The organism is Streptomyces sp. NPDC051582, from assembly GCF_040681715.1.
Taxonomy (GTDB): Bacteria; Actinomycetota; Actinomycetes; order Streptomycetales; family Streptomycetaceae; genus Streptomyces.
In genome coordinates, this window is the sequence record NZ_JBFAZJ010000047.1 from 1 (window position 1) to 41,090 (window position 41,090).

41 protein-coding genes are annotated in these 41,090 nt (G+C 74.2%); 25 read left to right on the forward strand and 16 right to left on the reverse strand.

The window, feature by feature from the left end; genetic code table 11:
• Positions 1-90: 90 nt before the first annotated feature.
• Positions 91-1,212 (reverse strand): HAMP domain-containing sensor histidine kinase, encoded by a 1,122-nt coding sequence (locus AB0M92_RS36090; protein ID WP_366106592.1) that lies wholly within the window; start codon positions 1,210-1,212, stop codon positions 91-93.
• Positions 1,199-1,966 (reverse strand): response regulator transcription factor, encoded by a 768-nt coding sequence (locus AB0M92_RS36095; protein WP_366106629.1) that lies wholly within the window; start codon positions 1,964-1,966, stop codon positions 1,199-1,201. Before AB0M92_RS36095 ends, AB0M92_RS36090 begins: the two co-directional genes overlap by 14 nt.
• A gap of 189 nt (positions 1,967-2,155) precedes the next feature.
• Between AB0M92_RS36095 and AB0M92_RS36100 the strand changes: the two genes are divergently transcribed.
• From AB0M92_RS36100 to AB0M92_RS36110, 3 genes are read left to right on the forward strand one after another with little or no spacing between them, the layout of a single operon-like run.
• Positions 2,156-2,872: a glycosyltransferase family 2 protein gene (locus AB0M92_RS36100; RefSeq protein ID WP_366106593.1), complete on the forward strand. Its 717-nt coding sequence runs from the start codon at positions 2,156-2,158 to the stop codon at positions 2,870-2,872.
• A complete protein-coding gene (locus tag AB0M92_RS36105; protein WP_366106594.1) occupies positions 2,869-3,531 on the forward strand; it encodes a DUF2064 domain-containing protein in 663 nt (220 codons plus the stop codon). The genes AB0M92_RS36100 and AB0M92_RS36105 overlap by 4 nt, the downstream gene beginning before the upstream one ends.
• A gap of 20 nt (positions 3,532-3,551) precedes the next feature.
• Complete coding sequence (locus AB0M92_RS36110) at positions 3,552-4,223, forward strand: class I SAM-dependent methyltransferase (RefSeq protein ID WP_366106630.1); 672 nt, start codon at positions 3,552-3,554, stop codon at positions 4,221-4,223.
• Positions 4,224-4,292: 69 nt separating this feature from the next.
• Here AB0M92_RS36110 and AB0M92_RS36115 read toward each other — a convergent pair whose 3' ends face one another.
• Together AB0M92_RS36115 and AB0M92_RS36120 are read right to left on the reverse strand one after the other, a co-directional pair.
• Positions 4,293-4,697 carry a hypothetical protein gene (locus AB0M92_RS36115; RefSeq protein WP_366106595.1) on the reverse strand — a complete coding sequence of 135 codons (405 nt, stop codon included), beginning with the start codon at positions 4,695-4,697 and terminating at the stop codon, positions 4,293-4,295.
• The gene (locus tag AB0M92_RS36120; protein ID WP_366106596.1) at positions 4,697-5,845 is read right to left on the reverse strand and encodes a molybdopterin-dependent oxidoreductase; all 1,149 of its coding nucleotides are present in this window, start codon (positions 5,843-5,845) and stop codon (positions 4,697-4,699) included. The genes AB0M92_RS36115 and AB0M92_RS36120 overlap by 1 nt, the downstream gene beginning before the upstream one ends.
• A 112-nt stretch (positions 5,846-5,957) precedes the next feature.
• Between AB0M92_RS36120 and AB0M92_RS36125 the strand changes: the two genes are divergently transcribed.
• Positions 5,958-7,370 (forward strand): glycosyltransferase 87 family protein, encoded by a 1,413-nt coding sequence (locus AB0M92_RS36125; protein WP_366106597.1) that lies wholly within the window; start codon positions 5,958-5,960, stop codon positions 7,368-7,370.
• A 30-nt stretch (positions 7,371-7,400) separates the two neighbouring features.
• On the opposite strand, the gene AB0M92_RS36130 is transcribed toward AB0M92_RS36125, so the two are convergent.
• Positions 7,401-7,799, reverse strand: a complete 399-nt coding sequence (locus tag AB0M92_RS36130) for a nuclear transport factor 2 family protein (protein WP_366106598.1) — start codon at positions 7,797-7,799, stop codon at positions 7,401-7,403.
• 167 nt (positions 7,800-7,966) lie between these two features.
• On the opposite strand from AB0M92_RS36130, the gene AB0M92_RS36135 reads away from it, so the two are divergent.
• The 4 genes from AB0M92_RS36135 (at position 7,967) to AB0M92_RS36150 (ending at position 13,919) form a co-directional block, all read left to right on the forward strand.
• Positions 7,967-10,306 carry a family 20 glycosylhydrolase gene (locus AB0M92_RS36135; RefSeq protein WP_366106599.1) on the forward strand — a complete coding sequence of 780 codons (2,340 nt, stop codon included), beginning with the start codon at positions 7,967-7,969 and terminating at the stop codon, positions 10,304-10,306.
• Between the two features lie 186 nt (positions 10,307-10,492).
• Positions 10,493-11,728, forward strand: coding sequence for a cytochrome P450 (locus AB0M92_RS36140; protein WP_366106600.1), 1,236 nt, complete (start codon positions 10,493-10,495; stop codon positions 11,726-11,728).
• 76 nt (positions 11,729-11,804) lie between these two features.
• A complete protein-coding gene (mptB, locus tag AB0M92_RS36145; RefSeq protein WP_366106601.1) occupies positions 11,805-13,298 on the forward strand; it encodes a polyprenol phosphomannose-dependent alpha 1,6 mannosyltransferase MptB in 1,494 nt (497 codons plus the stop codon).
• A 213-nt stretch (positions 13,299-13,511) separates the two neighbouring features.
• Entirely contained in the window at positions 13,512-13,919 is a 408-nt protein-coding gene (locus tag AB0M92_RS36150; protein ID WP_366106602.1) for a VOC family protein, read from the forward strand.
• Positions 13,920-13,970: 51 nt separating this feature from the next.
• Here the strand turns inward: AB0M92_RS36150 and AB0M92_RS36155 are convergent, their stop codons facing one another.
• Complete coding sequence (locus AB0M92_RS36155) at positions 13,971-15,458, reverse strand: FAD-dependent monooxygenase (RefSeq protein ID WP_366106603.1); 1,488 nt, start codon at positions 15,456-15,458, stop codon at positions 13,971-13,973.
• A gap of 135 nt (positions 15,459-15,593) precedes the next feature.
• Here AB0M92_RS36155 and AB0M92_RS36160 point away from each other — a divergent pair, with 135 nt between their 5' ends.
• Positions 15,594-16,274, forward strand: a complete 681-nt coding sequence (locus tag AB0M92_RS36160) for a TetR/AcrR family transcriptional regulator C-terminal domain-containing protein (RefSeq protein ID WP_366106604.1) — start codon at positions 15,594-15,596, stop codon at positions 16,272-16,274.
• Positions 16,275-16,312: 38 nt separating this feature from the next.
• Here AB0M92_RS36160 and AB0M92_RS36165 read toward each other — a convergent pair whose 3' ends face one another.
• Positions 16,313-17,188, reverse strand: a complete 876-nt coding sequence (locus AB0M92_RS36165; RefSeq protein ID WP_366106605.1) for a calcium-binding protein — start codon at positions 17,186-17,188, stop codon at positions 16,313-16,315.
• Positions 17,189-17,392: 204 nt separating this feature from the next.
• Between AB0M92_RS36165 and AB0M92_RS36170 the strand changes: the two genes are divergently transcribed.
• Entirely contained in the window at positions 17,393-17,644 is a 252-nt protein-coding gene (locus AB0M92_RS36170; protein ID WP_366106606.1) for a hypothetical protein, read from the forward strand.
• A gap of 185 nt (positions 17,645-17,829) precedes the next feature.
• A complete protein-coding gene (locus tag AB0M92_RS36175; RefSeq protein ID WP_366106607.1) occupies positions 17,830-18,408 on the forward strand; it encodes a DoxX family membrane protein in 579 nt (192 codons plus the stop codon).
• Positions 18,409-18,435: 27 nt separating this feature from the next.
• Here the strand turns inward: AB0M92_RS36175 and AB0M92_RS36180 are convergent, their stop codons facing one another.
• The gene (locus tag AB0M92_RS36180; protein ID WP_366106608.1) at positions 18,436-18,687 is read right to left on the reverse strand and encodes an EF-hand domain-containing protein; all 252 of its coding nucleotides are present in this window, start codon (positions 18,685-18,687) and stop codon (positions 18,436-18,438) included.
• Positions 18,688-18,883: 196 nt separating this feature from the next.
• Here AB0M92_RS36180 and AB0M92_RS36185 point away from each other — a divergent pair, with 196 nt between their 5' ends.
• The 3 genes from AB0M92_RS36185 to AB0M92_RS36195 are packed head-to-tail and all read left to right on the forward strand — an operon-like array spanning position 18,884 to position 22,002.
• Positions 18,884-19,453, forward strand: a complete 570-nt coding sequence (locus tag AB0M92_RS36185) for a DUF5133 domain-containing protein (protein WP_366106609.1) — start codon at positions 18,884-18,886, stop codon at positions 19,451-19,453.
• A gap of 45 nt (positions 19,454-19,498) precedes the next feature.
• Positions 19,499-20,803 carry an MFS transporter gene (locus AB0M92_RS36190; RefSeq protein ID WP_366106610.1) on the forward strand — a complete coding sequence of 435 codons (1,305 nt, stop codon included), beginning with the start codon at positions 19,499-19,501 and terminating at the stop codon, positions 20,801-20,803.
• Positions 20,800-22,002, forward strand: coding sequence for an anhydro-N-acetylmuramic acid kinase (locus AB0M92_RS36195; protein ID WP_366106611.1), 1,203 nt, complete (start codon positions 20,800-20,802; stop codon positions 22,000-22,002). Before AB0M92_RS36190 ends, AB0M92_RS36195 begins: the two co-directional genes overlap by 4 nt.
• A gap of 12 nt (positions 22,003-22,014) precedes the next feature.
• On the opposite strand, the gene AB0M92_RS36200 is transcribed toward AB0M92_RS36195, so the two are convergent.
• The gene (locus AB0M92_RS36200; RefSeq protein WP_366106612.1) at positions 22,015-22,749 is read right to left on the reverse strand and encodes an SOS response-associated peptidase; all 735 of its coding nucleotides are present in this window, start codon (positions 22,747-22,749) and stop codon (positions 22,015-22,017) included.
• A 407-nt stretch (positions 22,750-23,156) separates the two neighbouring features.
• On the opposite strand from AB0M92_RS36200, the gene AB0M92_RS36205 reads away from it, so the two are divergent.
• Positions 23,157-23,357, forward strand: a complete 201-nt coding sequence (locus AB0M92_RS36205) for a hypothetical protein (RefSeq protein WP_366106613.1) — start codon at positions 23,157-23,159, stop codon at positions 23,355-23,357.
• 68 nt (positions 23,358-23,425) lie between these two features.
• Here AB0M92_RS36205 and AB0M92_RS36210 read toward each other — a convergent pair whose 3' ends face one another.
• The 3 genes from AB0M92_RS36210 to AB0M92_RS36220 all read right to left on the reverse strand — a co-directional run bounded on the left by AB0M92_RS36210 (position 23,426) and on the right by AB0M92_RS36220 (position 27,500).
• Positions 23,426-24,643, reverse strand: coding sequence for an FAD-dependent monooxygenase (locus AB0M92_RS36210; protein WP_366106614.1), 1,218 nt, complete (start codon positions 24,641-24,643; stop codon positions 23,426-23,428).
• Positions 24,644-24,765: 122 nt separating this feature from the next.
• A complete protein-coding gene (gene pgm, locus AB0M92_RS36215; RefSeq protein WP_366106615.1) occupies positions 24,766-26,406 on the reverse strand; it encodes a phosphoglucomutase (alpha-D-glucose-1,6-bisphosphate-dependent) in 1,641 nt (546 codons plus the stop codon).
• Between the two features lie 110 nt (positions 26,407-26,516).
• Positions 26,517-27,500 (reverse strand): class I SAM-dependent methyltransferase, encoded by a 984-nt coding sequence (locus tag AB0M92_RS36220; RefSeq protein WP_366106616.1) that lies wholly within the window; start codon positions 27,498-27,500, stop codon positions 26,517-26,519.
• A 79-nt stretch (positions 27,501-27,579) separates the two neighbouring features.
• Between AB0M92_RS36220 and AB0M92_RS36225 the strand changes: the two genes are divergently transcribed.
• Positions 27,580-28,200 carry an XRE family transcriptional regulator gene (locus tag AB0M92_RS36225; protein ID WP_366106617.1) on the forward strand — a complete coding sequence of 207 codons (621 nt, stop codon included), beginning with the start codon at positions 27,580-27,582 and terminating at the stop codon, positions 28,198-28,200.
• Positions 28,201-28,216: 16 nt separating this feature from the next.
• On the opposite strand, the gene AB0M92_RS36230 is transcribed toward AB0M92_RS36225, so the two are convergent.
• Together AB0M92_RS36230 and sigK are read right to left on the reverse strand one after the other, a co-directional pair.
• The gene (locus AB0M92_RS36230; RefSeq protein WP_366106618.1) at positions 28,217-28,969 is read right to left on the reverse strand and encodes an anti-sigma factor; all 753 of its coding nucleotides are present in this window, start codon (positions 28,967-28,969) and stop codon (positions 28,217-28,219) included.
• On the reverse strand, positions 28,966-29,490 hold the full coding sequence (gene sigK, locus AB0M92_RS36235) for an ECF RNA polymerase sigma factor SigK (protein WP_366106631.1): 525 nt from the start codon (positions 29,488-29,490) through the stop codon (positions 28,966-28,968). The genes AB0M92_RS36230 and sigK overlap by 4 nt, the downstream gene beginning before the upstream one ends.
• A 384-nt stretch (positions 29,491-29,874) precedes the next feature.
• On the opposite strand from sigK, the gene AB0M92_RS36240 reads away from it, so the two are divergent.
• The 4 genes from AB0M92_RS36240 to AB0M92_RS36255 all read left to right on the forward strand — a co-directional run bounded on the left by AB0M92_RS36240 (position 29,875) and on the right by AB0M92_RS36255 (position 34,160).
• On the forward strand, positions 29,875-31,140 hold the full coding sequence (locus AB0M92_RS36240) for an FAD-dependent oxidoreductase (RefSeq protein WP_366106619.1): 1,266 nt from the start codon (positions 29,875-29,877) through the stop codon (positions 31,138-31,140).
• 149 nt (positions 31,141-31,289) lie between these two features.
• Positions 31,290-32,048, forward strand: coding sequence for a DUF1365 domain-containing protein (locus AB0M92_RS36245; protein ID WP_366106632.1), 759 nt, complete (start codon positions 31,290-31,292; stop codon positions 32,046-32,048).
• The gene (locus tag AB0M92_RS36250; protein ID WP_366106621.1) at positions 32,045-33,334 is read left to right on the forward strand and encodes a cyclopropane-fatty-acyl-phospholipid synthase family protein; all 1,290 of its coding nucleotides are present in this window, start codon (positions 32,045-32,047) and stop codon (positions 33,332-33,334) included. Before AB0M92_RS36245 ends, AB0M92_RS36250 begins: the two co-directional genes overlap by 4 nt.
• A gap of 97 nt (positions 33,335-33,431) precedes the next feature.
• Positions 33,432-34,160, forward strand: a complete 729-nt coding sequence (locus tag AB0M92_RS36255) for an alpha/beta fold hydrolase (protein WP_366106622.1) — start codon at positions 33,432-33,434, stop codon at positions 34,158-34,160.
• Here the strand turns inward: AB0M92_RS36255 and AB0M92_RS36260 are convergent.
• Positions 34,132-34,752 carry a hypothetical protein gene (locus tag AB0M92_RS36260; RefSeq protein ID WP_366106623.1) on the reverse strand — a complete coding sequence of 207 codons (621 nt, stop codon included), beginning with the start codon at positions 34,750-34,752 and terminating at the stop codon, positions 34,132-34,134. The genes AB0M92_RS36255 and AB0M92_RS36260 overlap by 29 nt on opposite strands.
• Positions 34,753-34,853: 101 nt before the next feature.
• On the reverse strand, positions 34,854-35,264 hold the full coding sequence (locus AB0M92_RS36265) for an organic hydroperoxide resistance protein (RefSeq protein WP_366106624.1): 411 nt from the start codon (positions 35,262-35,264) through the stop codon (positions 34,854-34,856).
• Positions 35,265-35,386: 122 nt separating this feature from the next.
• Between AB0M92_RS36265 and AB0M92_RS36270 the strand changes: the two genes are divergently transcribed.
• The 5 genes from AB0M92_RS36270 (at position 35,387) to AB0M92_RS36290 (ending at position 40,998) form a co-directional block, all read left to right on the forward strand.
• Positions 35,387-35,869 (forward strand): MarR family transcriptional regulator, encoded by a 483-nt coding sequence (locus tag AB0M92_RS36270; protein ID WP_366106625.1) that lies wholly within the window; start codon positions 35,387-35,389, stop codon positions 35,867-35,869.
• 41 nt (positions 35,870-35,910) lie between these two features.
• Positions 35,911-36,297 carry a VOC family protein gene (locus AB0M92_RS36275; RefSeq protein ID WP_366106626.1) on the forward strand — a complete coding sequence of 129 codons (387 nt, stop codon included), beginning with the start codon at positions 35,911-35,913 and terminating at the stop codon, positions 36,295-36,297.
• Positions 36,298-36,513: 216 nt separating this feature from the next.
• Entirely contained in the window at positions 36,514-38,121 is a 1,608-nt protein-coding gene (gene mdlC, locus AB0M92_RS36280; protein WP_366106627.1) for a benzoylformate decarboxylase, read from the forward strand.
• Positions 38,122-38,179: 58 nt separating this feature from the next.
• The gene (locus AB0M92_RS36285) at positions 38,180-39,586 is read left to right on the forward strand and encodes an FAD-linked oxidase C-terminal domain-containing protein (RefSeq protein ID WP_132753481.1); all 1,407 of its coding nucleotides are present in this window, start codon (positions 38,180-38,182) and stop codon (positions 39,584-39,586) included.
• Positions 39,583-40,998, forward strand: a complete 1,416-nt coding sequence (locus tag AB0M92_RS36290) for a cytochrome P450 (protein ID WP_366106628.1) — start codon at positions 39,583-39,585, stop codon at positions 40,996-40,998. Before AB0M92_RS36285 ends, AB0M92_RS36290 begins: the two co-directional genes overlap by 4 nt.
• The last annotated feature ends 92 nt before the right edge of the window (positions 40,999-41,090 follow it).

The window sequence follows — 41,090 nt, forward strand, 5'->3', positions numbered from 1 at the left end:
CCCGTGAACGTCTCCACCCACACCGGCTCAACCCGCAACACCCCACCCATACACGGAAAATGCCCGGAACTCAGCCTTCTGCAACACCCTTTAGGCCGGCGCCGGGAGGGTCAGTTCGAAGCGGCAGCCGCCGGTGACGTTGCGGACGTGGGCGTGCCCGTCGTGCGCCTCGACGATGCCCCGGACGATCGCCAGGCCCAGGCCCGCGCCTCCCGGAGGCGTACGGGCCTGGGTCCCGCGCCAGCCGGTGTCGAACACGCGCGAGAGGTCCTCTTCGGGGATGCCACCGCAGGCGTCGGTGACGGACAGCACCACCGAGCCCTCCCGGGCTTCGGCGGCGATCGCGACCGTGCCGTCGGCCGGAGTGTGGCGGATGGCGTTGACCAGCAGGTTCGACAGGACGCGGGTCATCTCCTTGCCGTCCACCTCCACCGGGAGCGACGCGGTCCCGTCACCGACCAGCCGTACGCCGTGTTCGCGGGCGAGGGCGTCGGTGCCGGCCAGGGCGTCGCCGACCAGGTCGTAGAGGTTCAGCCGGGTGGGGCTGAGGCTGAGGGCGCCCGCGTGGATGCGGGAGAGCTCGAAGAGGTCGCCGACCATGGAGTTGAGTCGGTCGACCTCGGTGCGCATCTGCCGGTGGTAGCGGGCCGGGTCGGCGGCCATGCCGTCCTCCAGCGCCTCGGACATGGCGCGCAGCCCGGCGAGCGGCGTCCGCAGATCGTGCGAGATCCAGGCGACGAGTTCCCGCCGCGAGGTCTCCAGAGCCCGCTCGCGCTCCCGGGACGCGGTCAGGCGTTCGCTGGTCAGGGCCAGTTCGCGGCTGAGCGCGGTCAGTTCGGCGGGGGCGGGTACGGGCGGCGTGGTGAAGGTGCCGTCCTCGCCGAAGACCCGCGCGGCGTCGACGAGTTCACGGCAGCGCTGGACCAACTGGCGCCCCAGCAGCAGGGCGGTGCCCAGCGAGACGGCGGCGGCCACCGCGAGGACCACCGTCACCGCGGTGAGGTCGTGGGAGGAGAGGAACATCGCCCAGGCCACGGTCAGCGTGCCGGCGAGCATCGCGAGCACGGCGACGGCGGTCACGACGGCGAGGGAGACGGCGACGCTGCGCCGGCGCAGTATCCGCAGGGCGACGGCGCCGAGCGCTCCGGCGCCGCCCGCGCCGAGCAGCGCGTACAGGGCGATCAGCAGCAGGTCCTGGTCACGCATGTTCATGGCCGTCCGCCCTTCTCGGGTCCGCGGCGGGCGCCGCGGCGGTGGGCTGGGTGTCGAAGCGGTAGCCGGCGCCCCAGACGGTCTGGATCAGCCGGGGGTTCGCCGCGTCGTCCTCGATCTTGCCGCGGAGCCTGCGGACGTGGACGGTGACGGTCGACAGGTCGCCGAAGTCCCAGCCCCATACCTCGCGCATGAGCCGCTCCCGGTCGCAGACCTGCCCGGGGTGCCGCAGGAAGAAGGCGAGGAGGTCGAACTCCCGCAGGGTGAGGGCGAGCTCCTTGCCGTCCTTGCTCACGCGGCGCGCCGCCGGGTCCAGGCTCAGGCCCGCCGCGGTGAGCCGGGGGCCGGCCACCGGTGCGGCGGGCACGGCCCGGCGCAGGACCGACTGCACGCGCAGGACGAGCTCCCGCGGGCTGAAGGGCTTGGTCACGTAGTCGTCCGCGCCGACTTCCAGGCCCAGGATCCGGTCGTCCTCGTCACCGCGCGCGGTGAGCATGATGACCGGGACGGGCGGGACGGCGCCCTGGCCGCCGTGCTGTCCGGCGGCTCGCTCGCGCGCCCGCAGCCGCCGGCAGACCTCCAGCCCGTCCATGCCGGGCAGCATGAGGTCCAGGACCACCAGGTCCGGGCGCCGCTCCTCGGCGGCGCGCAGGGCGGCCGGGCCGTCGGCGGCGAGGCGGACGGTGAAACCGGCGCGGTCGAGGTATCCGGCCACGACCTCCGAAACGGTCGGGTCGTCGTCCACGACCAGGATGCTGCCGCCGCCGACGGGACCGGGCGTCCCCGCCCCGTCCGTACTCTGCGCATTGCTGACTGCCATGACCACAGCCTGACATCCGCCCGGGCCCGTTCGTGCGTCGCCCTCCCCCGATCAGGCACGACGTCCGCGTTTCGTAAGGACTGAAAGCCCCTTTCCTCCGCGCCCGCTTCCTACGGTGAGCACGTGACTGATTCTGCTTGTGCGCCGCCCCGGGCGGACCTCGTACTGCCGTGTCTCAACGAGGCGCAGGCGCTGCCCTGGGTGCTGGCCCGGGTGCCGGCCGGGTGGCGGGCCATCGTCGTGGACAACGGCTCCACCGACGGCTCCGCCGACATCGCCCGCCGCCTGGGCGCGACCGTGGTGCGCGAATCCGTACGCGGTTTCGGCGCCGCCTGCCATGCCGGGCTGCTCGCCGCGCGCGCCGACCTCGTCTGCTTCTGCGACTGCGACGCCTCGATGGACCCCGGGCTGCTGGCCGCCATGGCGGCGCGGGTCGAGGCCGGCGAGGCCGACCTGCTGCTCGGCCGGCGCCGCCCGCAGGGGCGCGGGGCCTGGCCCGCCCACGCACGCGCCGGGAACCTCGCGCTGGCGCGGATGCTGCACCGGCGTACCGGGCTGCGCCTGCACGACCTCGGACCGATGCGGGTCGCGCGCCGCGAGGCCCTGCTGGGCCTGGACCTGACCGACCGGCGCAGCGGCTACCCGCTCCAGATGGTCGTCCGGGCCGCCGACGCGGGCTGGCGGGTGGCGGAGACGGACGTCCCGTACCTGCCGCGCGCCGGGAAATCGAAGGTCACCGGCACGTGGCGGGGCACCTGGCACGCCGTGCGGGACATGCGACGGGTGCTGGCCGAGACGCCCGGCCCCCGGTCCGTCCCGGCCGGCGGGGTCTGCGCATGAGCGGGTACGGGAGCGGCCCCACCCTCGACGGCGGTGACGCGGGCACGCTCATCGTGATCGCCAAGGCGCCGGTGCCGGGCCGGGTCAAGACGCGGCTGACCCCGCACTTCACCCCGCAGGAGGCCGCCGCCCTGGCCCGTGCCGCCCTTCAGGACACCCTGGACGCCGTCCTCGCCACACCGGCCCGGCGGCGCGTCCTCCACCTTCGGGGGGCGCCGGGGAACTGGCTGCCCGAGGGCATCGAGGTGGTCCCGCAGTGCGCGGGCGGGCTCGACGTCCGGCTGGCCGCGGCCTTCGCCCGTGACGGGGGGCCCGCGCTGCTGATCGGCATGGACACCCCGCAGGTCACCCCGGAGCTCCTCGCCCGGGGCCTCGACTTCGCCGGGACGGACTCCTGGTTCGGCCCGGCCCTCGACGGCGGCTTCTGGGCCCTGGGCCTCGCCGAGCCGGACCCCGCGCTGCTGCTGGGCGTGCCCATGTCCGTCCCGCACACCGGAGCGGTGCAGCGGCGGCGGCTGAGCGCATCGGGGCGGACCGTTAGGGACCTCCCGGCGCTGCGCGACGTGGACACCCCGGACGACGCGGCGCAGGTCGCCGCGTCGGCGCCCGGAACCCGCTTCGCCGCGCTGTACGCCGAGCTCTGCGCGGCGCTGCGGTGAGCGCGCAGACGACCGCGCGGATGACCGGGCAGACGACCGTGCCGCTCGCGGAGCCCGCCGCCCTGGCCTGGCGGGCCGACCCGTACTCCGACGCCCTGCGCACCGGGCGGGGGCCCCTCTACCTGCGCCGCACCGACGGCTGGCTCCTGCCGCTGGAGGTGGAGCGCTGGTGCGCCGAAGCCGACGCGGCCGATGCCACCGTGCTGGCCCGCTGCGAGGGCCCGGTGCTGGACATAGGCTGTGGACCGGGCCGCCTCGTCGCCGCCCTCGCCCGCCTCGGGCAGCCCGCACTGGGCGTGGACGTGACCCCCGAGGCGGTGGCCCGTACGGTGCGCACCGGCGGCAGCGCCCTGTGCCGGTCCGTGTTCGAACCGCTGCCCAGCGAGGGCCGCTGGGGCACGGTCCTGCTGATCGACGGGAACATCGGCATCGGCGGCGACCCCGGTGCGCTGCTGCGCCGGGCCGCCGCGCTCGCGGCCCCGGGCGGCACCCTGCTGGTCGAGGCGGCCCCGGTGGACGTCGACGAGCGCGTCGAGGTGCACGTCGAGGACGGGGACGGCGGCCGTGGGGCGGCCTTCCCGTGGGCCCGGCTCGGCACCCGTGCGCTCCGTACTCAGGCGGCCGGCGCGGGCTGGACCCGAGCGGCGACCTGGCACGCGGCGGGCCGCGCCTTCGTACAGCTGCGCCGCTGAGCGCTCGCCGGGACAGGTGGGGGCGGCTGACGCGCGGTTCGCGTCAGCCGCCTCCGTACGTCCCGACGCTCACGTCCGCCGGCGCGCCCCGCGCAGCGCCGCGCGGGCGGCGACGTACAGCCCCGCGGCCAGGGCGACGGCCGCCATCGTCAGCAGCCAGTTCCGCAGGTAGTCCAGCGGAACCACCGTCGGGTTGGCCGCCCCGCCGGGGCGCAGCAGCGGCGGGAGGGCGATCGCCGTCAGGGAGCCCGCGACGATCAGGGCGGCGCGCGGGACCCCGCGCAGGCGCAGGCCGAAGGCGCCGGTGAGCGCGGCGACCGCGATCACGAGCGGCGCGATCAGCCCGTCGTGCACCACGACCGCGCCCGCGAGCCACAGCGCGATCCGCCAGGGCGAGGGCTCCTGGACCAGCAGGGCGCCGCCCAGGCCCATCAGGACCAGGCCGAGACCCGCCACCGCGTACCGGTACGCCATCACGCCACCTCCAGTCGGCGGACCCACTTGGTCTGGAGCACGCCGGGCCGGTTGGGGGCGATGATCCGGGCCGGGTAGCCGTGGTCCGGGCTGAGTTCCTCGCCGCCCAGGCGCAGCGCGAGCAGGGTGAGCGGGTCCTGGGCGTACGCGCGGCCCATCTCCATCACCCGGTAGGCGCCGACCGGCTCCAGGGATTCCACGCGGGCCCCGGCTCCCGGGCCGCCTCCCGCGCGTTCCAGCAGGTCGCGCACGCGGACCCCGGTCCACCGGGCGTTCTTGCTCCAGCCTTCGACGCAGGCGATGGGCAGCGTCACCTCGTACTGCGGCAGCGCGCGCAGTTCGTCGAGGGTGAGGGTGTAGGGGCGCGGGCCGGCGACGATCAGCCGCCAGTCGCGCACGGAGTCCGCGGTGACCCCGGCCGCCCTCGCCGTACGGTTCACCGGGAGCCCCTGCGGTCCGACGCCGGGATCGCGCGGGGCGAACAGGTCGAGCCGGCCGAGCGCGGTCACGGACTGCCCGGCGGTCGTCAGCGTCACCGCCCCCACCGCCGCGGCGACCCCCGCGAGCAGCGTGCGCCGGTCCGGGCCGTCGGCCTCGGGCAGGGCGAGGGTGCCCGGAGAGCGATGGGTCCAATGGTCGTGGATCTGCGGCCACTTCACGGCGATGTGCACCATCAGCGCGCCCAGCAGCAGCCAGGACAGCGCGAAGTGCACGGGGACGAAGGAGAACGGCCAGGGGTACCACTGGAAGGTGTTGAGCAGCCCGGTGAACAGCTCGAACACCCCGGCCGCCACCAGGACGGCCACGGAGGCCCGTTCGAGCGCGTGCCGCACCGAGCGCAGCGGCGGCCATTCGAACAGCCGGGGGTAGACCGCCCACAGCTTCGCGAACAGCAGCGGGACCGCCGCGATCCCGGAGATCACGTGGAGTCCCTGGGTGAACCGGTAGCCCCAGTAGGGGCGGCTCGGCAGCCGGTCGGCGAGCCAGCCGGGCGGATGCTGGAAGTAGTGGCTGAGCACACCGGTCGCGAAGCAGACGGCGAAGGCGAGTCCGAGCCAGCGGCCGACGGCGGTCGCGGTACGGGCGTCGTGGAGCCGCGCCTTGAAGGTGACGGGCGGGTCGGCGGGGAGGCGGATGGGGAAGCGCATGGACCCATGACACCCCCGGGAAGCCGCTCGGAGGCGGTTCGGACACCTTACGAAACGCGGACATGGGCGGCGCGGGACCCCGATCCGCCCCGATCCCTGGAACGCTGCGAACGTGAACCTGCGTACCGCCCTGCGCCTTTGCGCCCTGCCCGTCCTCGCCCTGTGCGTCCTCGTCGCCGCCCTGGTGTGGACCGTCCGCTACGACGGCCATTTCACCGACCCCGCCGGACTGTCCTGGCGGTACGCGGCCTGCTGGGCGCTGTTCGCGGTCGCGCTGCTCGCGCTGCGCCGGGTCCCGGCCCGCCTGGTGGTGCCGCTCGTGCTGGCGGGGACCTTCGCGGTGGCGGCGACGGGGCTGGTGGCGGAGCCCCGGACCAGCACCGATTCGTACCGCTACGCCTGGGACGGGCGGGTGCAGGCGGCCGGTGTCTCCCCGTACGACCACGCCCCCGAGGACCCGGCGCTGGTGCGGCTCCGCGATCCGTGGCTCTTCCCCACGGGGGCCGCCGCATGCACCGGCCCGGACCGGGCCCGGATCCCGTACACCGGGCAGGACCCGCACTGCACGCGGATCAACCGGCCCTCCGTGCACACCATCTACCCGCCGGTCGCCGAGGCGTACTTCCTGTTCGTCGACCGGCTCTCCCCCGAAGGCGCCCGGCACAAGCCGCTCCAGATCGGCGCCGGGGTGCTGTCGCTCGGGGTGACGGGCGTGCTGCTGCTGATCCTGCGCCGCCGGGGCACGGACCCGCGCGGGGCCGCGTACTGGGCGTGGTGCCCCGCCGTACCGATCGAAGCCGTGAACAACGCGCACGTCGACGTGTTGGGCGTGCTGCTGGCCGTGGCCGGTCTCGGGCTGGTGGCCGCGCCGGGCCCGGGGCGACGGGCGGGGGGCGGGCTGGTCCTGGGCGCCGCCGTGGCCACGAAGCTGATGCCGGCGATCGTCCTGCCGGGCGCCCTGTCGGGCGTGCGCCGGGTGCGTGACGCGGTCGCCGTACTGCTGCCGGCCGCCGCGTTCACGGCGCTCGCGTACCTGCCCTACGTGCTGCTCTCGCACGGTTCCGTCCTCGGCTACCTCGGCGGCTACGTGGAGGAGGAGGGGTACGAGGATCCCTCGGCCGGTTCCCGGTACGCGCTGCTGAGGCTGGTGCTGCCGGCCGACTGGGCGGTGCCGGTGCTGGTGACCGCGATGGCCGGCGTGTGCGGGTACGTCCTGTGGCGCGGGGATCCCCGGCGGCCGTGGAGCGGGGCGCTGTTGGTGACGGGGTGGGCGTTCGCGCTGCTCACGCCCGGCTATTCGTGGTACGCCCTGCTGCTCGTGGGGCTCGTGGCGCTGGACGGGCGCTGGGAGTGGCTGGGCATCGCGGTGGCGGGTCCCGCCGTCTACGTCACGGGCCAGGCGTTCGGCTCGCGGGGGGCGGTGAGCGCCACCGCGTACGGGGCGGCCGTGCTGCTGGTGCTCGTGGTCTCGGCCGTGCGGTGGCGCCGGCAGCGCGGCGAGGGGCCCGGCGTGCGATCGGCGTAGCCCGGCTGCCCGGCTGCTCGGCGCCGGGGTTCAGGGCTGGTCGTACCAGGAGAAGGCCGCGATCCGCCAGCCGTCCGGGGTGCGGACGAACTGGATGGTCTTGGTACCGCTGCCCTCGAAGGGCTCGCCGTCCAGGACCCCGGACTTGGCGTACGCGCCGAACCGGCACGCGATGTCGCCGGCGATGTCGGTGCGTTCGGAGGTCTCCCACTCGCAGAACCCGACCAGCCGGCCGTCGTTCAGCAGCTTCCGGCGGGGCTCGATGAACTCCTCCACGGTGTAGACCGTGAGCTCCGGGCCGGTCTTGACGATCACCGCGCCGGGCAGGACGAGCCGCCGGATCCGGGCCACGTCGGCGGTCTTGCCGCCCCGGTTGTCGAACGCGCCGAAGAACTCGTCGGTCAGCGCGTCTATTTCAGCCTTGGACATGGCGTGACGGTAACACGCGGCGCGTGTGACGAGTGGGTGCGCGATCCTGCTCGATGGGGCGGGGTTTCAAGCAGGTATTGACATGCATCCGGCACTGCGCTGCACTTTGCCTGCACTGTGGCCGACCTCTGAACTCCCCCTTACCTCACACGACTTGGGGATTTGCCATGCGTCTGCTCAGATTGCTGATCGCCGCCGTCTGCGCGGTGGCCGCGCTCTCCTTGCCCGCTGTGGCCGCCGCCGGACCCGCCGTCGCCGGACCCGCGGCCGCCGGACCCGCCCAGGCGGCCGCCGGGCCGCCGCGGACCGTTCCGGCGCTGCGGGAGTGGACGGCCGCCGCCGGTGCCTACACCTTCACGGGCTCCAGCCGGATCGTGGTCGATCCCGCCCACGCCGCCCAGCTCTCGGACGAGGCCGCCACCTTCGCCGAGGACCTGGGCGCGCTGGCCGGGCGTCCCGTCGCCGTCGTCACGGGGAGCGCCTCCCCCGGCGACATCGGGCTGAGCCTGGGTGAGACCGGGCTGCCCGCGGAGGGGTACCGGCTGACGGTCGGGCCGTCCGTGGCCGTCCGGGCCTCGACCGGCACCGGCGCGTTCTACGGCACCCGCACGGTGCTCCAGCTCCTGCACCAGTCGTCCTCGGTGCCCGCCGGCACGGCCGTCGACTGGCCCGCCAAGGCGGAGCGCGGGCTCATGATCGACCAGGGCCGCAAGTTCTTCACCGTCGAATGGGTCAAGCAGCACGTCAAGGAGCTGGCCTACCTCAAGCTCAACTACTTCCACTTCCACCTGTCGGACACCTTCGGCTTCCGGTTGGAGAGCTCCACCCACCCGGAGATCGTCTCCGCCGAGCACTATTCCAAGCAGGACATCGCCGACCTCGTCGCGCTCGGGCACAAGTACCACGTCACGATCGTTCCCGAGATCGACACCCCGGGGCACATGAACGCCGTCCTGGCCGCCCACCCCGAGCTCAAGCTCAAGAACAGCTCCGGCACGGCCAGTCCCGATTTCATCGACCTCTCGCTGCCGGCCTCGTACAGCCTGATCAAGGACCTGGTGAACGAGTACCTGCCGCTGTTCCCGGCCCCGTACTGGCACATCGGCGCGGACGAATACGTCACCGACTACGCCAAGTACCCGCAGCTGCTGAGCTACGCCCGCGCCCACTACGGGGCGGGCGCCACCGCCAAGGACACCTACTACGGGTTCGTGAACTGGGCCGACGACCTGGTCCGGGCGGCCGGCAAGACCACGCGGATGTGGAACGACGGCATCAAGGCCGGCGACGGGACGCTCACCCCGCACGCCGGGATCCTGGTCGAATACTGGTACGGCTACGGGCTCACCCCGCAGCAGCTGGCCGCGGCCGGCCACACCGTCGCCAACGAGTCCTGGACGCCGACCTATTACGTGCTCGGGGGCGCCAAACCCGACACGAAGTGGATGTACGAGACGTGGACCCCCGACCGCTTCGAGGGCGGGGCCACCCTCACCGACCCCTCGAAGAACCCCGGTTCGCTGCTCCACGTGTGGTGCGACAACCCCGGCGCCGAGACGGAGGGGCAGATCGCCGCGGGCATCATGTACCCGCTGCGCGCCCTGGCCCAGCAGACCTGGGGCTCCCCGAAGCCGGTGGCCGCGTACGCCGACTTCACCCCGATCGCCGCAGCGATCGGGCACAACCCCGCCTGGCCGGGCCTCGCCCAGCCCGGCAACCTCGCCCGCAACCGGCCGACCACCGCTTCCGGCACGGAGACGGTCGACTTCCCGGCCTCCCTGGCCACGGACGGCGACCCGGGCACCCGCTGGTCCAGCCCGTACGCGGACCCGCAGTGGCTCCAGGTCGACCTGGGGTCCAGCCAGGCCGTGAACCGTGTGGTGCTGCGCTGGGAGGCCGCCTACGGCAAGGCCTTCCAGATCCAGCTCTCCGACGACGCCTCGACCTGGCGGACGGTGTACTCCACGACGACCGGCGCCGGCGGGGTCCAGGAGATCACCGGACTGTCCGGATCGGGTCGTCACATCCGGGTGTACGGGACCAAGCGCGGCACCACGTACGGGTATTCGCTGTACGAGTTCGAGGTGTACGGCGGCCGGCCCGGCGCCGCCCGCACCCTCAGCGCGGCCGGCAAGGCCCTCGACGACCCGGGGAGTTCGAGCGCCTCCGGAACCCAGCTGATCACCTGGACACCGCACGGCGGACCCAACCAGCAGTGGCAGCTGACGCTCGAAGCCGACGGCTCCTCCACCATGGTCAACGGCTCCTCGAAGCTGTGCGCGGACGTCTCGGGCGGCTCGACCGCGCCCGGCGCCGCCGTCGTCCAGGCCACCTGTACCGGCGGTGACAGCCAGCGGTGGCTGATCACCGCGCTCGGCGGGGGCGGGCACTCGGTGGCCAACAAGAGGAGCGGGCTCCTTCTGACCACGGCTTCCGGGGCGGACGGCGCCGCGGCCACGCAGCAGCCGGATTCCGGTTCGGCCTACCAGCGATGGCAGATCGCCTGACCCTGCGAGGCCTTCGGCCGACCGCGCGGGCTGCGCGCCATTCCGGTGCGCAGCCCCGACCGAACCGGCGGGTAACACGCTGACGGAGTGTGGAACACCGCGCCCACCACGCACGTTGTGCGGGAGATGGAGAACCGACCGAACCGCCACGACCACCTCTTAGACCCCCACTCACTGGAGTCCCGCGTGAACCAAGCACCCGCCGCCCCGCTGGTCCTCGATCCCGCCGGCGCCGACCGGCACGCGGAGCACCGGCTGCTGCGCGCCCAAGGGCCCGCGGCCCGCGTCGACATACTCGGTGTGCACGCGTGGGCCGTCACCGACCCCGCCCTCCTGAAGGAGCTGCTCACCAGCCCGGAGGTGTCCAAGGACGCCCGCGCGCACTGGCCCGAGTTCGAACAGGTCGTCCAGACCTGGCCGCTCGCCCTCTGGGTGGCCGTGACCAACATGTTCACGGCGTACGGAGCCGACCACCGGCGGCTGCGGCGGATGGTGGCCCCCGCGTTCAGCGCCCGCCGCGTGGCGCTGCTCCGCGAAACGGTCGAGGGCATCGTCACCGGCCTCCTCGACGAGCTCGCCGCCCTCCCGCCGGGCGAGGTGGCCGACCTGCGGGAGCGGCTCGCCTACCCGCTGCCGATCGCCGTCATCGGGCACGTGCTGGGCCTCCCCGAGGAGCAGCGCGGCGACTTCCGCGCCGTGGTGGACGGGGTCTTCGACACGACCCTCACCCCCGAAGAGGCCGCCGCGAACGGCGTCCGGGCCTACGAGATGCTCGGCCGGCTCGTCGCCGCCAAGCGCGCCCTGCCCGGCGACGACATGACCTCGCTCCTCATCGCCGCCCGCGATGACGAGGGCGACGGCTCCGCGCTCAGCGACTCCGAGCTGGCCGACACGCTGTTCCTGATGATCAGCGCCGGGTACGAGACGACCGTCAACGTGATCGACCAGGCGGTCACGGCGCTGCTCACGCACCCCGACCAGCTGGAGCACGTACGCGCCGGGCGCGGCAGCTGGGGTGACGTCGTCGAGGAGACCCTGCGGCACGAGTCGGCGGTCAAGCATCTGCCGATGCGTTTCGCGCTGGCCGACATCCCGCTGCCCGACGGACGGACCATAGCCAAGGGGGAGGCGATCCTCGCCTCGTACGCGGCCGCCAACCGGCACCCCGACTGGCACGGACCGGACGCCGACGCCTTCGACGTCACGCGGGTCACGAAGGACCACCTCGCCTTCGGACACGGGGTCCACTTCTGCCTCGGCGCCCCGCTGGCCCGGCTGGAGGTGGCGTCCGCACTCGGAGGGCTCTTCGACCGCTTCCCGGCGATCGAGCTGGCGCTGCCCGCGGACGAGTTGCTGCCGGTCACCTCCCTCATCAGCAACGGCCACCGGTCCCTGCCCGTGCGGCTGGGCCCCTCGGCATAGGAAGGACTTCGGAAGTTCACCCTTCCGACGCGTCACGCGGGCCGATCATCAGCCTTGTCCGCCCTAGGCTGCCGCCATGTCTGAGGTCGGGGTCACGGTCCGGGGTTGCCGGCTGTTCGGAACGCTCGGGTCGGTGCTGCTGGCCGCCGGGAGCTGGTCGGCCGGGGCCCTGCCCTTCGGCGTTCCGGACGGGGTGTGGGCGCAGCGGAGCCCGGCGCACACGGTGCTGGGGGCGGCCGCGGCGTACGCCGGGCTGGTGCTGCTCGTCGTCGCCTGGTGGCGGCTGGGCGGGCTGCTGCGGGCCGGAGAGCCGGTCGGCCGCCGACGGCTGCGCTCCGTGCTCTGGTCCTGGGTCCTGCCGCTCGTACCGGCCCCGTTGATCTTCAGCAATGACGCGTACAGCTATGTCGCGCAGGGTGCGCTGGCGGTCCGGGGCTGGGACGTGTACCGGTGGGGACCGTCGGTGCTCAGCGGTCCCGTCGCGGACAACGTCCCGGAGCTGTGGCAGGACGCGCCGGCGCCGTACGGGCCGGTGGCCGTCGCGGCGACGCGGGCCGTGGTCGCCGTCACGGGCGAGCACCACACGGTGGTCGCGGTGCTGGGCATGCGGCTGCTGGCCCTGTGCGGGCTGGCGCTGATCGTCTGGGGTGTGGGACGACTCGCCTGTGAGTGGGGCTCCACGCGCGGCTCCGCCTCCGGTGACGCGGAGGCCGGGGCGCTGTGGGCGGCCGTGCTCAACCCGCTCGCCCTGGTGCACCTGGTGGGCGGGGCCCACAACGAGGCGCTGATGATCGGCCTGATGGTGGCCGGTCTGGTGGCGTTCCGCCGGGGGCACTGGGTGCTGGGCACCGTCGTGCTCGTCGCGGCGACGCTGGTCAAGGTTCCGGCCGCGGTGGCTCTGCTGTGCGCCGGCGCCTGGTCCGTGGGCGGGCGGCCGGACCGGCGTGCGGCATGGCTGCGGGCGGCCGGGATCACGCTGGCGGGCGGCGCGGCGCTCGTGCTCGGTGTGGCGGTGTGCGGTCAGGGCTGGGGGTGGCTGTCGACGCTTCGGGGCCCGGCGCAGGTGTACACGGTGCTCTCGCCGAGTACGGACGTGGGCCGGATCCTCGGGCTGCTGTCCGAGGGGTTGGAATTGGGCACGGCGGCCGGTGCGATTGCCGCGGCCCGGTCGGTCGGGATGGTGCTGGGCGTCTGCCTGGTGGGCTTCTGTGCGTGGCGCGCGCCGCGTACGGGCCCCGAGTACGCCACCGGTATGGCGCTGCTGGGGCTGGTGGTGACCGCGCCGGTCGTCCAGCCCTGGTACGTGCTGTGGGGGATGGTGCCGCTGGCGGCTGTCGCGTGGCGGCTGCTGGAGGGTACGCGGGCACGGCTGGCGATGCTCGTGCTGCTGTTCATGGTGCTGCCCAGTGGGACGTCGGCGAGTTGGTCCTACGCGTTGGCCGCCATCACGGGCGCGTCGGCGGCCGCGGCGGCGCTGGTGGCGTGGGCTCCGCCGGGGCTGGGGGCGGCGCCCCGTCTTCGCTTGCAGGAGCGCGCGTGGGTGCGGGCTGCGGTCAGAACGCGCCGGTGACCGGTCGGATCAGCGTTGCGCCGGCCCGTCATGATCATTAGGGTCTTCCATGTGACTGCCGGGTCGGCCTTGAGCCATGCACGAGCAGGGTTCCCGGCCTCGGCGTGAGCCCGAGGCGGGCCAGGAGCCCGCCGCCTCTCCGCGTTTCTTGCGCCCGGCGCCGCCCGCGTGCGGCGCCCTTCCAGGGGAACCGAAACCGGAGGGACACCACAGATGTCGAACACCCAGCAGTACGCGAACACCGTTCAGTTGAACCACACCGTGGTCCATGCCAGGGACCGGCAGCTGTCGGCCGAGTTCCTCGCCCTGATCCTGGGGCTGGAGGTCGGCGCTCCCTTCGGGCCGTTCCTGCCCGTCGACCTCGGCAATGGCGTGACACTCGACTACCACGCGATGACCGACGATCCGATCCAGTCGCAGCACTATGCGTTCCTGGTGCCCGAGGAGCGGTTCGACGGCATGATCGCCCGCCTGGAGGCGGTGGGGGTCTCCTACTACGCCGACCCCCACCACACCGAACCCGGAAGGATCAATCGCCTGTTCGGTGGTCGCGGTGCGTACTTCGCCGACCCGGACGGCCACAACATGGAGATCATGACCCGCCCCTACGTTCGCCCGTAGCCGGGCGCCGGCGTCACGGCGGCGGGACGGCCCGGCCGTCCCGTCGCGGGGTCACGGGTGGCGCTGGGCAGGCAGTACGGACCGCGACGCCCAGGCCCGCAGATCATCGGCCGAGGCTTCCAGCGCGTCCCCGCCCGGACCGGCCCAGGCGATGTACCCGTCCGGGCGGACGAGGAACAACCCGCGCCCGTAGGCCTCGTACGCACCCGTCCGCGCGGTACGCAGCCCCGGGATCGGCGGCAGCCGCTCCGGCAGCGGGGTGTCGACCGCGAGCAGGGTGAAGTGGGGGCCGCGGTAGAGGTCGAAGAGCCTCAGTCCGTCACGGTTCCCGTCGGGCGCACGGTCTCCGGCGGTGAGGGCGCCCTCCGCCAGGCCCGTGCGCATCTCGCGGGTGAGCGAGGAGCCCCGCTGGTCGAGGCCGAGCTGGCGCGTGGCCGCGCCGCGCTCCTGCTCACCCCGGTGGATGCGGGTGGAGAGCCCCAGCATGGCGGCGGCGTTGGGCAGCCGCTCCTCCTCGTACGTGTCCAGCAGCGCCTCGGGGGCTGTGTCGCGCAGCACCGCGGCCAGCTTCCAGCCCAGGTTGTAGGCGTCCTGGACGCTGGTGTTGAGCCCCTGTCCTCCGGCCGGCGAGTGGATGTGGGCGGCGTCGCCCGCGAGGAAGACCCTGCCGTCACGGAACCGGTCGGCGAGCGCCGCGTTCACGGTGAAGTCCGATGCCCACAGGACCTCGGCGACCTCCGCGGCCGGTATGTGCGTGAACTCGGCGACCAGCGCGCGCACGTCCTCGGCCGTGATCTCACCGTCGACCGACGCCGGTTGTGCGACGAACTGGAACTCCCGCGTGTGCGGCAGGGGACACAGGGCGGCGAAGCCCCTGCCTGCGGCGGCGGGCGGGAAGATGTGCCAGTTGTCCCGGTCGAGCGTCGGTATGACCACGTCGGCCACGAGCATCGGGGCGGGGTCGACGCGCTCGCCGGTCATCTTGACGCCCAGGAGCCGGCGGACCGTGGACCGGCCACCGTCTGCGGCGACGGCGTATTGCGCGCGGACGGCCGCCGGGCTCCCGCCTCCCGCGGGTATGAGGGTGGCCGTGACGCACTCCGCATTCTGGGTGAGGCCGGTCAGCTCGACCCCGAACACCACGTCACCGCCCAGTTCGCGGAGGCGGTCGAGCAGGATCCGCTGGGTGCGCCACTGGGGCAGCAGCCAGGGCCCGGTGTAGGGCGCGTCCTCGGTCGGCTCGACGTCCTCGAACATGCGGTACTCCCCCGCACGGGAGCCGCCCCGCCACGTCATGCCGATCGGCGCCGGACCACCCCGTCTCAGGACCTCCTCCACCACCCCGAGGTCGTCGAAGACCTCCAGGGTCCGCGGCTGGACGCCCTTGCCGCGCGAACCGGTAAACAGCTCCGGCGAGCGCTCTACCACCAGCGCGCGCACACCGCGCCGGGCAAGGTCACAGGCCAGGACGAGGCCGGTGGGGCCGGCGCCCACGATCAGGACATCGCTCGGCTCTTCTTCGTACCGCCACTGGTTCATCGGTCTCCCCGCTCGGCCACTTCCGTCACCGCTCCTTAACAGCGTTAAGGAACCTCGTCACGCAAGAATGCCCTTAACGCCGTTAAGCTGTCAACGCCACGGAAGAGTGAACCGCCCCGGGAGACAGAGCAGCCGATGAACGCCAAGCCGCAGCAGACTCCGCCGCGCGTCCCGCCCCTGACGCGCCTGACCGTCGCCGAGACCGCGCTGCGGCTGCTGAACGAGGGCGGGCTCGACAAGCTCACCCTCCGCGCCATCGCGCAGGAACTGGACGTGAAGGCCCCGGCGCTGTACTGGCACTTCAAGAACAAGCAGGAACTGATCGACGAGATGGCCACGGAGATGTTCCGCCGCATGGTCGCGAATCCGGAAGCGTCCGGTCCGGACGACCCCTCCACGCCCTGGCGCGAACAGGTGCTGGCCGCCAACCGCGGCCTGCGCCGGGCCCTGCTCTCCTACCGCGACGGCGCCCGCGTGTTCACCGGCTCGCGCTTCAACGGGACCGAGCACGCGCAGCGGTCCGAGGCCCATCTGCGGGCGCTGCTGGCGCAGGGGTTCGAACTGCCCCAGGCCGTACGGGCCATGGCGACCGCCTTCGCGTACACGCTCGGGTTCGTGATCGAGGAACAGGGCGTCCACCCCGTCCCGGGCGAGCGCCGGGAGGGCTACGACGTGGTGGAGCGCGGCGAGCGCCTGGCCGACTACCCGCTCGCCGCGGCCGCCGGCAAGTACCTCTTCGAGGAGTACGAAGAGCACTTCGAGGAGGGTCTGCGGATCGTCATCGACGGCATCGCCGCGCGGTACGCAATCCACTGACCGCGGCGGCCCCGGCGCCGTCCGCCGCGGATCGGGGGCTACGGGACGTTCGTCATGGTCTCGCAGCGGACCGCCACGTCGGCGCCGTCCGTCCCGTCGCAGGTGTCCTTCGCGTCCTCGCCCCCGTCCAGGACGTCGTTGCCGCCCGCCACCGCGTCCGGTGCGATCGGCGCGCTCTGCGCCGGCGCCGCGGGCTTCGCGGGCTTCGCCGCCGGGGTCGGGCGGCTCTGGCCGGCCGGCCGCGCGGGCTTGCCGGTCAGGCCGCTGTCGCCCTTCCCGTGCGCGGCGTGGCCCGAGTTGCTGTCGCCGATGATCGCGTCGACGCCGGGCCCGCCCAGCAGTACGTCCGCACCGTGGCCGGTGGCGGTGCCCTCGGCGGAGGAGTCGCCGGTGATGCTGTCGTCCCCGGGGCCGCCGTCGATGAAGTCCCTGCCACCGCCGGTCGCGTTGATGCCGCCCCGGCTGTCTCCGATCATGGCATCGTTCCCCGCCTCGCCGAACAGGACGTCGTCGCCGCCGCCCGACGCGGTGGAGCCGAAGGCCATGCTGTCGCCGCCCATGCGGTCGTCACCCGGCCCGCCGAAGAGCACGTCGTTGCCGCCGCCGTCCACGGAAGCCCGGGTGGAGAGCAGGTCGCCGCGCATGAGGTCGGCGCCGTCACCGCCGTCCAGCTGGTCGTCGCCCAGGCCGCCGGCGATCGTGTCGTTGCCGCCGAGGCCGCAGATCAGGTCGTTGCCGCCGAGACCGTCGATGGTGTCCGCCGCCTCCGACCCGATGATGACGTCGTTGCCCTCCGTCCCGGTGATGGTGCCGGACCCGGTGATGGTCGCGGGCTTCCCGAAGCAGGTGGTGTCGGCCGCGTGGGCGAGGGTGGCCGGTGCCCCGAAGGAGAGCAGGGCGGCTGCGGTCAGCATCGTGAGTGACTTACGGCAAGGCATACAGACCCTCCGGTCGGAGTGGGCACAGCCGTTCCGGCTGTCCGGGGAACCAGGCTCGAATCCGTGGGGAACATATGGCGCAAATGCCTTGAATGCAATGAACTGCATAGCATTTTGTATGCCTTACGCTCGGTTGGCCCCGGACAAGCGGGTTCGCGGACGGTCGCCTACCGTCGAGGTATGAGCGGGATCATCGTGGTGCGCGAGCTCGACACGCCGGCGGGCGAAGGGGCGGTGCGCCGGGTTCACGCCGCACCCGCGGCCCCGGGGACGTCCACCGAGCCGGGCCCGCGCACGCTGTGCGGCAGGGACACCTTCGCGATGCGCGCGGCCGGGCGGTCCCCCTCCGGGGAGCCGGGCTCGCCGTGGTACCCGCCGCAGGAGGCGGGCCTGGTGTGCCCCTCCTGCGACGCCGCGATGGACGACGGCTGACCCGGCACCGGCCGGCACGGTTCGACCTGTTGGCCTACGCGGGCGGGGGAACCACGAGCCCGCCCCGGGCCCGTCCCGCCCGTGGATCACGATCCGTCACCCGGCGCACCACATGCGCACCTCGTGCGATCACGTGAAGCTGGGGGCAGCCGATACGCAACGCCCGCTCGGAAGGGTCTGGCCTCATGCCGCTCACGCATCGCAAGGATCTCGGTCTGCTCGCCCTGCGCCTGGGCGCCGGCGGCGTGCTGCTCGCGCACGGATCGCAGAAGCTCTTCGGCTGGTTCGGCGGGGCCGGCATCGACGGCACGGCCCGCGGCATGGAGCACATGGGCTTCACCCCGGGCCGGGAGAGCGCGATCGCGGCCGGGCTCGGCGAAGCGGGCGGCGGGGTGCTGCTCGCGCTGGGACTGGCGACTCCGGCGGCCGGCGCCGCGGCGGCCGGGGCCATGGCGGGGGCGGCCGCCGTGCACGCGCCCGCGGGGTTCTTCGCCCAGGGCGGCGGCTTCGAGTACCCGGCCTTCCTGGGCTTCGTGGCGGCCTGCCTCGGCCTCTCCGGACCCGGCCGCTTCTCGCTCGACCATGCGAGCCGGCACCGCCTGGACCGGCCTGCCACCGTGGCACTGGCCTTCACACTCAGCGCCGCCGCCGCCACCGTCGTACTCAACCGCCGGGCCGCGACGCTCGCCGCCGCCGAAACCGCTGCCGAAACCGCCGCCGAAGCCCCCGGCCCGGACCGGGACGCCGACGGCCGGACAGCGTAGCCGCCACCAACCGGGCGGGGAGCGGGGCTACCAGCCGAAGCGGCGGTCGACCTCCCGGGCGAACTCCTCGAACGTCAGAACGTTGTCGCCGTTCTTGTCGGCGGCGTCGAACAGCGCGGACGAGGCGTCGACATCGCCCAGGCCCCAGAACGGCAGGTCGCCGCGGGCGGCCAGGGTCGGGCCCATCGTCCGCAGAGCGGTGATCACTTCCAGGCGGGTCAGGGTGCCGTCATGGTTGAGATCGAGCGCCTCGAACAGCTTGCGGGCCTTCGCACTCATCACGCACGTCCTTCCGGGAGGAATCGGCAGGCACTGCCTGCCGCCAGCCTACGGCGCACCCCGGCAGGGCTCCGGGGCGGGCCCCCGCGGCCGACCACCCGGCCCGTGACCCCCTTTCCGGCCGATCCGAGCCTTCCGTCGCACCAGGCCGCGCCGTACCCCGAACCGACAGCCGGAGGAATGAGGAACCAGGCGGATGAGCGAGACACCACCCCGGCACGCCACCGCGGAACGGGCCGTCACGGTCCTGATGGCGGTGGTGCCGTGCGGAGCCGACGCCGCGCGGCGGATCCTGGCGGACACGGCCCGGGCCGCCGGCGCCGGGCTGCGCGAGACGGCCGGGGCCGTGCTCGTACTGGGAGACGGCGGCAAGCCTCCCGCCCCGCTCGGCCGGGCCCTGGCGGACGCGATGGACGAGGCCCGGTCCGCCACCGAGCCCGTCACGCGGCCGTACACGTGGCTGCTCCCCGACCCGCAGACCATCGGCGACCTGCTGAAGCGGCACCGCGCCCTGCGCCGCCGCGCCTTGGCCGCGCCCGACGACAGGGCCGTACGCGACGAGCTCGACGACGCCACCTACACCCTGTGCGTCCTGATGGGAACGCGCAACGCCCACACCGCGCTCCGCTCGGCCGAACTCCTCATCGGTGCCGAGTGGCTCGGCACCACCACGCGCAGCGGAGCGGAACCCCGTCACCCCGCCCCGTCCCGCCCCCGCGGTACCGGAACACGTCATCAGGGCGCCACGGGCCGCGACTTTCCGTAGTCGAAATGCTACCTTTCGTGCTCGCCGAGGAAGGACCTCTGACGGGTGAGACCTCTCGCACTGCGCTCCGTGGACGTCCGCCGCCCGAGCACGTCCCGGCGGGCGCTGCTCGCCGGGTCGGTGGGCAATCTCATCGAGTGGTACGAGTTCGGCGTGTACGGGAGCCTGGCCACCGTCATCGCCGCGAACTTCTTCCGGTACGAGGGGAGCAGCGGCGCCGAGGCGCTGGTGGCCGCCTACGCCTCCTTCGCCCTGGCGTTCTTCTTCCGGCCGGTGGGCGCCGTGGTGTTCGGGCGGCTCGGCGACCGGCTGGGGCGGCGGCCCACCCTCATCGCGGTCGTCGGCCTCATGACTCTCGCCACCGTCACGATCGGCCTCCTGCCGACCCGGGCCGCCATCGGCGCCGCGGCGCCCTGGCTGCTCACACTGGCGCGAGCACTGCAAGGACTGTCCGCGGGCGGCGAGTTCGGCGGAGCCGTCTCCCTCATGACGGAGTACGCGCCCGTCGGCCGCCGCGGCCTCTACGGCGCCTGGCAGTCCTTCACCGTCGCGCTCGGCCTGCTCGCCGGAGCCGGTACGACGGCGGCCCTGGCGAGCGCGCTGCCCGCCGAGGCCCTGCACTCCTGGGGGTGGCGGATCCCGTTCCTGCTGGCCCTTCCGCTGGGCGTGGCGGCCCTGTGGCTGCGGACCGCGCTCGACGAGCCACCCCCGCCGGCGGCCCCGGCGGCCCCGGCGGACGTCGTTCCCGTCGGCCCCCGGGAGCTCGCGCGGGCCGTCGTCCTCGGCATCGGGCGGATCACGGGCTGGTCGGCGGCCGGGTACACCTTCCTCGTGGTCCTGCCCTCGTACCTCCAGGCGACTCTGGGCGCTTCCCTGCGCGAGGCCCTGCTCGCCACCGCCCTCGCCAACGCGGGATTCGCGGCCTCGATCCTGCCCGCCGGAGCGCTCAGCGACCGGATCGGCCGGCGCCCCGTGATGCTGAGCGGGGCCCTCGGCGTCGTGGTGCTCGCCCTCCCCCTCCTCCATGTGCTCCAGTCCCCCTCCGCCTCGCCCTGGTCCAGGGGCGGGGCCGTCCTGCTCGCGGGCGCCCTGGTCGGCCTGATGGCCGGACCCGGGCCGGCCATGCTCGCCGAGATGTTCCCGCGCAGGGTGCGCTGCACCGGGCTCGGACTGGCCTACGCCCTCGCCAACGCGGTGTTCTCCGGCTGCGCCGGGCTCGTCATCACCGCTCTCATCGCCCGGACGGGAGACACCGCCGTGCCCGCGTACTACGCCGCCGGAGCCTGCGCGCTCAGCTGCTCCGCCCTGCTGAGCCTGCGCGGCCGCGGCCACCGGGAGCCGCTGGGATGAGGGTGATCGGACTGATGTCGGGGACCTCGTACGACGCCGTCGACGCCGCGGCCGCCGACCTCGAACTCTGCGCCGAGGACGGCACGCTGCGCCTCGTGCCGCTGGGCATGGTCAGCGAGCCCTACCCGGCCGACGTGCGCGAGGCCCTGGCCGGCGCCCTGCCGCCCGCGACGACCACCCTGGCCGAGGTCTGCCGGCTCGACACCCGGATCGGGCAGTCCTTCGCGGCGCTCGCGTCACGAGCCGACCGGGAACTGTGCGCGGGTCGCGCCGAGCTGGTCGCCTCGCACGGGCAGACGGTGTACCACTGGGCCGAGGAGGGCCGGGTGCACGGCACGCTCCAGCTCGGCGAGCCCGCCTGGATCGCCGAGCGCAGCGGCTGCCCGGTCGTCTCCGGCTTCCGGACGCGTGACGTCGCGGCCGGCGGGCAGGGCGCACCGCTGGTGAGTCTGATCGACCTGATGCTCCTGCGCGGGCGCCCCGGCGTGCCCGCCGCCCTGAACATCGGGGGGATCGCCAACGTCACGGTGCTGCCGGCGGGCGGCGGTCCTCTGGCGTTCGACACCGGTCCGGGCAACGCCCTGATCGACGCCGCGGTCCGTGAACTGAGTGCCGGGAAGCTGGCGTACGACGCGGACGGCGCGATCGCCGCCGCCGGGCGCGTGCACGAGGGGCTGCTGGCCGAGCTGCTGGCCGGGGAGCCGTACTACCGGATGGCGCCTCCCCGGACGACGGGCAAGGAGCTGTTCCACGCGGGCTACCTGAGGGCGCCGCTCGCTGGGTTCGGCGAACTCCGGCCGCAGGACCTCGTCGCCACCCTCACCCGGCTGACCGCCCGTACGGTGGCGGACGCGCTGCGCCCGCTCGCGGCCACGGAGGTGTTCGTCTCGGGCGGCGGCGTGCGCAATCCGGTGCTGATGGCGATGCTCCGCGAGGAGCTGGGCGGCGCCGCCGTACGCGGATCGCACGAGCTCGGGCTGCCCGCCGAGGCGAAGGAGGCCTATGCCTTCGCCGTGCTCGGGTACCTCACCCTCCACGGCCTCCCGGGCAACGACCCGGGGTGCACGGGCGCCGCGGGGCCGCGCGTCCTCGGCTCGCTCACTGCGGGCAGCCGCCCGCTGCGCCTTCCCGCGCGTGCGGGCCGCGCCCCGCACACCCTGACCGTGCGGGCGCCGGCCCCCGTACGGGCCGCCCCCTGACCGGAAGCCCGGTCAGGGGGCGGCCGGGGGATCGAGCAGCTCGGGGCCGTTGTGCTGCACGCTGTTGACCGCCGTGGAGACCGCCCGTACGTCGAGGTGGCCGCCGGCCGGGGTGCGGAGCAGGGCCCGGAGGTCGTGGAGGTCCTCGTGGGCCGGGTCCAGCCAGGCGTCGTGGTCCCGCGCCGCCACGGCCAGCGGCATGCGGGGGTGGATGCGGCCGGCCGCGTCGGAGGCCTCGGTCGTGATGATCGTGGCGGTGACGAGCCAGGCGGCCGGGTCGTCCTCGTCGGTCACGGCCGGGTCGCGCCAGAACTCGTACAGTCCGGCCATGGCCATCACCCCGGCGTCCTGCGGAGCGATGTAGTACGGCTGCTTGTACGCCTTCGCCGTGGCCGTGGCGGCCACCGGCTGCCACTCGTAGAAGCCGTCCGCGGGCAGCAGGCAGCGGCGCCGGGCGAAGGCACGGCGGTAGGCCGGCTTCTCGTGCACCGTCTCCACCCGCGCGTTGATCATCCGGGCGCCCCCGTTCGGGTCCTTCGCCCAGGAGGGGACCAGGCCCCAGCGCAGGGTGCGCAGCCGGCGCTCGACCTCTCCCGTCGTGCGGTCGGGGCGTTCGAGGACCGCCCACACCTCGTCGGTGGGGGCCACGTTCCAGCTCGGTGCCAGCGTCTCCCGGGGGTCCCAGCGGGCCTCGAACAGGCCGGCCAGGTCCTCGGGGGCGCGGCTGGAGGCATATCGACCGCACATGGCGTCCACTGTCGCACCCGGAGGGCCGTTCCGGCCGCGCGCCGCCCCGCCGTGGCGGAGCCGAGCCCTCCGTGGTGCCGGCGCCGCGGGCGCGGGATCAAGGAGGGGTACGTGCCCGCAGCCGCCGGGGCGGCCGCCCGGGCCGCTCACCGCGGACGGCCGCCGTCTCCAGCCTAGGCCGCACTGCGGCCACCCCGCTCGGTGACGGCCACCGGGCGGGGTGGCCCCGCTCGTGCGGGCGGCCCCCGGTCGCCCGCCCCCGCTGGCCGACGGCCCGGTGGCGGGCGGGCATCGAAGCGTCGGAGGACGACGGAGGCGACGGAGGCCCCGGATCCGACGGAACCCACCGGAAGCGGCAGATCGGTGACGTGCTACCTGTCCCTGGCCCGGGCCGCGGCGTTCAAGGCGTGGTACTGGAGCCCCAGGCGGACCAAGGCAAGGAGTCCGTGGACGCCGTCCTGGCGCTGGAGAACACGTACGTCCTGCGGGTGAACCCATTGACGCCCGCCGACTGCGCCGCCTGCCGCACGACCGTCGTCATCGGCCACGAGTACGACATGACCGGCAAGTACGGGTGCAGCCGCTCGGAGGGCACGGTCATCGTCTGAGCCCTCGGGGCCGTACGGGTCCACGGCCTCATGGCCTCCGGGCCTCATCACCTCGCGGCCTCACGGCCTCACGGCCTCATCGCCTGGCCTCCGATGTCGGCGGCTCCGTCGAGCAGTTCCTGCCACCACGACTCCACCTCGCGGTGGTCCATCGTGGCCCAGGCCGGGGTCTGCTCCACCTGGCCCCGGCCGAGGCGGCGGGCCAGGGCGACCATCTCCCGCCCCGCCGCGCCGCGCGCCGCGTGGTACGCGTCCAGCAGCTCGGACCAGGTGCCGGCCCGGCGCCAGGCTTCCTCGAACGCGCTGGCGTCCTGGAGCGCCTTGGCCACCCCGCTCGTGTTGTGCGGGCGCACCACGGTCGCCGCGTCGCCGGCGAGCAGCAGGCGCCCGGCCGTCGTGCGCGCCGCCTCCAGGTCGTAGATGGGCTGGACGTAGGTGTCCGCCGGCTCCGTCAGGGCGAGCACCCGCGCCCAGTGGGGCGGGAACTCCCGGTCCAGCAACGTACCCAGGTGCGCCGTGAGTTCCTCGGTCACCCGCCCCGGCGGGAAGCTCGTCGGATCGCCGAACGGCAGCCGGCCGCTGTTCGGGGGCGTGGCGTACAGGACCCAGTTCACCCGTGGGCCGGCCGGCCCGGGGATCGGGTAGATCACGCAGCTCCCGCCGGGGAAGCAGATCGTGGTCACCGCGTCGGTGGGCACGCCTCCGTTGCCGAGCCCCTCCAGCCGCCGGGCGTCGAGGTTCCCGCGCCAGCAGACGTACCCGGCGTAGACCGGCCGGGAGTCGGGGCAGACGGCCTCGCGCACCACCGAGCGGTACCCGTCGGCGCCGACGACCAGGTCGTACGGCTCGGCCCTCCCGGCGGCCGTCCGCACCTCGGCCCCCGCGCCGGTGTCGGCCACGCCGGTCACCGCCGCGCCCTGCCGGTAGACCACGGAGGCGGGCGTCGCCTCGCGCAGTCCGCGCCACAGGAGGCCCCAGTGGTACGAGTGGAAGGGGAAGGGCTGCTCCCAGAACACCCGCCCGGCCGGCCCGGCCGCCACGTCGTCCCGGACGATCCAGCGGCGCCGGCTCAACGGGTGCGCCGCGATGCCGGCGGGCAGGGCCCCGGCCGCGGCGAGTTCGGCGGCCCGGCCGTCGTGGATGCAGAGCCCCAGCCCCCGGTCCGCCAGCCGTCCCTGGGTGCGCTCCAGCACCACCACCTCGTCGGCGCCCGCGCGGGCCGCCGCCGAGGCCAGCGCGCACCCCGCGACGCTCCCGCCCACCACCGCGACCGTACCGCCTCGCATGACTGCTCCCTCCGTGCGAACTCCCGGAGCCCGTCAGCCTACTGAGAACCGCCCGGCGCGGTGGGCGGTTCTCCGGCGGCCGGGCGCGGCGTGGCGGCGGAATGCGGGGGAAGGCGGGGAAATCAGCCGGCCAGTGCCGCCGAGACGACGGCGCGGGCCTCCTCCTGCACGCGGGCCAGGTGGTCGGCGCCGAGGAAGGATTCGGCGTAGATCTTGTAGACGTCCTCCGTGCCCGACGGGCGCGCCGCGAACCAGGCGTTCTCCGTGGTGACCTTGATGCCTCCGATCGCGGCCCCGTTTCCGGGAGCCTCCGTCAGCACCGCCGTGACCGGCTCGTCCGCCAGGGTGTCGGCGGTGACCTGTTCGGGGGACAGCCGGCCGAGGACCGCCTTCTCCTCCCGGGTGGCCGGGGCGTCGATCCGGGCGTACGCCGGCTCGCCGAACCGGGCCGTGAGACCGGCGTACCGCTCGCTCGGGGTCTGCCCGGTCACGGCCAGGATCTCCGAGGCCAGCAGGGCCAGCAGGATGCCGTCCTTGTCGGTGGTCCACACCGATCCGTCGCGGCGCAGGAAGGAGGCCCCGGCAGACTCCTCGCCGCCGAAGCCGATGGTGCCCGCGGAGAGCCCGTCCACGAACCACTTGAAGCCGACGGGGACTTCCACCAGTTCGCGGCCCAGGTCGGCGGCCACCCGGTCGATCATCCCCGAGGACACCAGCGTCTTGCCGACGCCCGCGCCCGACGGCCACTGCCCGCGGTGGCCGTAGAGGTACTCGATCGCAGTGGCGAGGTAGTGGTTGGGGTTCATCAGCCCGCCGTCCGGGGTCACGATGCCGTGCCGGTCGGCGTCCGCGTCGTTGCCGGTGGCGATCTGGAACCGGTCCCGGCCCTCGATCAGCGAGGCCATCGCGTACGGGGAGGAACAGTCCATCCGGATCTTGCCGTCCCAGTCCAGCGTCATGAACCGCCAGGCGGGGTCGGTGTACGGGTTGACCACGGTCAGGTCGAGCCGGTGCTCCTCGGCGATCCGGCCCCAGTACGCCACGGAGGCCCCGCCGAGCGGGTCGGCCCCGATCCGCACGCCCGCGGCGCGCACGGCGTCCAGGTCGAGCACGGACGGCAGATCGCGTACGTACGCGCCGAGGTAGTCGTACGTCCCCGTGGTCGGGGCGGCCGACGCGCGTGCGAACGGGATCCGCCGGACCTCCTTCATCCCGCCGGTGATGATCTCGTTGGCGCGCTCCTGGATCCAGCCGGTCGCGTCCGATCCCGCGGGCCCGCCGTGCGGCGGGTTGTACTTGAATCCGCCGTCCGCGGGCGGATTGTGCGAGGGGGTGACCACCACTCCGTCGGCCAACGCCGAGGAGCGGCCGCGGTTGTGGGTGAGGATCGCGTGCGAGACCGCGGGCGTGGGGGTGTAGCCGTCGGCGGCGTCGACCAGCACGGTCACGTCGTTGGCGGCGAACACCTCCAGGGCGGTCACCCGCGCGGGTTCGGACAGGGCGTGGGTGTCCGCGCCGAGGAACAGGGGGCCGTCGATGCCCTGCTGCGCGCGGTACTCGCAGATCGCCTGGCTGGTCGCGGCGATGTGGTCCTCGTTGAAGGCCGTGGCGAGGGAGGAGCCGCGGTGTCCCGAGGTGCCGAAGCTGACGCGCTGGCCGGGATCCGCCGGATCGGGGTGCAGGGCGTAGTACGCGGTCACGAGCCGGGCCACGTCGACCAGGTCCTCCGGGCGCGCCTGCTGCCCCGCTCTTTCGTTGAGCATCCGGCCTATTCCTCCGTACTGGATCAAAGAGAACAACGGTGGCCATTGTGTCGCCCCCTGAACGTGCCCGCACCGCCGCGCTCCCACTCGGCCCGCGCCTGTGCCCCGGGTCACGCCACCGGGCCGGCGCTCCGCACGCCGGTGAAGACCGTGGTGGCGGCCAAGAGGAAGGCGTCGGGCCGCTGCCCGATGCCCTGCGGGGCCTCCCGATCGAGCAGCACGTCGAGGGTGTCGAGGTCTTCCGCGTCGAGCATGTCGACCGCGGTCTCCCGCAGCCGGGTCAACTGGGCGTGCAGGAAGGCGCGGGCCGTTGCGCCCAGCGGGGCGGGCAGGTCGAGCAGGTACGTGAATCCCGCCGCGCGGGTCAGCCCGGCGCGGCCGAGCATCGCGGGCCAGTCCTCGGTGACGGGGGTGCTGCCGGGGAGCCCGGCCCGCATGATCGAGAACCAGTGCTCCAGGACGGCGTCCAGCCGGGCCTGCAGGCCCGGCCTGCCGATCCCGATGTCGCGCGGCAGGAAGCGCATCGGCAGCCCGCCCTCCGCCACCGCGAGCACCCCGCCGGGCCGCAGCGCGCCGGCCAGCGCGTCCAGCGCGCCCTGCTGGTCGCCCAGGTGGTGGACGGCCTTGCTGCTCCAGATCAGATCCGCCGTACCAAGGCTGCTCAGACCTTCGGTCAGCTCGGCGTGGCGTACGGTCACCCGGTCGCCGACACCGAGCCGTTCGGCGCGGGCCAGGGTGCGGTCCAGCAGGCCGGGCGCCGCGTCGACGGCGACGGTCTCGGCACTGGTGAAGGCCTCGGCGAGCACGCAGGTCATCACCCCGGGTCCGCTGCCGACGTCGAGCACGCGGCGGACCCCGGACGCCGGGCCGATCAGCTCGCCCAGGTGGGCCGCCGTCCGGCGCAGGCCGGGGAGCTGCAGTTCGGCGCCGTGCTCCAGCTGGGTCGCCATGACCTCCCAGTCGACGTCGGTGGAGTGGTGGGCGTGCCCCTGTCCGTGGGCGTGGGCGTGTGCGGGGCCGTGGGCGTGTGGGGGGCCGTGGCCTTGGCCTTGGCCTTGGCCGTGTGCGGGGCCGGAATCGCGGTGTGCGCTCATGCCGCGGAGCCTGCACCGGGTGGGCCCGTTCCGACAACTCTTGTTGCCGTTTCCGGGACGGCCGGGGTGGAATGTCCTCATGGACACACCAGCCGACACCTCTCCGCCCTACCAGTCCGTTCTCGACGAGGTCGGCCCCCGGCTCAAGCGGCTGCGCGCCAAGCGCGGCCTCACGCTGGCCGCGCTCTCCGAGACGACCGGCATCTCCAAGAGCACCCTGTCCCGGCTGGAGTCCGGCCAGCGCCGCCCCAGCCTGGAACTGCTGCTGCCGCTGGCGGGTGCGTACCGCGTGCCCCTGGACGACCTGGTGGGAGCGCCCGAGGTGGGCGATCCGCGGGTCCGGCTGACCTCCCACGAGCTGCCGTACGGTGGCTCGTTCGTCCCGCTGTCCCGCACTCCGGGACCCCTCCAGGCGTACAAGATGATCATCACTGACCGGGGCTCCGAGCCGGACCTGCGCACCCACGAGGGTTACGAGTGGATGTACGTACTGGAGGGCCGGCTGCGCCTGGTGCTCCCGGAGCACGACCTGGTCCTCGGCCCCGGCGAGGTGGCCGAGTTCGACACCCGGCTGCCGCACTGGTTCAGCAGCGCCGACGGCCGGCCCGTCGAGGTCCTCAGCCTCTTCGGCCGGCAGGGCGAACGCATGCACGTCCGCGCGAGGCCCACCCCGAGGCCCGCTTCCGCGGACACCCCCTAGGGGGGTGTCGGACGGGTCAGTTCGGCAGGGCCAGGAGCGTCAGCGGGCGGGTGGTGGGCCGGGCGGAACCGCCCGCGGGTTCGACGGTGAGACCCACCCCGGAGGCGCCCTGGAGGCCGCCCTCCATGAGGGTGGCCCCGTCCTGCGTGAGGAGCCCGGCGGGCCGCATGGCGCCGTGGTCGTCGAACCAGAGCTGGTAGGTCCGGCCCGCTCCGGGGTCGGGGAGCCCGGCGCCGATGAACACCGCCCTGTTGCGCGACTTGGAGCTGACCACGGAGGTGGTGGCTCCGGCGGTGGTGCGGCCCCGTACCGTACGGGCGTCGGAGGCGGCCACGACCGAGCTGACGTCCTGGAGACGGCGTTCGGAGGCCTGTGCCAGCTGCCTGGCCTCCTCGGCGAGCCGGTTCTGCCGGACGGTGACCCCGCCGAGCACCGCCGCGGCGGCGATGCTCGCGGCGATCGCCAGCGTGATGGCCTTGCGGCGCAGGATGGCGGTGAACGTCATCGGAGGCCTGCCCGCGGCCGGGAGCAGCGGGGGCAGTTGGCGGACCGAGTCGATGCCGTGGAGGACCGCGTCCTTCATGCGCGCCGGCGGCGGCAGGGTGGCGGCGCTGGCCAGGCGGGCGGCTGTGGCGGAGAACTCGGACACCTCCTGCCGGCAGGAGGGGCAGTCGTCGAGGTGCTCGGCGAACACCTCGTGTTCGGACGGCGTGAGTGCGTGGAGGGCGTACGCGCCGGTGAGGGTGTGCAGTTCCCCGTCGTGCTTCATGTGGTCACCCCCATGCAGTCGCGCAGCCGGATGAGTCCGTCGCGCATGCGTGTCTTGATCGTGGGCAGCGGAGTGCGCAGGGTCTCGGCGACCTCGCGGTAGGTCAGGCCCTGGTAGTAGGCCAGGGTGACGGCTTGGCGCTGGATCTCGGTCAGGCCGCGCATGCAGCGCCGTACCTGCTCGCTCTCCAGCCTGGTTTCGACCTGTTCCGCCACTTCGTCGAACGGGCGCGCCTGCTGGCGGGCGGCCTGGTCCTGTTCGCGGTTGATCGCGGCCTGCGCGGAGCGCACCCGGTCGACGGCCCTTCGGTGGGCGAGCGTGGCGGCCCAGGTGAGCACGCTGCCCTGGTCGGGGCGGTAGCGTGCGGCCTGGCGCCACAGGTCGATCATCACCTCTTGTGCCACCTCTTCGGACTGGGCTCGGTCGCGTACGACGCGGACGACCAGTCCGAACACGGTCCCGGACAGGGCGTCGTACAGCGCGGAGAACGCGTCCTTGTCACCACGGGCCACCCGGGACATCAGGTCTTCGAGCCGGGGGGCCGCGGTGTCGGCGACACCGAAGGGCAGCGGTTGCCCGGTGGTGGCGGAGGCTCCGCCGGGGTCCGTCCGTCGCATGACTGTCCTTCCCGTCGCAAGGTCCGGCCCCTTCACAACGAGAGCCGACCGCTCCGGATCGTGCCAGGTTCGCGTTCTTGACCGGTCTTCGGAGCAGACATCTGTACGGATTGGTCAACCAGGTCGCCAATTCCCGATCAATGTGCAGCAGGTTTCGATTACCTCTGCCCGCGCGACCGCTCCCGCTCCCGGCAACTGCCACCAATCCGCGGGAACCCCGGCCGCGAAGCAAGGGGCAGACGCCGTCTGCGACCCGACGACGGCGTGGCGACCGGTGGGGAGTGACGGATGGTGCGTACCCAGAGTGTGGCCGTGATCGGCGGCGGGGTGGCGGGACTGACCGCGGCCTACGTGCTGCAAAAGGCGTGCGACGTCACGCTGTACGAGGCGGACCCCCGGCTGGGGGGCCACGCCCACACCCACGAACTGCCCGCCTCGGACGGCGGAACCGTGCAGGTGGACTCGGGGTTCATCGTCCACAACGAGCACACCTACCCGCTGCTGATCCGGCTCTTCCGCGAACTCGGAGTGGCCACGCAGGACTCCGAGATGAGCATGTCCGTACGCTGCGACGGCTGCGGCCTGGAGTACGCGGGGGCCCGCGGACCCGCGGGCCTGTTCACCGGGCGGGCGGCCCTGCGCGGCCGGTACCTGCGGCTGCTGGCGGAGGTACCGGCCTTCCACCGCCGCGCCCGCCGCCTGCTGGCCGCGGGCGGCCTCGACCCGCGTCTCACCCTGCGCGCGTTCCTCGCCGAAGGCGGGTTCTCCCCGTACTTCGTCGGCCACTTCATCACGCCGCTGGTGTCGGCCGTGTGGTCCTGCCCCGCCGATACGGCGCTGGAGTACCCGGCCGCGTACCTGTTCCGCTTCCTCGACCACCACGGGCTGCTCTCCGTGACCGGCTCCCCGCAGTGGAAGACCGTCACCGGTGGCAGCGCGGCCTACGTGGAGAAGGCGGCCAAGGAGATCAGCAACGTCCGGACCGCCACCCCGGTCAACCGGGTGGACCGGATACCGAGCGGCGTGCTCGTGGGCACCGAGGACGGCACGACGGAGCCCTACGACGCGGTCGTCATCGCCACGCACCCCGACCAGGCACTGCGCATGCTGGCCGACCCGACCCCGGACGAGCGGCGGATCCTCGGCGCCTTCCGGTACGAGGAGAACCCGACGGTGCTGCACACCGACACCGGCCTGCTGCCCCGCTCGCGCAGAGCCCGCGCGTCCTGGAACTACCACCTCCACGACTGCGACCCGGGGCCGGAGGGGGTCCGGGTCAGCTATGACATGACACGGCTCCAGCGGCTGCCGGGCCGGACGCGGTACCTCGTCACCCTGAACCCGGGCGGCCGGATCGACCCCGAGCGCGTCCTGGCCCGCATGGAGTACGCGCACCCCGTCTACACACCCGAGTCGGTGGCAGCGCAGCGGGCGCTGCCCCGCCTCAACACGCGGGTCACCGCCTTCGCCGGGGCGTACCACGGGTGGGGGTTCCACGAGGACGGCTGCCGCTCGGGCGTGCGGGCGGCCGCGGCCCTGGGAGTGCGGTGGTGAGCCGGGTGGACGCGCCCACGGTGGCGCGGCGGATGCGCCGGAGGGGTCCGGCGGTCGCGAGGGTTGCGCCGGATCCGATCGCCCCGCCGGGTCCCGTGTTCCCGGCGGAACCGGTGGCCCCGGCGCAACCGGTGGCCCCGGCGGATCCACTGGCCCCGACGCCGCCCGCGCTCCCGCCCGTCGCCGTGCCGGCGCTGTACGACTGCGTCGTCTCCCACGCGCGGACGGCCCCCGTGCGGCACTCCTTCCGGCACCTCACCTACATGTGGCTCGTGGACCTGGACGCCCTCCCCCGCCTCCCGTGGCCGCTGCGCCCGCTGGCCCGCTTCGACGCCCGGGACCACTTCGCCGGCGCGCGGACCATCCGGGCCGGCCTGGACGCGTACCTGGCCTCCCGGGACGTGCGCCTCGGCGGCGGGCAGGTCCTGATGCTGGCCCACGCCCGGGTCCTGGGGTACGTGTTCAACCCGCTGACGCTGTACTGGTGCCACGACCGGACCGGGGCCCTGGTCTGCGTGGTGGCCGAGGTCCACAACACCTACGGGCAGCGCCACTGCTACCTGCTGCGGACCGACGGCGCCGGCCGGGCCGAGGCGGCGAAGGAGCTGTACGTCTCGCCGTTCTTCCCCGTGGACGGCCACTACCGCATGCGCCTGCCACAGCCGCGGGAACGGCTGGGGATCGCCGTCCAGCTCGAACGCGCCGGTCAGCGGCCCTTCACCGCGACCCTGAACGGCCGGCACCGCCCCGCCACCCCCTTCGCCCTGCTGCGCGCGGTCGCCCGGCGGCCGTGGTCCACGGCGGCCGTCTGGGCCGGGATCCGCCGCCACGCCGTCCGACTGCTGCTCCGCGGCCTGCCCGTACAGCCCCGCCCCGATCGCGCACTCCAGGAAGGCACCCTCTCGTGACCCTTTCGCTGCCCCGCACCGCCGACGTCCCCGACTCCGCGCCCGCCACCGGCCCCGATGCCGAGGCGGAGGCCTGGCCGGACGTGGCGCGGCCGCCGGCCGCCCCCTTCGGGCACGCGGCGCTCGCCCGCCGGCTGGTCCGGCGCGCCGTGGCCGCCCTGCCGCTGCGCTGCCGCTTCGGCGCCGAGCCGGCCCTCGGCACCGGGCCCTCGCTGACCGTCCACGACCCGGACGCCTTCTTCCGCCGGATCGGGGCGCAGGGCCTGATCGGCTTCGGGGAGTCCTACATGGCGGGCGAATGGGACAGCGACGACCTGCCCGGCCTGCTGACCGTCCTCGCGGCGCACGTGGACGACCTGATGCCGGTCCCGCTGCAACGGCTGCGCGGGGCGTGGGTGCAGCGCAGGCCCGAGGCGCAGCTGAACTCGCGGACCGGCGCCCGGGAGAACGTCCGCCGCCACTACGACCTGTCCAACGAGCTGTTCGCACTCTTCCTGGACGAGACCCTGTCGTACTCCTCCGCCGTGTTCACCTCGTTCCCCGCCCGCCGCGAGAGCCTGCCGGCCGCTCAGCACCGGAAGATCGACCGGCTGCTGGACCTCGCGTGCGTCGGCCCGGGCAAGAGCCTCCTGGAGATCGGCACCGGCTGGGGCGAGCTCGCGCTGCGCGCGGCCGCCCGCGGGGCGCGCGTGACGACGGTGACCCTCTCCGCCGAGCAGCAGCGCCTCGCCCGCCACCGGATCGCCGCCGCGGGGCTGGCCGACCGGGTGGACGTGCAACTGCGGGACTACCGTGATGTGGGGGGCCGGTACGACGCGGTGGTGAGCGTGGAGATGATCGAGGCGGTCGGCAGGGACTTCTGGCCGACGTACTTCGCCGCCCTGCGCGACGCGGTGGCGCCCGGCGGACGGATCGCGCTCCAGTCCATCACCATGGGTCACGAGCGGATGCTGCGCACCGCCCGTACGCACACGTGGATCAGCAAGTACGTCTTCCCCGGCGGCCTGATCCCCTCCCGCGAGGCCATCGAGGCGCACGCGGGCGGCGCGGGGCTGCGGATCGTCTCCGACCAGGGGTACGGGGACCATTACGCGCAGACGCTGTGCCTGTGGCGGGAGCGCTTCGCGGAGCGGGCGCGGGCGGTGGCGGCGCTCGGTTTCGACACCACGTTCCGGCGCATGTGGGAGTTCTACCTGGCGTACTCGGAAGCCGGGTTCCGCTCCCGCTACCTCGACGTCCGGCAGCTGCTCCTGACCGAGGACGTCCCGCAGGGGGCGCGGCCGTGACCCCCGCGTCCTGGGACGGCCCCGGCTACGGCCCGGCGACGGCCGCCGGGGCCGCCGTCGCCGGGTTCCTCCCCCCGCCGCCGCGGGGAGGCCGCGCGTGAGGGCGCCGACGGGTGCGCTGGTGCTGCACCGGGTGCCGCGGGAGCCGGCAGCCGCGGTGCTCCTGCTGCACGGAGGGCGGGCGGAGGGACTGGGCGCCCCGCCGCGGCCGAACCTGCCGGGGCTGCGGATGCGTCCGTTCGCGCGGGCGATCGCGGGGGCGAGGGCGGCGCGGGACGTGGTGGTGGCGGAGGTCCGCTACGAGCACCGGGGCTGGAACGGTCACCGCGCCGACCCGGTCCACGACGTGTGGCAGGCGCTGCGCGAACTGTGCTGCGTGGCCGGGCCCCTGCCCGTGGTGCTGGTCGGGCACTCCATGGGCGGGCGCGCCGCGCTGCGGGCCGCCGCCGATCCGCTGGTCCGCGCGGTGGTGGGGCTCGCGCCGTGGTGCCCGCCGGGCGAACCGGTCCTGCACCTCGGGGACACGGCGGTGGTGCTCGTGCACGACGAGGCGGACCGGGTCACGGACGCGCAGGAGTCGTGGGACTACGTACGGCGGGCCCGCGCGCGTGGTGCCCGGGCGGCGGGCATCGCCATGCCCGCCGGCGGGCACGCGATGCTCCGCCAGGCTCCGGCCTGGCACCGGATCGCGAGGAACACGGCGCTGGGCCTCCTGGACCTGGCTCCGCTCCCGGAGACCCTGTTCACGGAGGGCGTTCCCACCACTGCGGGGGCCGCGGCGCGGGGCCGGCAGCCGGTCAGCGGCCCGGTGCGGCCGCGACGGTGAATCGGCGGCGGTCCGCGTCCTCGACCTCCCGGCCCAGGGGCGCGAAGGCGAGGAAGAACAGGAGTCCCGCCAGCGGCAGCAGGTCCAGGCTGATGCCCGTGGCCACGATGCCCGCGGCGACCGCGAGGGGCCGCCAAACGGCCGTCCGGCGCAGGGCGGCCAGCTGGGTCAGGAGCAGCAGCAGGCCCAAGTGGAAGAGGAGGGGACCGACGGTGTAGACGGCAGGCTCCACACCGGCGTGGCTCTTGACGCGCCGGAAGATCTCGCGCATCGCCTCGCGGTCCTCGCCGAGGAACCCGGCGACGAGGTCGATGACCGCCTGCGCGACGACGGCGGCCGTGCCGAGCAGCGCGGTCACCGCCCCGGCTCCGGCGAGCCTCCGGCCGCCCGCGCTCCGCCCCGCCGCGGCCGTCCGGCGCATCCCCAGTACGACGGGGACGAAGCACAACACGGCTGCCAGGAAGAAGAGATGGCCCGAGGACCAGGCGAGCCCGGGTCCGTGTTCCTCGTCGGTCAGGCGGATGAGCCCGTAGGCCGTCATGCAGAGCGGTCCGGCGCTGAACGCCGCCCGCCGCCATGGTGAGTTCGACATGGATCGATCGTGTCGGCGCCGCGAGCGCCGGCCCTCCGGGAAAGCCCCGGCCCGCCCCTGACGGGACGGGCCGGGGCTCCTTAGGGGAGAACCCGTGGGGACTATTCGACGACCAGGGTGACGGGGATGTTGCCGCGGGTGGCCTTGGAGTAGGGGCAGACCTCGTGGGCCTGCTTGACCAGCATCTCGCCCGTCTCGCCGGCGAGGGACTCCGGCAGCTCGACACGGAGGGTGACGGCCAGGGCGAAGCCCGTGTCGTCCTTGCCGATCGAGGTCTCCGCGGTGACCGAGACCTCACCGGTGTCGACCTTCGCCTGCCGGCCGACCAGGCCGAGCGCGCTGGCGAAGCAGGCCGCGTAGCCCGCCGCGAAGAGCTGCTCGGGGTTGGTGCCCTGGCCGCTGCCGCCGAGCGCCGGGGGCATGGCCAGCGCGAGGTCGATCTGGCCGTCGGAGCTGACCGTGCGGCCTTCGCGGCCGTTGGCGGTGGCGACAGCGGTGTACAGCGCGTCCATGGGGGGTCCTCTCGCGGTGGTGACCGTTCAGCCGGTGATCGACTGACACCCAGAATTAGAGCACACAATTAAGTTGTGCACAACTAAATGCCTCGCAAGCCCGCCCGGGTACACTTGCGTCCATGAGCGAGCAGCCGACCCAAACCCTCCGCGAGGAGGACTTCCTCCGCCTGGACGGCCAGATCTGCTTCGCACTGAACGCGGCCGGCAGGGCTTTCAACGGCCTCTACCGCGTCGTCCTCAAGGACCTCGGCCTGACCTACCCCCAGTACCTGGTGATGCTGGTGCTGTGGGAGCACGGCACGACGCCCGTCAAGGAGATCGGAAGGCACCTCCGGCTCGACTCGGGCACGCTGTCGCCGCTGCTCAAGCGCCTTGAGGCGGCCGGGCTGGTCCACCGGGAGCGCAGCACCGAGGACGAGCGGTCCGTGCGCGTCGGCCTCACGGAGGAGGGTGCGGCGCTGCGCGCACGCGCGGTGGAGGTGCCGCGAAGGATCGCGGCCGCCACGGGCTTCGAGCTCGCCGAGATCCGGGACCTCCAGATCCGCCTGCACCGCCTCACCGCAGCCCTGGACGCCGCCGCCGACGCCGCCCCCCAGGCCTGACCGGCGGGCCGTGCGCCCTCGCCGGGTCTAGGTTCGTCGGCATGGTCCACGTACTCGGAAGCCGCGTCCTGCTCACCCCCACCGACCCGGAGCGCTCGCGCGCCTTCTACGGAGGCACCCTGGGGCTCGCCGTCTACCGGGAGTTCGGCACCGGGCCGGACCGCGGCACGGTCTACTTCCTGGGCGGCGGCTTCCTGGAGGTCTCGGGACGCGCCGAGGGCCCGCCGGCCCCCGGCCTGCGACTGTGGCTCCAAGTCGCCGACGCGCAGGCGGCGTACGAGGAGTTGCTGACACGGGGCGCAGAGGTGCTGCGGCCGCCCCGGCGGGAGCCCTGGGGGCTGATCGAGACGTGGGTCGCCGACCCCGACGGGGTCCGCATCGCCGTGGTGGAGGTCCCGGAGGACCACCCCCTGCGCTTTCGCCCTTGAGCCCGTGAGCGCCTAGCCCGTCCACCCATCGGGGGGACATCGGGCCCGCCCCCTGGACACGCCGTCAACCGCTTCCGGCCCTGTGGCCAGCACGGAAGCGGGTGCGCGGCACGCGCATACCAGAGACGAATATGCCGTGGAGCCATTTTGTAAAGATCAACTCAGTGTGCTGGATTGATCACCGACAGTGCCCCCGGCTGCGCGGAAGGACACCGAATGCGCACGGTTCGCGAATCAGTCCTGGACGTTCTACGAGCACGTGGTGTCACCACGGTCTTCGGCAACCCCGGCTCGACCGAACTGCCGATGCTCAAGCAGTTCCCCGAGGACTTCCGCTACGTACTCGGCCTCCAGGAGGCCGTCGTCGTCGGAATGGCCGACGGTTTCGCCCTCGCCTCCAGAACCACCTCCCTCGTCAACCTGCACACCGGCCCCGGCACCGGCAACGCGATGGGCGCCATCCTCAACGCCCGCGCGAACCGCACCCCGATGGTCGTCACCGCGGGGCAGCAGGTGCGCGCCATGCTCACCATGGAGGCCCTGCTCTCCAACCCGCAGGCCACGCTGCTCCCCCAGCCCGCCGTCAAGTGGGCGTACGAGCCCCCGCGCCCCGCCGACGTCCCGGCCGCGCTGGCCCGCGCCGTGCAGGTCGCCGAAACCCCGCCCCACGGGCCGGTGTTCCTCTCCCTCCCGATGGACGACTTCGACGCGGAGCTCACCGAGCAGGAGGACCGGGCCGGCCAGACGGCCGCCGCCCGCCGGATCACGCACACCGCCGCGCCCGACGCCGCCACGGTCACGGCGCTCGCCGACCGGATCTCCCGCGCCCGCTCCGCCGTCCTCGTCGTCGGCGACGACGTCGACGCCTCGGGCGCCTGGGACGCCGTCCTCGCCCTCGCCGAGCGCACCGGGCTGCCCGTCTGGGCAGCGCCCGTCTCGGCCCGCGTGTCCTTCCCCCGCAGCCACCCGCAGTTCCGCGGGGACCTGGCCCCCGCGATCGGGCCGCTCGGCCGGCAGCTCGCGGGACACGACCTGGTGGTCGTGGTCGGCGCGCCCGTGTTCCGCTACTACCCGTACCTTCCCGGGGACCACCTGCCCGAGGGCGCCGAGCTCGTGCTGCTCACCCGGGACGCCGAGGAGGCCGCCCGGGCCCCCGTCGGGGACGCGGTCGTGGCGGACCTGGTCCTGACCGTACGGGCCCTCGCCGACCGGTTCCCGGCGGCCGGCGCGCACGCGCCCGCCCCGCACGAGCAGGTGCGCTTCCCCGAGGCGGCCGACGGGGTCCTCACCCCGCCCGCCGCCTTGTCCGCCATCGCACAGGGCGCCCCCGAGGACACCCTCTGGGTCAACGAATCGCCCTCCAACGTCCCGCAGTTCCACGAGGCCACCCGCATCAGCGCCCCGGACTCGTACCTGTTCTCCGCGGGCGGCGGACTGGGCTTCGGTGCGGCCGCGGCCGTCGGGGCGCAGCTCGGCGCTCCCGGCCGGCCCGTGGTCTGCGTCATCGGCGACGGCTCCATCCACTACGCCGTACAGGCCCTGTGGACCGCGGCCGCGTACAAGGTGCCCGTCACCTTCGTCGTCCTCAGCAACGCGAAGTACGCGATCCTCCACTGGTTCGCACAGCTCGAACACGCCCAGGGCTCCCCCGGCCTCGACATCCCCGGCCTGGACATCACGGCCGTCGCCGACGGCTACGGGGTGCGCACCCACCGGGCCCAGGGCGCGGGTGAACTCACCAAGCTCGTACGGGACGCGGCGGCCCAGCAGGACGGCCCGGTGCTCATCGACGTGCCCGTGACCACCGAGCTCCCCTCCCTCTGAAGCCCGGCCCCCGGCAGCCCGGACGCCAGCCTCCCCCCACCACCGTCAGAAGGCCCCCATGTCGCCCGACACCCCTCTCCTCTCACGCCTGCGCACCCTCCTCACCGACCACGCCGACGTCCTGCACACCGATCCGGAGACGCTCGCCGCGCACGCACGCGACGCCGCGCCGTTCTCCGTGGCCGGCACCCCGGCCGTCGTCGCCTTCCCGCGCACCGCCGAGCAGGTCCGGCACATCATGCGCACCACGTACGAACTCGGCGTCCCCGTCGTCCCGCAGGGAGCCCGCACCGGCCTCGCGGGCGCCGCGAACGCGATCGACGGCTGCGTCGTCCTGAGCACCGCCCGGATGAACCGCATCCTGGAGATCGACCCCGCCAACCGGCTCGTGCGCTGCGAGCCCGGCGTGGTCACCAAACGGCTGAACGACGCCGTCGCCGAGCACGGCCTCTCCTACCCGCCCGACCCCGCCTCCTGGGAGCACTGCACCATCGGCGGGAACATCGCCACGGGCGCCGGCGGCATCTGCTGCGTCAAGTACGGGGTCACCGCCGACTACGTGCGCGGCCTCGACCTCGTGCTCGCCGACGGCCGCCGGATGCGGACCGGCCGGGACACGGCGAAGGGGGTCGCCGGGTACGACCTGACCCGCCTGCTCGTCGGCTCCGAGGGCACCCTGGCCGTCATCGTCGGCGCGACGCTCGGGCTGTGCCCCGTAAGGCCGCCCGCGCTGGCCATGCTCGCCCAGTTCCCGACCCTGACGGCGGCCGGGGACGCCGTCGCGTCGATCACCGCGGCCGGGCACGTCCCCTCCGCCCTCGAACTCCTGGACCGGGCCACCTCGCAGGCCGTCGCCGACCACGGGCACCCGATGATGACCCCGGGCGCCGCGGCCACGCTGATCATCGAGAGCGACACCGCCGAGCCCGCCCGCGACCTCGCGTCGATGGCCCTCCTGTGCAAGGAGGCCGGGTCCCGGAACGTGGTCACGGCCTCCGGCGCCGAGGAGTCCCGGCAGGTCATCGAGGCCCGGCGGCTGGTCACCCCGGCCCTGGGCGCGTTCGCCGCGACCCTCGGCGGCCGGCCGACCGCCTTCATCGAGGACGTGGCCGTACCGCGCTCCGAACTGGCCAAGTTCATGGGCACGATCGAGGAGATCGCCGTACGGAACCGGCTGCGGATCTTCACTCTCGGCCACGCGGGCGACGGCAACCTGCACCCGACGGTCGTCTTCGACGAATCGGACGCGGACGAGTTCCGCCGCGCCCAGACCGCGTACGACGACATCATGGCCGCGGGGCTCGCCCTCGGCGGCACCAGCACCGGCGAGCACGGCATCGGCACCCTCAAGCGCGAGTGGCTGACCCGCGAGCTCGACCCGGTGAGCCTGGAACTCCAACGCGGGCTCAAGCGTCTGTTCGACCCGAAGAACCTGCTCAACCCCGGCAAGGTCGTGGAGGCATGACCGAGGCAGCCGCGGGCACGGAGAACTCCACCGGGGACTCCGGCATCCCGCACCAGGGCGCGGACTCCGGCTCCGCCCCCCTCCGCGTACCCCGGCCCGCCCGGGCCGGGCGCGCCGAGACCGTCCGCTTCGCCGCGACCCACACGCTGCCCGCGTTCGTCCGCGGGGCCTTCCACCTGCGGCCCCGCGTGGTGGCGGCGTACGCGGCCCTCGGCCAGCAGGGCTGGTCGGCCGCGACCCTGCGGGCCATGCGCGCCCGGCACGGCGGAGCCCCGGTGGAGGTGCGCGGCCTGTCCGGGCCGCTGCTGGTCCTGCTCGACCACGCGGACGTACGGCGGTTCTACGAACTGCCCGTGCGCACCCTCGCCATGGACGCGCCCGACAAGTACAAGGGGCTGTCGCTGCTGGAGCCCACGGGCGTCATCTGCTCCCACGGCGACACCCGCGAGGAGCGCCGCCGCGTCAACGACGAGGTGCTCGCGGCCGACCGGCCCGTGCACCCTTCGTGCGAGGAGTTCCGGGCCGTCGTCGCGCAGGAGGCGCCCGGCCTGGTCCAGGGCTCGGAGCTGGACTTCCCACTGCTGCGCCGCACCGTGGCCCGGATCGGACGCCGGATGGTCCTCGGTGACGCGGCCGCGGGGGACGAGGAGCTCGCCCGGTGGCTGCTCGTGATCCGCGAGGAGGCCAACTGGATGCGGATGCGCAAGGGCCGCGCCGTGGCCGCCGAGGCGCTCTACCGCAAGGCCGCCGCTCGCGTCGAGGAGTACGCCGCCCGGGCCGAGCCGTACACCCTGGCCGCGCTCGCCCGCAGCCACCCGGCCGCCGCGGGACCGGACGCCGCCGCGCTGGACGCGGTGGGCCAGGCCCACCACTGGCTGCTCGCCCTCGACACCGTCGGCCCGACCGTCGCCCGTACCCTGCTGCTGCTCGCCGCGCATCCGGCCGAGCAGGAGGCGCTGCGGGCCGAGGTGGACGGGGAGGGTGCGGAACTGCCTCGGCTGCGGGCCTGTGTGGAGGAGACCCTGCGGCTGTTCCCGATCGTGCCGGACCTCGTACGGGTCACCCGGGCCGAGACCGAGTGGCGCGGGGTGCACTACCCGGCGGGGACCGCGGTGCTCGTGCCCGCCCTGTTCCATCAGCGCGATCCCGAACACGTCCCTGCCGCCCACCAGTTCGTGCCCGCCCGGTGGCTGCGGTCCGGGGCTGCGCAGGACATCCGGATGGCCCCGTTCAGCCATGGCGGCGGGCGCTGCCCGGGCGAGCACCTGGGCGTGCTGACGGCGGCCCTGCTGGTCGCGGCGGTGCTGCGGGGCCACCGGGTCACCGGCGGCAGGCCGGCGGTGGACCCGTGCCGTCCGCTGCCCGGCATCCTCGCCTCGGCCGGCATCCGGCTCGCTCTCGCCCCGCGCTGAGCACGTGCGGCGGGGGGGGGGGGGGGGGGCCGCCGCGCGCCCCCCCCCCCCCCCCCCCCCCCCCCCCCCCCCCCCCCCCCCCCCCCCCCCCC

Coding starts and splice junctions, on each gene's coding strand:
- AB0M92_RS36090 (WP_366106592.1), bottom strand. CDS start 1,212: ATGAACATGCGTGACCAGGACCTGCTGCTGATCGCCCTGTACGCGCTG.
- AB0M92_RS36105 (WP_366106594.1), top strand. CDS start 2,869: ATGAGCGGGTACGGGAGCGGCCCCACCCTCGACGGCGGTGACGCGGGC.
- AB0M92_RS36110 (WP_366106630.1), top strand. CDS start 3,552: ATGACCGGGCAGACGACCGTGCCGCTCGCGGAGCCCGCCGCCCTGGCC.
- AB0M92_RS36115 (WP_366106595.1), bottom strand. CDS start 4,697: ATGGCGTACCGGTACGCGGTGGCGGGTCTCGGCCTGGTCCTGATGGGC.
- AB0M92_RS36120 (WP_366106596.1), bottom strand. CDS start 5,845: ATGCGCTTCCCCATCCGCCTCCCCGCCGACCCGCCCGTCACCTTCAAG.
- AB0M92_RS36130 (WP_366106598.1), bottom strand. CDS start 7,799: ATGTCCAAGGCTGAAATAGACGCGCTGACCGACGAGTTCTTCGGCGCG.
- AB0M92_RS36135 (WP_366106599.1), top strand. CDS start 7,967: ATGCGTCTGCTCAGATTGCTGATCGCCGCCGTCTGCGCGGTGGCCGCG.
- mptB (WP_366106601.1), top strand. CDS start 11,805: ATGTCTGAGGTCGGGGTCACGGTCCGGGGTTGCCGGCTGTTCGGAACG.
- AB0M92_RS36150 (WP_366106602.1), top strand. CDS start 13,512: ATGTCGAACACCCAGCAGTACGCGAACACCGTTCAGTTGAACCACACC.
- AB0M92_RS36155 (WP_366106603.1), bottom strand. CDS start 15,458: ATGAACCAGTGGCGGTACGAAGAAGAGCCGAGCGATGTCCTGATCGTG.
- AB0M92_RS36160 (WP_366106604.1), top strand. CDS start 15,594: ATGAACGCCAAGCCGCAGCAGACTCCGCCGCGCGTCCCGCCCCTGACG.
- AB0M92_RS36165 (WP_366106605.1), bottom strand. CDS start 17,188: ATGCTGACCGCAGCCGCCCTGCTCTCCTTCGGGGCACCGGCCACCCTC.
- AB0M92_RS36170 (WP_366106606.1), top strand. CDS start 17,393: ATGAGCGGGATCATCGTGGTGCGCGAGCTCGACACGCCGGCGGGCGAA.
- AB0M92_RS36175 (WP_366106607.1), top strand. CDS start 17,830: ATGCCGCTCACGCATCGCAAGGATCTCGGTCTGCTCGCCCTGCGCCTG.
- AB0M92_RS36180 (WP_366106608.1), bottom strand. CDS start 18,687: ATGAGTGCGAAGGCCCGCAAGCTGTTCGAGGCGCTCGATCTCAACCAT.
- AB0M92_RS36185 (WP_366106609.1), top strand. CDS start 18,884: ATGAGCGAGACACCACCCCGGCACGCCACCGCGGAACGGGCCGTCACG.
- AB0M92_RS36195 (WP_366106611.1), top strand. CDS start 20,800: ATGAGGGTGATCGGACTGATGTCGGGGACCTCGTACGACGCCGTCGAC.
- AB0M92_RS36200 (WP_366106612.1), bottom strand. CDS start 22,749: ATGTGCGGTCGATATGCCTCCAGCCGCGCCCCCGAGGACCTGGCCGGC.
- AB0M92_RS36210 (WP_366106614.1), bottom strand. CDS start 24,643: ATGCGAGGCGGTACGGTCGCGGTGGTGGGCGGGAGCGTCGCGGGGTGC.
- pgm (WP_366106615.1), bottom strand. CDS start 26,406: ATGCTCAACGAAAGAGCGGGGCAGCAGGCGCGCCCGGAGGACCTGGTC.
- AB0M92_RS36220 (WP_366106616.1), bottom strand. CDS start 27,500: ATGAGCGCACACCGCGATTCCGGCCCCGCACACGGCCAAGGCCAAGGC.
- AB0M92_RS36225 (WP_366106617.1), top strand. CDS start 27,580: ATGGACACACCAGCCGACACCTCTCCGCCCTACCAGTCCGTTCTCGAC.
- AB0M92_RS36230 (WP_366106618.1), bottom strand. CDS start 28,969: ATGAAGCACGACGGGGAACTGCACACCCTCACCGGCGCGTACGCCCTC.
- sigK (WP_366106631.1), bottom strand. CDS start 29,490: ATGTCCCGGGTGGCCCGTGGTGACAAGGACGCGTTCTCCGCGCTGTAC.
- AB0M92_RS36240 (WP_366106619.1), top strand. CDS start 29,875: ATGGTGCGTACCCAGAGTGTGGCCGTGATCGGCGGCGGGGTGGCGGGA.
- AB0M92_RS36260 (WP_366106623.1), bottom strand. CDS start 34,752: ATGTCGAACTCACCATGGCGGCGGGCGGCGTTCAGCGCCGGACCGCTC.
- AB0M92_RS36265 (WP_366106624.1), bottom strand. CDS start 35,264: ATGGACGCGCTGTACACCGCTGTCGCCACCGCCAACGGCCGCGAAGGC.
- AB0M92_RS36270 (WP_366106625.1), top strand. CDS start 35,387: ATGAGCGAGCAGCCGACCCAAACCCTCCGCGAGGAGGACTTCCTCCGC.
- AB0M92_RS36275 (WP_366106626.1), top strand. CDS start 35,911: ATGGTCCACGTACTCGGAAGCCGCGTCCTGCTCACCCCCACCGACCCG.
- mdlC (WP_366106627.1), top strand. CDS start 36,514: ATGCGCACGGTTCGCGAATCAGTCCTGGACGTTCTACGAGCACGTGGT.
- AB0M92_RS36285 (WP_132753481.1), top strand. CDS start 38,180: ATGTCGCCCGACACCCCTCTCCTCTCACGCCTGCGCACCCTCCTCACC.
- AB0M92_RS36290 (WP_366106628.1), top strand. CDS start 39,583: ATGACCGAGGCAGCCGCGGGCACGGAGAACTCCACCGGGGACTCCGGC.